This is a genomic window from Acinetobacter sp. YH01003 (assembly GCF_013420525.1).
In the GTDB taxonomy this organism is placed as follows: Bacteria; Pseudomonadota; Gammaproteobacteria; order Pseudomonadales; family Moraxellaceae; genus Acinetobacter; species Acinetobacter towneri.
On sequence record NZ_VOXY01000005.1, the window covers coordinates 57,672 to 115,342 of the forward strand.

The following is a 57,671-nucleotide window of genomic DNA, read 5'->3' on the forward strand; positions in this document are numbered from 1 at the left end:
GGTTTTGATGAATCGCTAAAATCAAATCATAGATAATGGTGCGATCAATCAAGCCCAGCATGTCTTTGACATCTTGATGATGAATTTCACCCTGACCATAAGCAATGGCTTGGTCTGTCAAAGACATCGCATCACGCAAAGAACCTTGCGCAGATTCAGCAATCTGCCAAATTGCATCTTGCTCTGCAACAATCTGTTCTTTGGCTAAAATATCCGTTAAATGACTGGTAATTTCATCGACCTGCAATGGACGCAAAGTAAATTGCAAACAGCGCGAAATCACAGTAATAGGGAGTTTTTGTGGGTCTGTGGTCGCAAACAGAAACTTCACATGCTCAGGCGGTTCTTCCAAAGTTTTTAGCAAAGCATTGAACGAATGCGTAGACAGCATGTGCACTTCGTCAATCAGATAAACCTTAAAACGCCCCTGAGTCGGTGCATAAGGTACGTTATCAAGCAACTCACGTGTGTCTTCAACCTTAGTACGTGACGCCGCATCAATTTCGATTAAATCAATAAAACGACCTTCATTGACCGCAGTACAGGTCGGACACACTTCACATGGGGTAGATGTCACGCCTGTTTCACAGTTCAGGCATTTGGCCAAAATACGCGCAATGGTAGTTTTACCTACACCACGTGTTCCCGTAAAAAGATAAGCATGGTGCAAACGCCCACGTTCCAAAGCACTGGTCAATGCCCGTGATACATGGTTTTGTCCCACCAATTCATTAAAATTACGAGGACGATATTTACGCGCAAGTACCTGATACATGAATGCTCCTTTTTACAGGTCTAAGCATACTGTTTTTTTGGCAAAGAGTGAACGTACAATCACGCCTAAAACCAGCCTTTACGCCCTTGCAATTGCCGATCTGCACAGCGAATGGCTTCCTGACTCAGTCCCCAAAGTCGATAATCACCAATTAAAGAACCTGCAGCAAAATTATGGGTATAGGCAAAACTGAGTTGACGGTCAGGATCACACCACGCGCCTGAACCATTAAAACCCATGTGTCCAAAACCGTGAGAGCGCTTACCCAAACTTAATACGCGGTGATAGCCCAATCGCCAATGCATCGGGATAGGCATAACCCGATCACGCTGCACATATTGCACTTGGCTCAATTTCTGAAAAACTTCAGGCTGAATCAATTGCTGACCTTGCCATGATCCACCCTGCGCCAACATGGCATAAATACGTGCCAAACTTTGTGCAGTAAATACACCATTGGCAGCAGGAATCACGGCTTGTAAGCCTGTATCACTAAAAAAACTAAAATTTTTCATGCCTTTGGGAATCATGCCATCCTGAAAGTCTTGCGGATTTTGCCCACTCCATGCAATGACTTTATCGAATATTGATACAGGACGTTTGCTCGATTTAGTTTGGCTTTGAACTTTAGCTGTCTGTTTATTTGTGGGTGATGTATCTGTTTGCGCTGATGTCACAGCAGTTTTAAATGGTCGCGCCACACGGGAAAGCTCAGACGCAGGCACACCAAAATAAGCCCCATCCAAAGCCAAAGGTTCAACCAAGTATTGCTGCATCAGTTCAGCCAATGTTCGACCTGTAGCTTTTTCTAAAATCCCACCGACCAGCCAACCAAAAGTTAAAGGTTGATATGCCGCCTCACTTGCCACATCAAAACGAGGCTTGGCTTGAGCCAGCACATTCAGCATGTGCGACCAATCTGCCATTTCAGTCGCATCGGCTATGATATTACGTATGTCATATAAACCACTTTGATGGCTTAGTATGTGCTTTAAAGTCATCGTTGCTTTGCCATTTTGGGCGAATTCAGGCCAGTATATATAAATGGGAGTATCGTAATCGACCAGTCCTTGACTGACCAAAATATGTGCCAGTGTCGCTAATACACCTTTGCCTGTGGAATAACATACCGATAACGTATCGGCTTGCCAGTCTTCATCTGGCGACTTTTTGCCTGTGTAAATATCGACGACTTTCTGACCTTGAAAGTACACCGCTAAAGCAGCCCCGCCCTGTTGGCTACGTGCATTTTGCAAACGGCTAAATTGCATCGCTAAATCATGAAATTCAGGCGCAACCCATCCACGATAATTTTCAGTTTCAGCAAAAATATAATCCTTTAAATGTTGCATCGTCCTGTTTATCTCGTTTTTCTTGTTAATAAAAGTTTAGCGCAAATAAAAAGCCCAAATTTAAATAATCTGGGCTTTCGATCACTGAATTAAAGCGCGGTGACAACACCTGTCACATGCGGTTTTTGGTTTTTACTGTTACGAATTAAAAAATCTGTATTTTTAGCGTCCGTTGCAGTTAAAAACTCAACTTTAGATGGCAAATACATAGGTAACTTAAACCACACATCGACTTCATAAGCATCTGGCAAAGTTAAACTAGATAAGGCTTTGGCTTTGCTCCACATGCCGTGCGCAATCGCTTGTTTAAAGCCAAATGCTTTTGCAGTAATCGCGTGGATATGAATTAAGTTAAAATCACCAGACGTTAAAGCATAACGGCGACCTGTATTTTCAGAAATATCCCATTCAGCTTGAACGGCATAGTTTAGCGCTTTGCTTTCTGCAGGCTTTGCAGCAGCTTTAGTGGTGGTTTTTTGACGTGCTAAATACGTGGTCAAACCTTCCATCACCACCTCATTGCCTACTTTAACGGTGGTAATAAAATCAAACTGTACGCCTTTATCATGTGGTTGCAATTCACCAAATTTACACGACAAGGTCAGTTGTTCATTCAATCCAACTTTACGGCTTTGTTTGACTTGGTTGCGAATATGCACCAAGCCCAAAATTGCAAATGGAAATGCTTCTTGGGTCATCATGTGCATTTGCAGACTTTGTGACAATACAGCCAAATAAATTGCAGGAATATAGCCGTTATTTTTAAAACCTGTCACTGCATTATAGGCTTTTAAGTGCTTTTGATCGACCTTGAATGAATCCACCACATATTCAACTTGCGGCAGAACTTTTTCACCTTTTGGCTTTTTAAAAATTAAGCCCTGAATCACTTTTGGATAGGCTAAATAGGGTTTTGGAAGTTGACTAAAATGGCGAGTATTCATACTGAACCTTTGAGAAGTTTTTCTAATTTATTTAATGGAGTTCTTTCTCCCGCTGGGAGAAAGCTAGAGAGAAGGGTTAATAATCTATCCCCTTATCTCCCTCTCCTAAATCCTCTCCCTAAGGGAGAGGACTTTAATGGGTTAAGCCCCTAACAAGCTTTGACCACAAACACGTACCACGTTACCATTAATACCTGTCGATGCCGATGAAGCAAAGTAAGCAATGGTTTCTGCAACGTCTACAGGTAAACCACCCTGACTCATAGAGTTCATACGACGACCTGCTTCACGAATGGCAAAAGGAATTGCAGCAGTCATTTGCGTTTCAATAAAGCCCGGTGCAACCGCATTAATGGTGATGCCGTTGTTTAAAACAGGTGCGGTGAATTTCACGACACCAATCACGCCAGCTTTAGATGCTGCATAGTTGGTTTGACCCAAGTTGCCTGCAATACCTGAAATTGAAGATACGCAAACAATACGACCATTGGCATTTAAACCATCATTTGCCAATAAGTAATCGTTCACACGCTCAATTGCAGACAAGTTGATGTTAATGACTAAATCCCAAAGCTCTGGTTTCATATTTGCCAAAGTTTTGTCACGGGTAATCCCCGCATTATGCACAATAATATCCAAACCACCTTGTGCAGCGGCAGCTGTTTTAATTTGCTCGCCTGCATCTGCAGCAGTAATGTCAATTGCTAGCGTTGAACCACCAATTTCAGCAGCAACACGGTCTAAATCTGCTTGTTGTTGTGGAACGTCTAGGCAAATAACGTGTGCACCATCACGTGCCAACACATGCGCAATCGCTTCACCAATACCACGGCTTGCACCTGTCACCACTGCAGTTTTACCTGCCAATGGTTTTGCCCAATCTACATCTACAGTTGCAGCACTCGACACACGAATCACCTGACCTGACACATAAGCAGAACGTGGTGAAATTGCAAAACGTAACGTAGATTCTAAGTTTGCTGCAGCACCTTGATCGACATAAATTAAGTTAGCCGCAATGCCTTTTTTAAATTCTTTGCCTACCGATTTTACAAAACCTTCCAAAGCGCGTTGTGCAATGGCTTTTTTCACACTGCCTGCAGTTTCTGGTGTAGTACCAATCACCACCACGCGACCAGAAGCCTGAATTTGACGTGCGATTGGGTTAAAGAACTCATAAAGCGCTTTTAATTGTTCAGAGTTTTCAATACCTGAAGCATCAAACACCACCACTTTAAATTTAGATTCTTTATCGCCTGGATTGAATGCACCTAAATTTAAGCCCACTTTTGCCGCAGCTTGTTGCAATTCTGCATTGTTACCTGCATAACTGTTGGCATGTACATTAGCTAAAACTTGTGCAATTGATGCAGACAAATCACTTGCAGGGGCTGCACCTAAAAGTACTGCACCTTTTACCACTGGTGTTGCAGACTCAAAACGATCTAAAAAAGTTGGGGATGGTAAACCCAAATTTTTAATGACAAATTTACCAATAGGAGATTTTGCAAATGTTTGGTATTGATCAGTCATGATTATTATCTCTCATAAATTCATTTTTTGATGGATTACACGATATCTTTTAACATCAATATGATGCCAAATGCCCACATTTCAATAGCGTTACCCGTTTGTGCTAAATCATACTTGAGTTAATTATCAGATGTCTTGACCTGAATGCATTCTGCAATGTCATTGTAGTCAATTCAGCTGTCATACTATTGTGCTAATGTACGCATCAAGTAGACCCTTAACATGCTTGGAAAAGCCTTATGAGCAAAACAACTCAAGAAAATCCAGCAGTGGAAAATTCTGCAACGGATTCTGTGTCAAATACATCAACTGCTAAACGTACAAGCAAAAGTAGCAACACTGCAACCCGTTCCAACACGAGTACGACAAAAACTACACGTACCCGCACGACTAGCCGTGCTAAAACAACTGCTTCAACGCAAACAAAAGCACCATCTAATACCAATACCTCTGTTCAACAGGATAAAATTATGAGCCAAAACACTGTTCGCCGCGTTGCTATTATCGGTGGTAACCGTATTCCATTCGCACGTTCTAATGGCGCTTACTTTACTGCATCTAATACAGATATGTTTACAGCAGCATTAAATGGTCTTGTTGAACGATTCAACTTACAAGGTCAGCGTTTGGGTGAAGTTGTTGCAGGTGCAGTGCTCAAACACAGCCGTGACTTTAACATGACTCGTGAGTGCGTACTCAATACTGCCCTTGCTCCTGAAACACCTGCTTACGATATACAACAAGCATGTGGTACTGGCTTGCAGGCTGCTTTTTTAGTTGCGAATAAAATTGCACTGGGTCAAATCGAGGTTGGTGTTGCAGGCGGTGTAGATACGACTTCTGACGCGCCAATCGCATTTGGCGATGGTTTGCGTAAAGCATTGCTTGAATTGAACATTGCAAAAACAGGTAAAGACCGCTTAAAAGCATTAACCAAAATCAACATTAAAGATTTAATGGATGCGCCACGTAACGGTGAACCACGCACAGGTTTATCAATGGGCGACCACCAAGCCATTACTACGTTGGAATGGGGCATCTCTCGTGAAGCGCAGGATGAGTTAGCAGCTTCATCTCACCAAAAAATGGCAGCTGCCTATGACGAAGGTTTCTTTGATGATCTCATCACGCCATTTTTAGGTTTAGAACGTGACAATAACTTACGTGCAGATTCTACTGTAGAAAAACTAGCGAAGTTAAAACCTGCTTTTGGTAAAGGCGACGCGCGCACTATGACGGCGGGTAACTCGACTCCACTAACCGATGGTGCATCTTGCGTATTACTTGCCTCTGAAGAATGGGCAAAAGCCAATGGTCATGAAGTCTTGGCATATTTGACTTTCCAAGAAACTGCCGCAGTTGATTTTGTAGGTAAAAAAGAAGGTTTGTTGATGGCGCCTGCATACGCTGTCCCACGTATGCTTGAACGTGCTGGTTTAACATTACAAGACTTCGACTATTACGAAATTCACGAAGCATTTGCTTCACAAGTCTTGTCGACCTTAAAAGCATGGGAAGATCCGAACTTCTGTAAAGAGCGTTTAGGTTTAGATGCACCTTTAGGATCAATTGATCGTAGCAAGCTGAACGTCAAAGGTTCATCTTTGGCAGCAGGTCACCCATTTGCAGCAACAGGCGGACGTATTCTTGCCACTGCGGCGAAACTTCTGAATCAAAAAGGTTCAGGTCGCGTATTGGTGTCAATCTGTGCAGCAGGCGGTCAAGGTGTAACAGCCATTATTGAAAAATAATTCTGCCTAGTTCCAATTTAGATAGCAATAAAAGCCACTTGATTCGCTCAGGTGGCTTTTTTATAGCGCTTAATTTATAGCAGCTCACTTTTAATTAGCCACTAGCGTTTTATCTGACTGAATGTTGCGGAGCATAACCCAATTTCGCTTCGATATGGTCATAACAATATTGAAAAATAAAGGTATAGAGCAAAATACTGAGCGTCATCAATAAATCAATCAAAATTGCCTGCAGCATGGATATTTCTAGTGCATACGCCACCATGGGAATAGTGGCGAGCATTAAGCCACCTTCAAAACCAATTGCGTGTAAAACGCGTATTTTAAAAGTTCTGTGTAGCTGGTGTTGCGCTTCAAACTTTTCAAAATAGTGATTGAAAAACATATTCCACAGCACCGATGTCACCGCCATCGCAATGCCTAGACCACCTGTCACTTGCATTGGCATTTCAAACACATAACTTAATGCCAAAGCAATGATGACCAATAAAATCACTTCATAACTCAGGGCATGTACCCATCTTCTTTTGGAAATCAACATCTGCTTACTCAAATATTTATCCTTCCCCGCTTATTTTATTTTCATTTAATTGACCAATCGAGTTAGAATCCATCAATAATATTGAAAAGTAAAACGAATGCTCAGCCATGAATATCAATCAAGATCAGCTGATTATTTTTATCACCGTCATGGAAACGGGTTCTTTTTCTGCAGCTGCACGCCAATTGGGCAAGGTGCCTTCGGCAATTAGTATGTCCATTGCTAATTTAGAAATTGATTTAGACCTAAAACTGTTTGAACGGATTGGGCGTGAACCTTTGCCTACCCCACAAGCGCAGAGTCTTTACGAAAAAAGCAAACAACTGCTCATAGAAATGAAGCAATGGAAACAACATGCTTTTGCGCTCAGTTCTGGGCTGGAAGCACACTTAAATATTGTGGTGGTGTCTGAATTACTACACACTCGCTGGACAGATTATATTGTGTTACTAGAACAGCAATTTCCTGAATTGCAGATCAATATTTTCTCTGCGCCACAAGAAGATGCACTGCATTTACTCATGACTCAAGCAGCGGACTTGGCCTTTATGTTTGAACGCGAACAATTACAAAGCAGTGAACAATTTGTGGAATTAAAACGTGAAATTTTAGTGCCTGTCGCTGCCCGACATTCACCGCTGGCTGAATCTGATCAAGTCAGTTTTGAACAGATTTTACAAAATCGGCAAATTGTAGTGGCGAGCCGTGATCGGCAGATTAAACCCGAGTTGTTATTTTCTAAGCACTATTGGCGTACCGATAATCATCATTCTGCCTGCAGTATGATTAAGCAGGGTTTAGGCTGGGGTGTCTTGCCCTTGGAAATGCTGAATGAACATCCTGAACTACAACACGAATTAAAAATTTTACAGCTGCTAGATTTCACCCCAAAATTTGAATATTTTGTCGATTTGGTCTGGAGCCGAGAACATCAATTGGGCGCTGCTGCTCATTTTTTGATTAATCACGTCCGAAATCTGAGAAAAACTGGTAAATAATCCACAAACCCTCTTACTTGGTACTTGGGTTAAAAGCTGTTTGTGATATAACTGAATGTATAAGCAATAACCTAAGAACTAGATCTCGAATGACACAGACAGCCTTAAATCAACTAAAAAACTTAACCACCATTGTTGCAGATAGTAGTGACTTGGCTGCGATTGAAAAGTTTCGTCCTTTGGATGCGACCACCAACCCATCACTCATTACGGCGGCTGCAAATCAACCTGAAAATAAAGCGTTGATTGAAGCTGCATTTGAGCAAGCCAAAGCTGAAGGTTATACAAATGATCTATTGGTTGAGCGCAGCATTGATATTTTAACGGTCAAATTTGGTGTAGAAATTTTAAAGCTGATTGAAGGTCGTGTTTCGACTGAGGTGGATGCTTCTTTGTCTTATGACACTGATGCGACCATTGCCAAAGCCAAAGAACTTTTAGCACTGTACCAAGCTTATGGTGTTCATTCAGACCGCATTTTGATTAAGATTGCATCGACATGGGAAGGCATTCAAGCGGCGAAAGTGTTGGAAGCCGAAGGCATTCACACCAATTTAACCTTATTGTTTGGTTTACATCAGGCACATGCTTGTGCAGATGCCAAAGTGACGTTGATTTCACCATTTGTGGGTCGTATTTTAGATTGGTATAAAAAAGCTGAAAATGTCATGTACTACCCTATTGAAAAAGATCCGGGTGTACTTTCGGTGAAGAAAATTTATCAATTCTATAAACAGCATCAAGTACAAACTGAAATTATGGGCGCGAGTTTCCGTAGTATTGATCAGGTTTTGGCTTTAGCTGGTTGTGATTTATTGACCGTTGCACCAAATTTATTGGCAGAACTTGAAGCTGATGAACGAGAAGTCGCTGCAGCGTTATCGACCAATGGCATTCAAGTTCAAGCTGAACCACTGGCAGCAATTGAAAAGGAACAATTCAAAGCGCAACTTGAAGCAGATTTGATGGCGTTCCAATTGTTACAAGGCGGCATTGATGGCTTTATTAAAGCGCGTGAGCAACTTGCCACCCTATTACGCCAGTCTTTCGGCTTAGATGCAGAGATTAAAGCTTAAGCTTTAACCTATCCCAGTAAAATTCCAAAATTTTTACTAAGCCACAAAACCGATGTTGTTATACTGCAACATCGGTTTTTATTTAGGTGAGTTTGCGTGTTTGGTATTAGTGACCTCAGCACTTTTATAATTGGCACAACCTTAATTGTGCTCTTGCCTGGCCCAAACTCACTCTATGTCATGTCAGTGGCTTCACGCTTTGGGATACGCACAGGCTATGCAGCTGCTTTCGGTGTATTTACGGGTGATCTGATTTTAATTGTGTGCACCATTTTAGGGGCAGCCTCATTACTGCATGCTTTTCCATGGCTATTCACCTTATTAAAAGTAGTTGGTGCGCTCTACTTAGGCTATTTAGGTATTAAACTACTGATTGCAGCCTATAAAACATGGTTTCCACAAACCAGAACTTCGCACGCCAATCTTTCTACAACAGCAACGAGCAATACAACTGAACGGGTTCATCCCTACCGAACTGCTTTAATGATTAGCGTTATTAACCCAAAAGCAATTTTGTTTTATTTGTCTTTTTTTGTGCAATTCGTCAATCCTGATTACACCTACCCGATGCTGAGCTTTGCTGTTTTAGCCATCGTCCTACAAATCATTAGCATGGGTTATTTATCTATCTTGATTTTTTCAGGAGTCAAATTAGCCAGTTATTTCAATCAACGCTATAAAATTGCAGCCATTTGCGTTGCAAGCATTGGTATTTTGTTCTGCGGTTTTGGCTTTAGACTGGCAAGCTCAACGCTATAAAAAAAGTATAAAAAACACTTTTGACTATTTGTTCAAATGTGTATGATCTGTTCATAAATTATAGAAAATATGTCTAAGAAAGCATGCAAAAACTTTTAAATGACTTCTCTGTGCCTGCAGTATTTGCAGGTTTTATTACCTTCTTGGTCGGTATTAGTGTTTCCGCGGTTTTAGTCATTCAGGCAGCACAAATTTTAGGCGCAAGTGCTGAGCAAATCAGCTCTTGGTTTTGCGCGTTGGGTTTAGGTATTGGTCTAAGCGGGCTGATTTTATCTTGGAAATTTAAATATCCTGTGGCGACCTCATGGTCTACCGCAGGCTTGGCACTGATTATCGCCACGGGCAGCGGTTATAGCTTACACGAAGCAATTGGCGCATTTTTATTTTGTGGCGTACTCACAGCAGTGCTTGGCTTTTTAGGTATTTTTGAAAAGGTACTGACTTATATTCCACAAAGTTTAACCAGCGCCATGTTGGCAGGTGTTCTGCTTAAATTTGGAATTGCCTTATTTACCAGCCTGCAAGAAGCATGGGCATTTATTTTGTCTTTATTGGCAGCCTATGTATTGGCAAAACGATTTAGCCCACGTTATAGCATTGTTTTAACTGTATTGATTGGGGTCGCGTTATGCCCAATCTTCTTACAATTTCAAATGCCGAGTGTGCAATGGAGTATTGCGCAACCTGTTTGGATGCAACCCGAATTAAGTTGGTCTGCCATTTTAGGTTTAGCCCTGCCTTTGTTTGTCATTAATATGGCATCGCAATATTTGCCCGGTCTTGCCATGATCAAAAGCTATGGCTTTAACCCAAATGTACGTCACTTAATTGGTTGGACAGGCACAGCACAAGTTATTTTCGCGCCATTTGGATGTTTTAGTGTCAATATCGCATCCATCAGTGCTGCTATTAGCTTAGATGATCAATCGCATCCCGATGCAAGTAAACGCTATATTGCGGGGATTAGCTGCGGTTTGTTTTATATCTTGATGGGGATATTTGCGGCAACGCTTACCAGTTTACTGATGTTATTCCCTGCTGTTTTTATTACAGCTTTGGCAGGAATTGCACTGCTCGGTACTATTGGACACAACATTGCCCTCGCCTTTCAGCACGTTTCAGAACGTGAAGCCGCTTTATTGACCTTTTTATTTAGTGCTTCTGGGGTGCAGTTTTTTGGTATTGGTTCTGCATTCTGGGGACTGATTTTTGGTTGTGTGGTTTTGGCAGTTTCAAAGTTTAAACAAAGCAAAAGCTAAATAACTAAGCGATTAAAACACTTTTTCAGAAGCATCGTATTGATTTATTGTATGCGCGATACATTAAGGGCCGCTGTGCTTCGGATAAATTCCACTGTTTTAGCAAAAGTTTGTTGGCTTTCTTTTTGGTGCATAAAAAATTGATATTCGTGAATTAACCATGCTTTTGTATCTGGATAAAATGCTGTCGTCACAGGAATCTGCTGTTGCTGTAATGCATGCAGCATCGGCATAGATTGAGTTTCTGTTAAAAAGTCTTTGTTACCACCACTGATAAATACCGCAGGATAGTTTGCCGTTAAATGTTGAATAGGCGAAATATTCTTCAGAAATTCACTGTCCTGTTTCCGATCTCCCGTGTAAGCCTGCACCAAATTATAAACACCCCACTCTACGATATTCATTTCATCTGGCGCAGTTTCAACAAACGCTTTTAGATCATAAATCCCGCAGTGCAAAATCAGCCCTTTAAGTTGTTTGTGCTGAATAGTCGGCTGTAAATTAGACTGCTGTGCAAATGCAGGATTACTCAATAATGCGGCATAATGGCTAGCTAAATTCGCCCCTGCAGAATCGCCTGCTAAATATAATTGTTGTGGATTAAGCTGATATTTTTCTGCATGTTGCGTGATGTAATTTAAAACCTGATCAATTTGTTGCAACTGAGTAGGATAAGTTGCATGCGGGGCAAATTGATATTGTACGGCAATTACATTAAAGCCCTGCGCGGCTAATAATTTAAAATAGCCACGTGCGTGGGCTTTTGAACCTGCAATCCAGCCACCACCATGAATCCAGACAATTGTCGGGCGTGCAGCTAAATCTTGCAATTGACTGTCTTGATACAAGTCAAAACTCAAATTGGGCTGCGTGGCATACACAATATCATGTTGCACTTGTATGTTTTTGGGTGCATAGCGATCCATGATTTTTTGCTGCAAGCCTGTGGTGAGATTAAATGCACCAGCAATGATTCGACTGTTCTGCTGCGTGGTTTGACAAGCACTTAACAACATAAAACACAGCAACATCCAAATTATTTTCAAACCACATTTCCCTCAAGATTCATACACCCAATTCAAACCCAAGTAATTTAAAATTAAATTATGAAGGTCTATTTATTTTTGCAAATTTAGCATCTTATTTTATCGTATAGCTTTGCCGTTGAGTTGAGTAAATTCATCATCTTCAGCTTATCTTTTCTTTCAGCAAATTTGGCGGGTAATTAAATGAATTATCAATCTTTTTTCAGATTTTAAATTGAACCTATATAGACTATATGCTATCAATAAAGTGTAAGGCGAATAATCATAATTTCTGGAGTTACCCGCATGTCGTACCAAAATATTTTAGTCCCTGTAGATGGTTCACAAATTTCTTTTTCAGCGGTCAAACATGCAGCTGAAATTGCCAAAGTATTTAACAGTAAACTCACCTTAATTAGCCTTGTTGCGGAAGACCCATTTACTGATTCTGACTTTTACTATAATTATTCATCTGCCATTATGAAAGAATACTTTGTGCAAGCGACAGCCAATGCACAAAAGGCATTAAAAGAAGCAGATGAAATTGCGAAAGCAGTGGGTGTAAATGCAGAAACTCGCGTGGTTGAGGGTTTGGTATCTGCTGAAGGTGTAATCAAAACTGCGAAAGACTTAAATGCCGATGTGATTGTGATGGGTTCACATGGTCGTAAAGGTTTCCAAAAATTATTATTGGGTAGCTTTGCCACAGACGTATTACGTCATACAGAATTACCTGTGCTTGTAGTTAAAGCTTAATCACTATTTTAAGCCATATTTTCATCATAAATTTTTAATAAGGATTTGCCATGACAACTTATAAACACTTACTTGTTCCAGTAGATGAGTCACCTATGTCTTATGCTGCAGCCGAACAAGCACTTTCATTGGCAAAAGATCTAAATTGCCCTGTTACTATTATGAGTGTAATTGCAGTTGATCCTTTTGTAGGCGTGGACTTCTACAAAGTTGCACCAGCAATTACCGATTATTTCATGCAGGCTGAACAAAATGCACAAAATCGTTTGGCTGAAATTCAGCAATCCTTTAGCCGTGAAGGTATTTCGGTAGATACCAAAATTATCCGCGGTGTTGCAGCCTCTGAAGGGATTGTACAAATTGCCAATGAAATTGGTGCTGACCTGATTATTATGGGTTCGCATGGCCGTACTGGAGTGAAAAAGATGATGCTCGGTAGCGTTGCCCAAAACGTACTGACTCAGTCTCCTGTTCCTGTTTTGATTGTTAAGGTTTAATTCATTACCAACTGTGCTCTGCCACAGTAAAAGATAAAATAAAAAAATCCCGTTCGCCAATGAACGGGATTTTTCTGGATAAAACTTTTAAAAGCTTTTCTAAATTACATATTATGCAATCCAGTTTAGCTAGGTTGAATATTCATTTCAGACCAAAACTTAATTAACCCGATGCGGTAAACGGAACATTTCATGCGTATCGGTATAAAAACTGCGACCATCTAAATTCAGTTCAATTTCCTGACCACATTCCAACAACACATGTTTTCCGACTTCGACCCATTTAAAACCATCACGGGTATTTTGCTTTTTCTTTGATGCCACCAAAGACACCATAATTTCGCGACCATTCACTGCTTTCGCAAGCATTGTTTGCATTTTTTTCAATATTTACACCAATTCATTTATAACTTACAAATCAAGCTCAAATTAAAATTTTGAGCATAGTTTTTAATACAACAACATTCATCACACTTAATTTGCAGTGCATAGAAAATAAATGCAGCACAGCATGATGATGAATAACTACGAGAGAATAGAGATATTTTTATTGTACAAGTTATATTATAACATAGATTTAAAGTCTTTGCAGCATGGACTACAAAGTTGTAAAGATAAACTTAATAAAACAAAAATTTCTTAATCAAACCTTAATCATTTTCGTGAGATAATCTACCCCAGACACAATGGATGGTGTTTGATCGCACAAGCCCACTTCGGTGGGTTTCTTATTAGGCTAACTAAATAACGATAACAAACTTTATCTTTCTGACGTTTATCTTCTGATTTTTTATCTACAAATTTCAAAAATAAAAAAGAGTATGGATTTTTTTAACCCATACTCTTTGTGTGCGACTACGCTACTCCATTAGCGCATAGTCACAAATTCTTCTGCAGCAGTTGGATGAATTGCGACAGTATTGTCAAAATCTTGCTTGGTCGCGCCCATTTTGACCGCGACTGCAAAACCTTGCAAAATTTCATCCATGCCATAGCCAATACCATGCACGCCCACGACTTTCTGTTCATCACCAACGCAGACCAATTTCATTTTAGACACTTGACGATGCTGAGTTACAGCCGTGTACATTGAGGTAAAAGAAGATTGGTAAACTTTAACCTGATCTTGCCCAAACTGTTCAATGGCTTGTGCTTCGCTTAATCCCACCGTACCAATAGGCGGATGACTAAAGACCACTGTGGCAACATTTTGATAATCTAAATATTCATTTGGTTTATTGTTGAATAAGCGCTCAGACAATTTGCGTCCTGCTGCAACAGCAACGGGTGTCAGCTCAATTTTTCCAATAATATCGCCCACCGCATAAATACCCGCTTGGCTAGTATTTTGGAATTGATCTACACTGATATATCCTTTTTCATCAATCTGCACATTTGCAGCAGCCAAGTTCAATGCTTGTGTATTTGGTTTACGTCCAACTGCCCAAATCAAGCAATCAACCTCGTGCTGTGAACCATCTTCAAGGTGTAATAACAAAGACTGATCTGCTTGGCGAGTAACTTTCTTTGGAATGGCTTGCGTATGCACTTGGATATGTTCATCACGCATACATTCAAGTAATGTTTCACCTAAAAATTGATCTAAACTACGCAGCGGTAATTGCTTACGAATAAACAATCCGACTTCTGAACCCAACCCATTTAAAACACCTGCTAACTCTACGGCAATATAACCAGAGCCAATAATTGCCGTGCGTTTTGGTAACTGTTGCAATTCAAAGAAACCGTTTGAATCAATTCCTAGCTCTGCCCCTTCAATATCTGGACGTGTTGGCTCAGTTCCTGTGGCTATTAAAATGTGATCTGCAGTGTATTGCTGCTGATTTACTTCAACTGTTTTTTCATTTACAAAACGAGCAAAGCCCTGAATCACATCAACATTGTTTTTAGCTAAACCTGATTGATACGATGCATGGATACGCTGAATATAAGCTTGACGATTTTGAATTAACGTATTCCAATCATGCGATTTTAATTCAGTATTAAAACCATAATCTGGGCCGTATTTTTGAATAACATCGGCGATTTGCGCAGAATACCACATCACTTTTTTAGGCACACACCCCACATTGACACAAGTCCCGCCCAAATCTGCAACTTCAATTAATGCACATTTTTTACCATATTGCGCCGCGCGATTGGCCGAAGCAATACCACCACTTCCTGCCCCAATTACCAAATAGTCATAATGTTTAGCCATTTCATGCCTCAATTTTTCGTGATTTTTTAGATACTCATCTGCAGAAATTCAGCGCAGAAAAACATTCATTTTCATCAAAACTAACACATAAAACTGCATTTCCCAAGTCAGCCATATTGTCTAAATACACAAAATCGACACACTGTCATTCAATTGATTTCACTGCCAATAAAACTGACTATTCACTTAAATTTTACGCTTTTAAGGCTATAATATAAATTTGATTTTTTATCATTGGGGTCAATGTGAAGCAGTGGGTTTACGTTCTGATATGTAGCTTTATCACTTTCGGCTGTTCCCCATCCCAACCGTCAGATCAAGCCCCAAGCATGTTTGATGAACTCGATCTCATCAATACCAAAATGAATGAAATCTTGCTTCGCGATTTAGATAACTATTCTGCAGATGAGCGCAAACATATTATTTGTGAAGAATATACGCAGATTTACAAACATGAATATATGCCAATTGTACTTAAAAATTCTAAACCTGAAGATCGGCAATATAACGAGAAAAAATTACTTGCTGAATTAAATGAAACTTACACCAACTATAAAAATGAATATCAAATTCGCTGTGACTAAGCTAGATTATTTTTGATGTATTCCAGCCACAAAAAAGCCATTTCAACGAATTGATGAAATGGCTTTTAGTTTTTTAACTTAAACCTCTAACATACTATTTAGGGTTTCAACCACGTTTTTAGATTTCACCACAGACTGCAAATTTAGCAACGCTGCTTGCACTTGGTTACGTTGTGGCTCTGCCAAAGTGTACCAACGCGACAACACCTGCAATAAACGCGAACCTACAATTGGGTTTTTCTCATCTAAATACTTGGCTAAGTCAATAAAATGCTGAACACCAAAACTCCATGTATTCACAGGGTTGCTATTTAAACCACCACTGACTGAACGAATACGGTTAGGTGTACCCAAATCATAATCAGGATGTGCAGTTAAAGCCTGAATGGTTTCAGCTGTCGCTTTTGGATGTGAAGCTTGAACCATAAACCATTGATCAAGTGCTAAAGCTTCATCTTTAAAACGTGTATAAAAATCTTCCAAAGCAGCTTTGGCTTGCGGTGCATCATTCCACACCAAGACACGCAATGCCCCTAAACGCTCAGACATATTTTGAGTTGTTTGGTATTGCTGCTTTGCCAGCTCAAACGCTTCGGCATCGCCCTGACGTGCCATTAACGCCAACATGATATTCTTTAAAGCACGTACACCCATTGCCTGAGAGAAATCTTGCTGCATGTCTGGATCAAGGCTTAAATAGGTTTCTTTGCAGAATGCACCAAGTTCGCGCGCCAATGTATCTAACAGCGCATTGCGTTGTTGCTGAATTTTTTCAGGTTGATAATTTTGATCAATACGGCTGCCCAAATAGCCTTCAGAAGGTACATCAAAAATACGTGATGCCAACAAAGGATCTTTTTCAATTAAAGCAGGTACTGTATTTTTCATGGCTTGCAAATAAGTATCTGCTGCATGTTCTTCCAATAAAATACGTTCCAATAGAGTCTGAGTCGCCTGCCACTGGTTAAAGCCATTGGTTTCGTGCTGCATTAAAAATGCCAATTCATCATTAGAATAGTTAAATTCTAAATTCACAGGTGCAGAAAAATTACGCAATAAAGAAACAACGGGATGCGCAGTTATACCGCTAAATTCAATACTTGCTTGTGCCTGATCAAACAAATACACACCATCTTTTACTGAGTTTTCAACCAAAGCTTCAGACTGCAAAATATATTGCTCGCCTGTTTCTGCATTGAACAATGCCAATGCAACAGGAATAGGCAATGCTTTTAAGTTTGGATATTTGGCATTGCTTTTCAGACTTTGTTTTAAATTTAAACGATAAACCTGCGCAGCCGCATCGTATTCGCCCTGCACTTCAAGCTTTGGTGTGCCTGGTTGATTGTACCAAGTCAGGAAATTAGATAAATCGACACCCGAACCTGCGCTTAAAGCATTGACCCAATCTTCAACCGTGACTGCTTGTCCATCATGACGACGGAAATATTCATCACTACCTTTACGGAATTTTTCTTTACCGAGTAAAGTCGACATCATGCGGTTAATTTCCGCACCTTTTTCATAGACTGTTGCGGTATAGAAGTTATTAATTTCTACAAAATGATCTGGACGTGGCGGGTGCGATAACGGGCCAGAATCTTCGGGGAATTGATGTGCTTTGAGCACCGCCACATCATCAATACGCTGTACTGCGGCAGACTGTAAATCTTCAGAGAAAGATTGGTCACGGAACACCGTTAAACCTTCTTTTAAACACAACTGGAACCAATCGCGGCAAGTAATACGGTTACCTGTCCAGTTATGAAAATATTCATGCGCAATCACGGACTGTACGCGCATAATTGCGGCATCTGTGGTGTATTCTTCATCGGCCAATACACATGACGTATTGAAAATATTCAGACCTTTATTTTCCATTGCGCCCATATTGAAGGCACTGGTCGCCACAATCATATAATTATCTAAATCATACGGCAGACCATAGTGTTCTTCATCCCAACGCATCGAATGTTTTAACGCTTGCATAGCAATTTTGCATTTTGGAATGTCTTTTTCTTCTGCATAAATTTCCAGTGCAACATTACGCCCTTCAGATGTCACATAATGGTCTTTCATGACTGCCAAATCGCCAATCACACAAGCAAATAAATAGCTTGGCTTTTTGGTCGGGTCTTGCCAAATCGCATAATGACGACCTTCGCCTGCTTCACCTGTTTCTAACAAGTTGCCGTTTGCCAATAACACAGGATATTTTTTATCGGCTTCAACACGTGTGGTAAATACCGACAATACGTCTGGGCGGTCAGGATAGAAGGTAATTTTACGGAAACCTTCAGGCTCGTTTTGGGTAACAAATAAATCAGAACTTGCCTGATATAAGCCTTCAAGTTGCGTATTGCTTTCAGGATGAATGATCACGATGGTTTCTAACGTGACTTGATCAGGTGCATTTGCAATGCGAAGCTGCTCACTATCTAATTGATAGTCACTTTCCGATAATTCCGTGCCATTCAAAATAATAGATTTCAATTCTAAATCACGGCCCAATAACACCAAATCGCCTGCAGTCTGACGCTGCATTTTCAATGTTGCACCCACTTGGGTGTAATCTGCATAGACTTGAATATCTAGCTCTACAGCATCTACCAAGAATGAAGGTTTTTGATAGTCTTTTAAATAGATAGTTTGGCTGGCTTCAACCATAGGATTTGCTGCAATATTCATCTTGTCCTCATTCTTTGTGGCGATGCGCTTGTTTTTGTAAAGTTGCAATGATCATACGACAACTTTCAACATCTGTCTGCGCACAATCTATTTCAGTCTTGTTCAACAATGCTGATTTATATGGGCGCTCAACCCAAGCTTTTCAATCCTATCTGGATTAATCCTGTACAAGTAACATAAAAGCAGACTGTTTAAATCAATACCTGTATTGCTATTACGCGTAAATTTAATATTTTGATATGCAACTTCACTTCAAATACGACCAACACAGGCTAATTTTGATGATGATCAAAAGCACAGAAGCTTCCACTTTTCAGTACACAAGCCATGTATAATGACATATCACGATTTACTTGAGCTTCTATTTCACAATGCTACAAATTCTGCAAAAACAATTAGATGAAAGCACATTATGCCCTTTGTGTCAGGCATCTATGTATTGGGTAGAAGCAGAACAATATGAGCAGGAATTAAATTTTCACCAATGTAGTCATTGTGAACATCGCATCTTTCAAAATAGCCAACAACAAAACTGTCATTGCGCAAGCTGTACCCAACAACGCAAAAAAATCATGGCGGAAACCCGCTTGCAAGAACAACAAAAATTCAAAAAACAGGATGCACCTGAACGCGAATTAAATCAGCTGCGTTTTATAGATAAATTATTTTTATTGAGTATTTTAGATCAGCATGCACAAGAACATATACCGCATGAAGAATTTATAGATTGGGAAAAAATCAAGTATTTAAATATTACCCCCAACTATTTTTTCCAGCACGGCATGATCAAACATTTGCTAAAAGAGCAAATATTAATTGCCAAAGATTTTGCGGAAAATGCGCAGCAATATTATATCAATGTCCGTTTAGATGGTTATTCTGAACCAAGCTTATTCAGCATTGCACAACAATTACGTTATTGGTTTTATGAAAATCTGAGTATGGGCACACCGTTCAAAACAGCAGATGAAGTCAAAGATGCGCTGTATTTATTGCTGTATCAAGAGATTGTGCAGTTTATGCAATTTTATTGTCGGACTTGGGGAATACAAATTGCGGGCAACCATAGTTTTCAGAGCTTTTGCTACCGACTTTTAGATGTCTTGGCGGTTGGGCAAATTTATTACTTGGTGCAAACTGCTTTGGAATTTTTATACCAACAAAAAGCACTCAAACCGCGTAATGAAAACTTTATTAATACCAATTTACTGAAAAAGACTGTGCAGCAATACCGAGAACGGTCAGTGGCTGAAAAATGGGAGACCTCTACCCTGCCACGCCCGCCTAATTTGCCTTTCAGCTATATGAGCGAAATTTTATTCTTCCGCTTTTTGGGTTATGACGAAAGGATTTTCTTTCAACCTGTGTGGCGTTCTTGGCGAAAAATTGAAGCACGACTTAAATTTTATTCACTTAAACGCTGTATGCACTGCGGATCGGATGAACTGACTGTCGATTATGACGCAGAAAATTATGTGTCCTTATTTTGTCGCAACTGCAAACATCAAGATCATTATTTCACTCAATAAAACTTTGGTGAAGATGATGGTTACACCCCATCACTGCCCAAATTCATCATCTACTGCAGTATAGAGTCAACAGGATACGTACAGAGGATTACAGTTTTTCGATGTGATAAGCACCTAATCCACTTTTCTGTTTAGTGCTAAATTGAGTGCCGTTTCAGATAAAGTTTTACCGTCTAATTTACAAATACACATAATGCCCCAACCATCAAAATAATCAGGCGCGTGCTGCAAAAAGAAATTGGAATGTACATCTTGCGGAATTCTCAAATGCATCAGTTGCTCAAAACTTCGTGCTGGAGAATGAGTTTCATGCACATATACGCCTTCACCGCGCTTTTGAATTTCAGGATACCGTACCGCCATAAGCTGCAAAACTTCATGATATTCCTTAGGCATAGTTTTCCCGACTCTTGGGAAAAAACTTTTAGAACGCGAAGCAAACAAAGAATAAATCTTCGGTTGATTAATGCTAATCACAAACCACAATGGAATAAATGGATTTTTTAAGCGTCGATTCAACATGGCTTTGACTGCACTTGGAATCGTCAAATTTTGTTTTTGATATTCAGACAAAAAACCCGCTCGTGAATTGACCACATGCATAGGCTGTTCATTATAATGAATCAAAATAAAAGGAATAACATTTTGCCCAACCACTTGATCTCGATCATGATATTGAATAACCGTGACTGCGATTGCATCGGGGTCATAAACAAAGGCTTTAAATTCTTCTAAACTCGAATTTGGAAAGATTTTTTGATCGAATTGATAAATTTTTTCAAAAAAATACGATTGCTGCTGCATTGAAAGCGCTTTAAAGTCAAAAACTGTTTCTATTAAATTCATAAAAACAACCCAGTTTCATATTTAAAGAGAGACGCAAAATTTTTTTAATTGGTCAATGCATTAATAATATGACACATTTTAATTACATAATTTTACAATCATTATAGTAAGTTATTAAAAAATATCCAATTTCATTAAAATTAAAACTAAGTAGTTCATTTCAATAAAGTTTTTACCAAAAATTATAATTAAAATTGAATACCAGCATTAATCCATTATATTTTGTGACGCAGTTTACATTATTTTATGACGAACGGTATTGATAGGCAAATTTATATTGTTTTAATAAGTTAAATCCTAATTTATTTCATAGCTTACGCCCCTATTTTTAAAATCAGCTAGGCAAGCTGAAATATCACAATCTATGCTGTTTTAAATGTCATTCATTATTAGATTGAAATTTTACACATAAAAATAAGGGCTGAATAATCAGCCCTTATTTGATCTTGCTTATCGCTCAACACTCGAACAAATCATAGATTTGCTCTTGCGTTTGCTTTTCCTAACTTAGGTCAACTGAGCAGCAGCAATTTTCTTGGTGTCTACATTCGCAGCAGCGTCTGTGTAGCTTTCCATCTGGTCAAAGTTCAAGTACTTGTAGATGTCAGCAGACATGCTGTCGATTTGAGAAGCGTACTGTTGGTATTCTTCTGGTGTTGGTAACTTACCAAGTACCGCTGCAACAGATGCAAGCTCAGCAGAAGCTAAGTAAACGTTTGCACCTTGACCTAAACGGTTCGGGAAGTTACGTGTAGAAGTAGATACTACAGTTGTGTTCGGTGCTACACGTGCTTGGTTACCCATACATAATGAACAACCTGGCATTTCTGTACGCGCACCCGCTTTACCATAAGTGTTGTAGAAGCCTTCTTCCATAAGTTGACGCTCGTCCATACGAGTTGGAGGCGCTAACCATAGACGAGTAGATAAAGAACCACCAGGAACTTTGTCTAATAACTTACCAGCAGCACGGAAGTGGCCGATGTTTGTCATACAAGAACCGATGAACACTTCATCAATTTTGTCACCTTGAACGTCAGAAAGAAGTTTTGCATCATCTGGATCGTTCGGGCAGCAAAGGATTGGTTCTTTGATGTCTGCAAGGTCAATTTCATACACTTTAGTGTATTCAGCGTCAGCATCAGCTTTAAGAAGTGATGGGTTCGCTAACCATTTTTCCATGTTCTCAACACGACGAGCCATAGTACGCGCATCGCCATAACCTTCAGAAATCATCCACTTAAGCATGGTGATGTTTGAACGAAGGTATTCAGCAACTTTCTCTTCAGAAAGTGTGATAGAACAACCTGCAGCTGAACGCTCAGCAGAAGCATCAGACAATTCAAATGCTTGTTCAACTGTTAAGTCAGTTTCCATTTCTGTTAAGTCGATTTCTAAGATACGACCAGAGAAGATGTTTTTCTTACCTTTCTTCTCTACAGTTAAGTCACCTTCTTTAATTGCGTAGTAAGGAATCGCATGTACAAGGTCACGTAAAGTGATACCAGGCTGCATTTTACCTTTGAACTTCACAAGTACAGACTCAGGCATGTCAAGTGGCATAACACCAGTTGCTGCAGCGAACGCTACAAGACCAGAACCCGCTGGGAAAGAAATACCAATTGGGAAACGAGTATGCGAGTCACCACCAGTACCTACTGTATCTGGAAGAAGCATACGGTTTAACCAAGAGTGGATAATACCGTCACCTGGACGTAAAGAAACACCACCACGGTTCATGATGAAGTCAGGAAGCGTGTGTTGCATTTGAACGTCAACTGGTTTTGGATACGCAGCTGTGTGACAGAAAGATTGCATTACTAAGTCTGCAGAGAAACCTAAACAAGCTAAATCTTTTAATTCGTCACGTGTCATTGGACCTGTTGTATCTTGAGAACCAACAGTAGTCATCTTAGGTTCGCAGTAAGTACCTGGACGAACACCTTGACCTTCTGGAAGACCACAAGCGCGACCTACCATTTTTTGAGCTTGAGTGAAGCCTTTGCCTGTGTTTTCAGGTTGTACTGGAGTACGGAACAAAGTAGATGGTGCAAGACCTAAAGCTTCACGCGCTTTAGCTGTCAAACCACGACCAACGATCAAGTTAATACGACCGCCTGCACGTACTTCGTCTAGAAGCACTGGAGTTTTAAGTTCAGATTCAGCGATTTGTGCGCCGTCTTTGAACGCTGTTACTTTAGCAGCAGCATGGTCGATTTTAAGCGTGATTTCATCACCCATGTTCATGTTAGAAACGTCGATTTCTACTGGTAAAGCACCCGCATCTTCCATTGTGTTAAAGAAGATTGGCGCAATTTTACCGCCTAAGCAGTAGCCGCCATCTTTTTTGTTTGGAATATGCGCGATTTCGTCACCGAAGAACCAAAGTACAGAGTTAGTTGCAGACTTACGAGAAGAACCTGTACCAACAACGTCACCCACGTAAGCAACTTGGTTGCCTTTCGCGATAAGGTCTTTGATTTGGTTTAATGGACCAACTTCACCAGGAACTTCTGGGTTGATGCCATCACGTACGTTTTTCAACATTGCATTTGCGTGCAATGGAATGTCTGGACGGCTCCAAGCGTCTTGTGCAGGTGACAAGTCGTCAGTGTTGGTTTCGCCAGTAACTTTAAACACTGTAAGTTTGATTTCTTCAGGTACATCTTTACGGCTAGTGAACCATTCAGCATCAGCCCAAGATTGTAAAACTGCTTTCGCGTTTTCGTTACCTGCTTTTGCTTTGTCTGCTACGTCATGGAACGCATCAAATACAAGCAAAGTATTTTTCAATGCTTCAGCTGCTAAGCCAGCCAATTCAGCATTGTCTAAAAGCTCTACTAAAGGTGCTACGTTATAACCACCAAGCATTGTGCCTAGTAAGTAAACTGCACGTTCTTTAGAAACGAGTGGAGAGGTTGCTTCACCTTTTGCTACAGCAGCTAAGAAAGCAGCTTTAACGTATGCCGCTTGGTCAACACCTGCAGGTACACGGTTTTCAATCAAATCAACCAAGTAAGCTTCTTCGCCTGCTGGTGGATTTTTTAATAATTCAACTAATGCAGCTGTTTGCACATCATCAAGTGGCTTCGGTGGGACTCCGAGTGCGGCACGTTCTTCAACGTGTTGGCGGTAAGCTTCTAGCACGGTGTTATTCCTCTTTTTTAAAAAATTATTTGTGAATTCCTGCTTTTAAAGCATCACAAACAATATGGACTGCAAAATTTTACTAAACTTCAGGTTAAAAGTTAATGCAACTAGAGTGTTTCTTTGTGATGCCCATTATTTTATAACTAAATGATGCGCATATTGTTCAATTTACAGGCAAAACACGACTTAATTTTAACTTTGTCTGTATGTACACTAACTTTTCGCCTAAAGTTTAACTCGTAAAAAAGGCAACGCTCATGTTGCCTGTTCTAATGAATGAATGATATTCCACCTTAGTGTACTGTCGTAGCTTGAAGATAGTGCTGTAATTGTTCACGACTACCTTCAAACTTGAGTTGAATTTCATCTTCATGCAGCATGCAATGTTCTGCACTGGTAAACGAAATTTGAACTTGATATATCTTTGCAGGTGCATCAATTTGCTGACGTAAATACACCCGATCACCTAAACTTAAAACATAATGACTGCCGCCAATCACTGCGACACCTTGTTCATCTTCTAAGAGCAAATCTGCATTATGCAGGTAAGCAACCACTTCCATTATGCGCTCCTACTGTTTTTGTTATCTTTTTAATTATTCATGAAAAAGATAAGCTTTGCCAGTTTTAAGATTTAGAACTTGTCACAATTTATTTGTTATTTATTTTAGTTTTAGACGTTTTATTTACTTAGGCTATTTTTGATAAAAGATATAGAGGTACAAAACATATTTCAATTTTAATTCATAAAAAAACCGTTCTTTTAGAACGGTTTGTAATCAGGCATTTTATCATGCGGGGTCGCGATACATTTTTCAGTAAATTGCGTACGGACTTTTTCACGTGCCGCATCAACATCACCATTAATTTCTTCAAGTGGCAATGCATATACTTGCTCAATAATCTCTGAGATAAAATTACGGGTAATGTCATCTTCAATTTTATTGGCATGCTCAATGGCACGTTCTTTTTCAATCGCATTTTGACGATCTAGCATGATGGTACGCGCAGCATTGCCAACACTTCGGCAATAGCCTTGCCATTGTTCTTCAGGGGTTAAGGGTTTCTTTTCTGCACAACCCATTAATGCAAACACTGCAGTCACCACCAAAATCTTTTTCATTGAAGCTCTCCTGTTGTGCTTATGATAATCAAAAGTTGACATAAATACGAAACTATCCATGCACAAGCTTAAAAAATGCGCTCTGATAGAACGCATTTTTAAGTGAGGTTGGCGTTAGAAGCGCCAGTTATAGAAAATATCCACTGCGCGTTCTAAAGCTTGGCTGGCTTCTAAGTACAGTCGCTTATTCATTTGATAACGCAAAGTCAATTTATTGACAGGTGTGAAAACCCCCACACCATAACGAATAAACAAGTCTGGGGTGATATAACCCGTCAAACTGACTTGGGTATCATCGCCTGTACCTTGGGCATCAAGTGCCAAACCACTTAAACCGAAGGTACGTCCAATTTGATTGGTCAAGGCACGTGTACCACCCAATCCCATACTAATACCTGCCGCTGCAATAGTATTGTTGACGTCTGACTTAAAGCTTTCGGTCTGACTCAAACCACTGGTACCTTCATTGATACGACCTGTAATCAAAGCATTTAATGCTTCTTGTTCAGATAAGCCTGCATCGTTATACACTTGAATGTTCGGACTGCTGGCTGTGCCTGTAACTCTAAAGCCGACCATGCTGCCCTGTACATTTTTATTGGCATCCATATCTAAAGTTGGGTTAGAAATTGGGCCATTAAAACGCGCAATGGCACGGTTCAAATCCAGACTTTGTCCATAGGCTTCAATTTTCACACGCTGGCTGACCCCAATCGCACCATTGGCACGCATCGCAGTTTCTAAACCACGTTGAGATAAATACAAACGTCCAATCAGTGGAATACGGCTATTAAAACCTTGGAAAATGACCAGATCACCCAAATTCAATTCAAGATCGGCACGAATATCCCATGGACGAGCTGAACGTAATAATGCCAGTTGATCTTGTCCTTCATGTACCACACGCACATCCGAAGACACGTTAACCACAGGTGCAGACACTTCAGGCATAGAAATTAAAGCCCGAGGTACATCTACACGTCCTTTTAAACTCAGTTTTTTCTGGAAAGGTAAAACATCTAAGGATACATCTGGCGTAATCATTGCAGTAATTAGCGGTGCTTGACGAATTAATAAGTCTTTACCGTTTAAATTTAACTGAATACGCGGATCATTTTTCCAATCCACACTGCCCGTTAAACGCCCTACACCACCACCGCTGTTAAATGCGCCATTAATGCTGGCTTGATCTTGGCGGATAGAGGAATAGACCTGCACATTGGTCAGATTTACAGGTAACGAAATCATGCTGATCGCACCATCTTTCAGGCGCATTTCACCTGTGAGCAATGGTGAAGTTAAAGTCCCATTGATCTTGCCAGCAAAGGACAAAATGCCTGCCATTGAGCGCACATCGGCAATAAACGGTTTAAAGACTTTGAGTTGTACCTGATCAAAGGCAATTTCGCCGCGCATTGGCATATTTTTGGTGTAAGGATCAATCAGCACATTGGCATAACCTGTACCAATTTCAGGTGTTTTCACATCTATGCGTAATTTCAAGCCTTCGGCAATGCTTTTTGCGACCACAGCCACTTGTTCATAGCGCAAGGTTGAGCCTATATCTTGTGGATCGTCCGCAGCAAGTCCAATGACGCCATCACGCGTGACCAAATGTGCATCAATTTTTGGCTTCTGTCCTTTTGCCCACGCCGCTTTGGCATACCCATTAACCTTGCCTGTAATCGCCAAACCTTCAGGCATAAATGCAGAAAAGTCATTTAAGTCTAAGTTTTGAGTCACAAATGATGCATTGGCTTTGGTTTTACTCACACGAATAGGTTGATCAAAACACAATTGGCTTTGCTGACTCATCCAACAATGCGCACCAACATACAACTCACTGGTTCTATGTTGATATATCACGGCCGCGTTTTGGCGCTGTGCCAAATGGGTTCTTAAGGAGTCAAAATCCCCTTTCTGAATTTGTCCCATCCAATCATTTTGTGCATTTAAACCACCCGCCAATTGCACATAAAACTTACTCAACTTATTTTCAGCTTCCAGTTTTAAAATATGCGCCTGACGTGTGCCTGCTAAAGAAATCTGCCCTTGCTCAATGCCACGGTTACCACTGCGTAAATTTTCCATGGATGCCGTCATCAGCGTTGGCGTATTTTCAGAGGTTGGCAATTCACCTTGTAAGCGCAACTTACGCACGCTGAAAATATTATTGAGGCTGAACTGATCAACTGCAAAATTGGCAGTGGCTTGTAAGCGTGGCTGCGACTGCACATTGATATAGCCATACGCACGTCCACGTAAACCTGAATAGATTTCGTATAAAGCAGGCGCATTGACTTTAATACGCAGATTTTGTGCATTCCCCGTTGCTTGTAACTGATTTTTGGCATAAGACAAAAATAGATTATTGGCTTCAAACTGTTGTGGTAAAAAGCCTTTTTGATTAGCATCAATCAACATGGCTAAATTCCCCGTACCACGTACAGGTTTATTATTGAGCATGCCTGCCAAATTCAGACGTTCAATGTTGATCCGTTTTTGAGTGTCTGACCAAATACCTTGAGTGCGAATATTGCCCGATAATTCACCACGTACACTGGACACAAAATAGTGCGGCTTAAAGCGAATTAAAGAAGCGTTTAAATTCCAGCTCACCCCCTGATTCAAATGCAGCAAACCATCCGCCACAATTTGCCCTGCAACACCATTATGGCGTAAGTCGCTAATTTTAATTAGTTCCGGCGTACCCGATAATTTTAGTTTTAAATGTCCTTCACTGCCTTGAATGGCACTGGCATTTAACCCACCATCATAATTCACGGCAAAACTTTTAAAGCCACCACCAGCTTTCACATCATGGAACAATAAAGCGATGGTGCTTTGCCCAGTTAAATGTACGTTTTCATTTTGATTGACCAAACGCCCTGTCAAATTAATATCTTTCAAATGAATAATTTGCTGATTCGGCAATGCAAAACCATTGGCTTTAAACTGCCCATTTAACACATTAACAGGTGCTGCGGTGCTGATACTTTGCGGATTAAAGTTTTTCGCAGCCAATACCGCATTCCATTTCAACTGACGTTTATCAGTTGGTAAATCAATGACGGCGCTGCCTGCCAAATGACTATCTGCAGTATCAAATTTAAAATTAGGAATATTTAAACGATTATTCTTTAAATTCAATTTGGCTTGGTACATGCCCGCAGGTAACATGGTTTTTTCATGTGTGCTGACTTTACTCGCCACAAAAATATCTTGCTGACCTTCTACCAAGGCCAATTGCACATCACCCGATTCACTTTTCAACCAACCCACATACGGCACAGCACGGTCTATGTTGTTCCAGCGCACATCAAGCAACATCGGATTTGCCGCTTTGCCCTGCGCAGGTTTTTGATCGAGTTTTAAATTCCAAGTTTCATATTGGTCAAAATCGACTTGTGCAGTTAAGTGTGTGCCTTTTTCCAAATGACCTTTAGATGCTAAATTGGCATCTAAACTTGGCGGTAAAAAGTCTTTGACCACTTGAGGAATTAGTGGATCTTTAGGATTAATTTTATCCAGACGTCCTGTTAAATCCCAATTGACTTTTTTATCCCAACTGACAATGCCCGCTACATTGGCAGCACCTTGCATAAGTTGTGCATTTAAATTACTGATATTCAGTTGATGAACTAAATCGGTATACATCAGACCTGTATATTGACCTTTAGGGATGTGTTTACCGCTCAAATCCGTATTGACATCAATATCTAAACGCTTGATATCGCCTTTAAATTTAGCTGCACCTGCTTGGGTAAAAAGTTCCTGCTCGGTCAAAATAGGCCAACGGTAGTTTTTAAATTGTAACTCACCAAACATTGGCACTTGCTTACGCATTGGATGCAACACTACCCATCCCGTGAGCAAATCAGGCGTATTTGTTGCAACACCCGCCTGAATCGTGTCGAGTGTGCCTTTGCCTACTACTTTAATATCGTGAATATTTAAGCTGTCATGTAAAGAGGGAATATTTAAATCACCCACCACATTAAGCGGATATTTACCTTCAAATTTCATATCGCCTGTGGCATTGCGTACATTCAAATATCCCATATCCATATTGGAATCTTCAAATTTCAGTTCTGTACCCGACCACAAGGCATTATTTAAATGAATATCGTAAAAATCGACCTGCGTACCAGAGGCGGTTTGAATCAATAAATGATCGACATCGGCAGTATCTAAACGCAAAACAAAAGGTAAGCGAATTTCATTGAATTTGAATGGATCATCACTTGGTGGGCCTTTCGGATAAATCCGCAGATTACGCACATCGGCACGATTGAGATGGATTTCTTTATCTAAAATAGCACGCCAACCAAGAATGACATCGGCACGGTCAATTTTGACATCAACAGGTTTTAAACTGACGATGATATTGCGCAGAATAATCCCGCGCCATAAATTACCGCCTTCATATTCATAATGAATAATTTCTTGGCGCTGCAATACGCTGTCTAATAAGAACTTTGAGCCACGGTCTGTTGAGAACATCACCACCAAAGCGGACACCAATAAAACCAGCATCAACAGCAGTGACAGTAAAACACTCCTGAGTATTCGACGCTTTTTAGGTGGCGTTACTGGAGTTTCTGGTTGCTGTTCAACTTCAGCCATAATGTTCTCTAAGTCTTAAATTTATAATTGAGAGCCAATAAAGAAATGTAAACGGATTGGATGGTTATCATCTGAAATACCAGAAGCCACATCAATCCGAATTGGGCCAATTGGTGATGCCCAACGTACCCCCAAACCTACGCTATATTCGGTGTCGTTGCTAAAGTCTTTATCGTAAGCATTACCAAAATCACTAAATACTGCTGCGCGCCACCCCTCTTTAAATTGATAGTTATATTCTAATGAACCAACCGCCAAAGCCTGACCTCCAATTTTAAAGCCTTCAATTTGTGGTGTTAAAGACTTGTAGTCAAAGCCACGTAAAGACTGGTCACCACCAGTAAAATAACGCAAATTATAAGGCACTTTATTAAAATCTTCGGTGTAGATATAACCTAAGTCACTGCGTCCGACAAACTGATGATCGTCATTTTCACCCAATGAATAAATAAAACGCCAACCTGCATTTAGAATGGCTAAATCTGCATCGCTGAGCAGTGATTCACTCCCCAGTTCTATTTTATAAATTTGGCGGAAACCTTTGCTTGGGTTAACACGACGGTTACTGTCGGTACGTGAAACTTCATAGCCAAGCAATAACGATTGTTGCTCGACATCACCATTGGCAATAAACGCATCAGGCACTTTTTCCAAAAATACAGTGCCATCTTCAGTTAAGCGATCCAGTCGATAACGCAAGCCAAAAGTATGTTGCCAACTGCCCATTGGGTTTTTAATCACACGGTCTACACCTGCAACCGCAGATTCAATCATCAAGCCGCCACCTTGTGCAACATCGTCACGTTCTTCACGCTCATAACCGCCAACCAACGCGACATAATCATTCAAGGGATGGTTATAAGGAATATTATAACGTCCATCAATGGCTTGACGAATTTGCGAAAGCTCTAAGTTGGCATCGAAAGAGTGACCACGTTTATTGACAATGGCACGGCGATATTGCCCACGCAAACGTACGCCTGTGTCAGTTCCGTAACCCGCACCGACTTCGGCACTATTTAAGCGGTCTGCATTTAAAGTCACAATCACAGGAATTTTTTTGTCGATACGTGCCTGTTGTTTTAAGCGTTCTTCTTCTGATTGTTTGTCTTCTTGCTGTGCTTGTAGCATGCGCAGCTTATCGTTGCTCGCACCTTCTTCTGTGCCTGCAAACTCAGCTTCATTCACCACAGATTGCGTCACTTCCTGAGATGACACCACCCGTTTTTGATCGACGACTGTGGCATCGTAAACAGAGAGTTTTTGTTGATCGACCAAAGCCTGAATATCAGGCGGTAATTCCAAAGGATACTCGACAGGATCAGGGCGAATTGTATCAACCAAGGTGTAGTTAAAATAACGCGAGTTGGTGAGGTTGTTGGCCAAACCATTCACACGCCAAAAAGTATAGTCGGCATTGTCCTGCCAAGTGACCATACTTTGCAGAATATCCATATCTAGCGGGAATTCTTGGTTTGAATCGCTCATACGAAATTCGACGTTACCGAGTTTATAACGCTCGCCTGTTTCATAACGTAAATTGATATCGGCTGTATTTTGAGGTTGAGCGACTTTAACGTCATGCAAACGCCAGTAACTGTCAAAATAACCGTTATCTGAAGCCGCATCGGTAATCCGTTTTTTAGTTTGCTCATACAAACCATGATTAAACACATCATCTACTTCTTGATCAGGCAAGACGCCAATAACCTGAAATTGTGCCTCGTATTGCCCTTCGCCTGTAAATTCAATATTTTGTTGTTTAATCGCCACAGGTGGATTTGGCACAACATGCACACGCACGCGGCTATCACTGAGTTTTTCAAACTTAAACTCGGCATTATAAAAACCCACTGCCTGCGCTGCCTGATTTGACAACGTGCGTAGTTGTGGCAATGCCGATGGAAAATCAGCAAAAGATTCCTGGGTAAAACTGGAAAGTTTGGCCTTAATATTGGCACTTAAATGATCCACCGCTGTACGATAAGCATCGGGCGACACTTCTCCAATTGAGTTTTGTGTACCATTGGCGCCATTTGCGGTAATGACTACATCTGCACTAATACGCGGCACTTTGGCTGTGTTTAGCTCACGCGGTGGACGGACTTTATACAGTAAACGTCTGAAAAAACCGGGTTTATCGGCATTTTCGACCTGCGTCATCCAGCCCAATTCAGTCATTAAGGTATCGTTAGGATTGGCTTCCACTACAAAATTACTGTCTGCCTGAATATTGGTTATGAGCTGATCGACATTTACAGGCGCTTGATCAATTTGCAGTAGCTCCTGCTGTGTTGCGTCTTGAACCAACGTTTCTGGCACTTGACCATTGCGGTCTAGCATCGCTTCTTGTTTGGCTTGTTCTGCCACCTGAAAAATTTCATTGGCAAGCCCCTGATCTACAGGTGCAATGGGTAAATCTTCTAAGTCTTCAAATTCGATAGGCTGAAATTCAGCAAAAGATGCCCCTGCCTGTTGTTGCTGTTGCAGCATTTCTAGACTATTAAATTCAGGTGTTTGCGCTTGCTCTAAAGCTTCTTCTATTTTTTGCAGATCTTCGGCACTGTCTTTACCTTGTGCTGCTGCCAATTGTTTAATTTCTGCTGCTAAATTTTGTGCTTCTTCTGCAGTTGGGGTCTGTAGCGGTACAGGATTTTCAGCAAGCTGAGCGTTTGAATTGGGTACAGTAAGACTTTCTGCAAAACTTGAAGATGCAACTAAACCTAAAAACAGACTTAGTCCGAGCTTTTTCGGCATATTCCAGCATAAAATTGCATGCATACTGGAACACAGTACTGATTTTTTAAAGTTTGTATTTACAAGCATAAAAAACTCTAAACTGATTTAATTTTTTGGAAAAACCCCAATGAACCCGCGTACAAACACCAATTTATTTGATTTTTTCATCAGTGAAAAGACTTGAAACATCATACATGATTTTCTGTACTATTATATCAAGCGGTCACATTTCTTAATAAAACTAAACGAAGTTAATCACGCATGGAAAAAAATGAACATTTGTTGAGGAGTCGTCGCTTTTTGCCGATGTTTCTCACTCAATTTTTTGGCGCACTCAATGATAACGTGTATAAACAAGCGCTGCTTTTGGTCTTTACCTATGGCTGGATTAGCCAACAATCTGCAAATGTCAGCACCCTGAACAATTTGGCAGCCCTGCTGTTTATTTTGCCCTATTTCATTTTTTCTGCCACCGCAGGACAATTGGCAGACAAGTATGAACGCGCTCAATTGGTACGTGCCATCAAACTGCTTGAAATTATCATCATGCTGATTGGTACCGTTGGTTTTATTTTAGGAAATTTGTGGCTGTTGCTGATGGCCTTGTTTTTAATGGGTGCACAATCGACCTTTTTTGGCCCAATCAAATATGCCATTTTGCCTGAAGTACTCAAACCGCATGAACTGATGTCGGGCAATGCAATTTTCCAGTCAGGTACATCCATTGCAATTTTATTGGGGATGATTTTAGGCGGTGCAGTGATTTCGGTATCTGCAGGCAATTTAGTCTGGATTAGCTTAAGTGTGGTGATTATTGCACTAATTGGTTATGCCTCAAGTCGTTTTGTGCTGACGCAGCGCGTCACGGCACCCGACATTCAAATTGACTGGAATTTTTTCCGCACCAGTTTCCAGACTTTAAAATATGCCAAAAGCCTGCCGATGATTTTTTTGATCTTACTTGGAAACTCTTGGTATTGGTTTTATGGGGCAACGTATTTAACCCAAATTCCACAACTCACTCAACAAAACTTGCATGCTTCTGAAAACGTGGTGAGTTTATTACTGACGCTCTTTTCTGTCGGTATCGGTGTGGGTTCTTTGCTCTGCCGTAAAATAGGCGGTACAGACGTTAATATTAAAATGGTGCCTATTGGCGCAGTCGGTTTAACCGTCTTTGCTTTTTATTTGGCAGGCGCATTGGCTTTTGTACCAGAAAAAACAGGTGCGCTATTGGGCTTAGCCGAAGTCTTTCAGCAAGACTGGAGTTATTATCATGTCATGTGCGCAGTCACTTTACTCGGCATTAGTGGCGGTTTTTACATTGTACCCTTATATGCCATGATGCAAGCCTATTCCCCTCGCTCGCACCGCGCACGTGTGGTCGCAGCCAACAATATTTTAAATGCGGTATTTATGGTGTCATCTGCCATTTTTTCGATTTTAATTTTAAGCATTTTAAAAATTGATTTAAAAATTTTATTTAGTATTACGGCTGTTTTAAGTGCTGTTTTCACCTTTTGGCTCTTGTTAAAGCTCAAGCCAATGTTGGATACTGCACAGGACTCTTTGGAGGATTAATTTCATGCGTCATTACACAGGCATCGACAAGTTTATTCATTCATTTGACCAAGCCTTACGTAGTTTAGTACCTGGCACAACTTCGGCTCAACGTGAAAACCCGGGCAATACGGTTGAAACCAAATTGGCTGTGAGTGAAGCACGTCATGTTGCAGGCTTAATGCGAGTAAACCATAGTGGTGAAGTCTGTGCACAAGCCTTATATCACGGTCAGGCTTTAACTGCGAAATTGCCCAATGTACGTCGTGAAATGGAACAGGCTGCAATTGAAGAACAAGACCATTTGGCGTGGTGCGAAGACCGCTTAAAAGAGTTAGACAGTCACACCAGTTTGCTTAATCCTGTATGGTATGGCTTGTCTTTTGGGATGGGTGCAATTGCAGGTATTGCGGGCGATAAATACAGTTTGGGTTTTGTGGCAGAAACTGAACGTCAAGTCAGCTTGCATTTAGAACATCATATTAGCCAATTGCCTGAACAAGATGATCGTTCACGTAAAATTCTAGTCCAAATGAATGAAGATGAATTGCATCATCGCGATACGGCGCTCAAAGCAGGTGGTGTAGATTTGCCTGTACCTGTACGTTTGACCATGACTGCGATTTCCAAGCTCATGACCAAGACCAGTTATTATATTTAATGAATTGATAACACTTAAACGCTCACAATTGTGGGCGTTTTTTTATGTCATTGGAATAGAAAACATCTCGATTAAAACGATCAAAAAATAACAGAGAAAGAGCCGATCTTGAGTTATCCCAAGATTTATCCGCAGATTTTGTGGATATTTTTTAAGTGCAAAGCCGTATAAATACAGAAAAATATTGTTTTTGATGGTTTTTCATACAAATATATCAGAAAGATATGACACGGTGATGTTAACCGAAACGAGATCACAGATCACAGCCAAAATTTAAAGATGTGTAGTACGAATCTACCCCTTTTATTGGCTGATTTATTCTTCACAACTCACAATGGGATAGTCATGCGCAGAATGCACAAAAGCCTCATCTTGCCAAATATCCCACATTGGAATTTTAACATCTAAAGCAAGTGGCATTTTTTTCGGATTGAATTGCATTTGAGCTAAATTTTCACCCCACGCAATAATATCAATATCCAGCGGAATATCATGCGATGGGCGCACACGCCCTGCTGCAACTTCCAATTCCTTAAGGATGACGTTTAGATGCTCAAAGCTTAAACGGCTTTTTAGCAAACAAGCAGAATTCCAATAGTCTGCACCAATTCCATCACGGCATGGAATCAGATAAATGTGCGAAAAATGCACTTCACCCAATGCAGCAATTTGCTGATAGGCATTTTTAAACTGACGCGGTGCTTCGCAGTTACTCGCCAGAGCGAGGGCAAAAATCGTTTCGGTGGCGTTCAAGACGAATTCCTACAGAATTGGCTTCTGGAATAATGGCAGGTTTGCGAATGGTGATGGTAATGGATTCAATGGCGGCAAAAGTCGTAAAAAGTGCATCCAATACCAATTGTGCGGCATGCTCAATCAATTTGGGCGCAGCCTGCTGAATCACTTGCGCTGAAATGCTGCAAATTTCTGCATAATTGAGCGTGTCTTGCAACTCATCTGAAGCTGCAGCTTGGCTTAAATTGGTGGCAATAATCAAATCCAACATAAGCGGTTGTTGAATCTGACGCTCCCATGCAAAACAGCCGACGACTGTTTCTACCTTTAAGCCTTCAATGATAATTGCATCCATGACCACACTCTATATTTCATTTTAAATCCTTCTATCTCTGTCTATTGAAAGGGATATTTGCCGTATTTTAAAGCCACACTGAACTCATAAAACAAAAGATCGGTGGCTTTAAAATATGCAACCAGAAGGCTTGATTCGCCCAATATGGATAATTAATGCTTTAACAACAAATTCGGATCAATACTTTGTACCATCTGCAGTCGTTGATCGGCATAAATATCGGTATAAGGTGCTAAAACGCGCATGAAACGGTCAAAGTACAACATTTGCTTGAACAGTAAAGCAAAGTCACGTGGGAAACGAATCCCATGACGCTCACCCACAGCAACCATATCAAGCATGATGTCATTTAAATCTGCAGGGTTAGAAGTCAGCAATTCTTGAGGATCAGCCAGCAATACGCCACTAAATAAACGCTCTAAATCTGCTGCCAAAACCTGAGTATCAATTTGCGTGTCAGTCATGCCCATTTTGAGCATATTTTCCGCCATAAGCGTGTAGTTGGTATTTTGCAAGGCATCCATAAAGGCCATACAAGCAGTCCACACTTCAGGATTTAGCTGTCCGACAATACCAAAATCAATAAAGCCGACACGCCCATCTTCAAGCAACATCAGGTTGCCTGCGTGTAAATCGGCATGGAAACTGTTACAAATCATCAAACTACCGAACCATGTATTCATGGCAGTAATCAATACTTGCGATGGGTCGTTAGATACTTGTTTCACCACATCAAAATCGGTCAAAGGTACGCCATACAAACGCTGCATGGTCAATACGCGACGGGTGGAATATTGATGATAGACCTTAGGTGCAGTGGCTTTTTTGTTTTGGGTCAAATTCAGATAATTAATAAAATCATCTAGGTTACGCGCTTCTTCAATAAAGTCGACTTCACGCACCATACGAGTTTTGATTTCTTCGACAATATCGGCCAATGACGCAAATTTGACTTTAGGTACTGCTTTTTCGAGCAGTTTAGTCGCCCAGTGCAAGACGTTTAAATCGGTATAGAGAATAGTTTCTACCCCTGGTTTTTGCACTTTAATCACCACATCTTCTCCACTTACCAATTTTGCAGCATGCACTTGTGCGATAGATGCTGAAGCTAAAGGCTTTTCATCTATTGAGGCAAATATTTCATCTAAATTGCGCCCTGCAAATTCAGATGCCAATACTTGCTGCACATAGCTAAACGGTAAAGTTGGAGTTTGGTCTAAACAACCTTGAAACTCTTCGACATATTCACGCGGGAACAATGACGGTGTACTGGCAATAAACTGCCCAAGTTTAATGTAGGTTGAACCTAAAGATTCAAATGTTTCGCGCATGAGTTTGGCATTACTTGGCTTTTCAGTGGCATATTTAATGCCTGCTTTGGCTGCCACTACGGCAGTTTCACCCATGCGAGCAACTGAACGTAAACCATCTAACCAGATATTATTTTTCATCATGTCTGAGTCATATTAAAGTAGTGAGAGTTTAACAAAAAATTGCCAAGTAAAAAGGCTATCTTGCCTGACAAACTGGACAGTTGTGGTCTTGATCAAACGACAATAAGCGTTGTTTCATGCTTAAACCATCCCAAAGTAATAGCTTTTGTTTCAGCGCGGTGTTGCCTAAACCCAAGTACAATAAGGCATGATGCGCTTGTAAACTGGCCATGACGTTGGGAGTGGTTGCCAATACGCCACTGTCAGCGCAGCGCAAACTTTCATTGGCATGTTGTTCTTTCGGGAACAGACATTCATAGCAAGCAGAATCACCTTCGACCATGAACATTTGCCCTTGAAAACCAATGGCAGAGGCACTGAGTAAAGGTACATTCAATTGTCGGCAATATTGATTGACCAAATATCGGGTACTGAAATTATCACAACCATCTAAAACTAGGTCTTGTTGGGCAACTAAAGTGCCTGCATTTTGCGCATCTAACAGCGTGGTTAAACAAACAATCTCGATATAAGGATTAATTTGCATTAATCTTTTTGCGAGAATTTCGGCCTTATAAAAGCCTAAATCTGCGGGGGTATAGGCGATTTGTCGTTGCAAATTACTGGTTTCAATCACATCAGCATCAATCAGAGTGATTTTTCCCACGCCTGCACGTGCAAGTAATTCTGCGCTTAAACAGCCAATCCCGCCACCCCCCACAACAAGTACGTTGGCCAGTTTTAATTTTTCTTGGGCTTCAATATCCCAGCCATCCAATAAAATTTGTCGGCTATATAGATGCATTTCTGCATCGCTCAATTCCAACTGAGTATCGAATATGCTTTCCAAGAAAATGCCCTATTCTGCAAAACCAAAACGCCAAGTATAACGGGTATTCAAAGCAAACCGCCATGACGGCGGTTGAATTGTTGCGTATTTGAACAGATGGAGATGTGCAACGACTTGCTTAAAAGTGCATCCGCATGCCTACGTTATAAGTAACGCCATCGGCATCGCCTATATATTCATTATAATAGGCAATTCCACCATTCCAGTAACATGCCGTATTCCCGACTTTGTCTGAGGTTGTCCCATCTTTACAGGTGGTATTCGAGGTGCTGTCATATAACCATTTATAACCGGCAGTGGCGTAAATCGAGAAATCAGGAACAAAGTTCAAACCGACTTCTACGCCCACAGGTAAAGTGACAAAATTGACATCATTGGCAAGCAGCTTTGAACTTGCGCCGCTATAACCTAGACCTGCGTATGTATTGAAATAAAAACCATGATAGCTGATCAGGTTTAAATTCCCGCCCATATTGAATTCGTAATAATCCAAATCGTATTCATTGTTTTTTAAGAATTCTAATCTGCCATAAAAACCTGAGCGATGTGGCGTAGTGGAAACACCCAAGGCAAAACCATCAAGTTCTACTGTATCGCCACTGTCAAAATCTGCTTCAAAGTTGGCATATTCAGCAAAGACTGCATAATTTTTTTGTGGCAATTTTGCAACTGGATATCTGGAATAGGCTGTACTTTCAACAGTTGGGGCTGGGTTCCAGTTTTGTGCATAACTGCCAGAGGCACATAATAGTAAAGCTGAGCCAATCCATATCGACTTTGTAAATATCCACTTTGACGGCTGCGTGAAATTTAAATGAGCTGTTACCATGATGTTTCCCCAATATGTGTTGCCTTGCCTGCATGCTTTTATTTTAATCGAAGCACATGCAGCCTTGTTCATTGTGTCAGCATAAAGTTGAAAATATCACATCACAAATATGATGAACACATTTTCTGTCGATTGAGTTCGTGCTTGCATAATCGGGTGGTTTAAATAAAGAATACAGATTTAAAAAAACGCCAATCTGTATGAATGGCGTTTTTCTTATGGCGCAATAATTAACAGGGCCTATTGGCTGAATTTAGCTCACTTTTTTAAAAGCATTTTGTTTTGCAATTTCTTGTTGCTTCAATAAATTACGCTGAATTTTTCCACTGGATGTTTTAGGCAAACTGCTGACAAATTCAATTTCTTTAGGATAGGCATGTTTCGATAAGCGTGAACGCACATACTGTTGCAGCTTTTCCTGCAATGCAGTGCTTGGTTGATATTGATTTTTTAACACCACAAAGGCTTTTACCACTTCTGTACGCTCTGGGTCTGGCTTACCAATTACTGCGGATTCAAGCACTTCCTCACATTCAAGCAAAGTACTTTCTACATCAAAAGGCCCGACACGATAACCCGAAGTTGTAATGACATCGTCTGCACGACCAATAAAATCAATCCCACCAAATTCATTTAAACGTACCGTATCACCCGTTAAATAATACTGTCCCACAAATGATTTACGGTCATCCCCATCGTAACCTTTGAACCACATTAAAGGCGATTGTGATTCATCCAGTGCAAGTGTGCCAATTTCGCCGTGAGCGACTTCCTGATGCTGTGCATTTAAAACCGCGAAACGATGTCCGGGAATAGCATAACCCGCAGAACCTACTTTTTTCTGATGTTCCAGTGCATGATGATTGGCAATCACCATCCCCAATTCGGTTTGTCCATATTGATCATAAATATTGACTTGTAAATCATGCTTAAACCAATGAATCACTTCTGGTGTGAGCGGCTCGCCTGCACTGCTAACCACACGCAGATGTCGTTGAATATCACCATCAAACTTTTCTTTAAAACCAAAGAACATTCTAAATGCGGTTGGTGAACCTGTTAAATTACTCACCTGATATTTACGGATAATTTCCAGTGCATGATCAACACTAAATGGACGTTCATCCATAATAATGCTATGCCCCAAACTCAGTGGCCCTGTAATACCGTAATACAAGCCATAAGCCCAACCAGGGTCGGCTAAATTCCAAAATGAATCTTCTGCTCTTAAATCGACTGCATGCTGCATATAACCTTTAAATGCCACAATGGCTTTTAAAGGCACAGGTACAGATTTAGCTAAACCCGTAGTGCCTGATGTAAACATCATCAGAAAATCATCTTGAAAACTGCGATACACGGTTTCAAAGTAAGTGTCTTGAGTGCTTAGAACTTGCCAAAAATCTGTATCATGGTTTTGAGCTTGATTTGCTGCGTCCACAGTTAAAATTTTCACATTAGACAAGGCATTTAGTTTTGGACGCTGCTCAGTATTGGTCACAATGAGCTGCGTCTTTGCAGTTTGAATACGGTGCTCAATCGCTTTAGATTCAAAGGCTGTAAATAAAGGCTGATACACTGCCCCAATGCGCCATGTGGCAAAAACCGTAATTAACAATTCAGGCGTACGCGGCAATAATCCTGCAATACAATCACCTGCTTTTAAGCCCAGTTGAGTAAAATAATTTGCCAATTTTCCAGATGCTTCTGCCAGTTGATCAAATGTCCACGATGCAGTTTGACCGTGTTTGCCTTCCCAAATTAAGGCAGTTTGTTGAGTACCCGTATAGCGTCCGCAACATTCTTCATAGGCATTAAGTGCCGTTGGCGTTCCTGCCAATTGGGTTTGAATCAGTTGCTCAATATCAAACTGTTGATATGCCTCTTGCAAAGTTTTCATTCTTTTAAGCTCCGTCTTAAACTGATGACACTGCAATTCATTTGCAGCAATATGCGTTATTGTTTTAACCGTTTTTACAAGTTAGGATTGAATCGCTCTTTAAAATTTAAATTAGGTTTGCTGTGTTGAAGTCGATCATGCAACGCAATCACGACATGATCTTCGCGTATTTTTCAATCAAGTTAGCTAAACATGATTTGAACATTTTCTCAATTTCCACATCCTGCAATAACCTTGCAAGCTTTGGACACCGACTAAAGTTTTAGATACTCAGCTTTAACGCTTAGTCACTTCACGTGCAATCACCAAACGCTGAATATCGGATGCACCTTCATAAATTTGGCTAACGCGCACATCGCGGTAAATACGTTCAACTGGGAAATCAGATACATAGCCATAGCCCCCATGTATTTGAATCGCATCTGAACACACACGCTCTGCCATGGTTGAAGCAAAAAGCTTGGCCATAGATGCTTCTTTTAAACACGGTAAGCCTGCATCTTTGAGGCTTGCGGCATGTAGAATAAGCTGTCGTGCAGCTTCAATCTGTGTTGCCATATCTGCCAAGCGAAACGCGACTGCCTGATGTTGCACAATTTCAACTCCAAAAGCTTTACGCTCATTGGCATAGTCCACGGCTGCATCTAAAGCTGCTCGCGCCATACCCACCGATTGCGCGGCAATACCAATACGCCCCGACTCTAAATTAGAGAGTGCAATTTTGTAGCCTTCACCTTCTTGCCCCAATAGGTTTTCTGCAGGAATACGGCAGTTTTCCAACACGATGGTGGCGGTATCGGAACAGTGCTGTCCCATTTTGTCTTCTAAACGTGCCACGATATAACCTGGTGTGTTCGTCGGGACTAAAAAGCAGGAAATGCCTTTTTTACCCGCAGTTTTGTCCGTTACAGCAAAAACTAAAGCAACATCTGCATATTTGCCTGTGGTGATAAACTGCTTGGTGCCATTTAAAACCCAATCCTCGCCATCTTTTTCAGCTTTACATTCAATCGCGCTGGCATCAGAGCCGACTTGTGGTACAGTTAAACAAAAGCAGCCTAACCATTCGCCTGTTGCCAGTTTAGTTAAATATTTTTGTTTTTGCGCCTCTGTGCCGTAGCGTTGTGTAATTCCGCATGGCAATGAGTTTTGCACACTCACAATCGTTGAAATTGCACCATCACCCGCAGCAATTTCTTCTAAGGCTAAAACGAGAGATACATAATCTAAACCTGCACCGCCCCATTCTTCTGCAACGGTCATGCCCAAAGCACCTAGCTCACCCAGTTCTTTTAACTCCTTTGCAGGGAATTCAGCAGTTTTATCACGTGCCGCTGCAGTTGGTTTAAGCTTTTCCTGTGCATAACTGCGCAGCATATCCTGAATCATTTTTTGTTCATGGCTTAAAATCATGGTGACCCTCTGTTTATATGGTAGATGTTGTTTTTGTCAGGAATGCGCGCAACATCCTTGTTCTGTATTGCAACGGTTTTTTAGTATCCAGTTTTTCAATACTTGAATTTTTGCTTAGGCTATTTTATGGAGATAGCATCGTCATAACTTATTTCGGTTGCATACGAATTGCGCCATCCAAACGAATCACTTCACCGTTTAAATAACCATTTTCAAAAATATGACCCACCAATTGCGCAAATTCTTCAGGCTTTGCCAAACGTGGTGGAAATGGCACCATTTGCCCTAAAGCATCTTGCACATGCTGTGGAAATGCTTTCAGCATCGGGGTTTCCATAATACCGGGGGCAATCGTCATCACCCGAATGGCTTCACGTGCCAATTCACGTGCCAAAGGCAGCGTCATCCCCACAATTGCACCTTTCGATGCAGAATACGCACTTTGTCCAATCTGCCCATCAAATGCTGCAACCGAAGCAGTATTCACAATCACACCACGCTCTTCTTCATCGGCGGCTAAGTCATATTTCGCCATCAGTTGTGCCGCAAAACGGATCATATTAAAACTGCCCGTGACATTAATATTCAGCACTTTTTGGAACATTGCCAAATCATGCAAACCATCACGTCCCAAGACTTTGGCAGACGGTGCAATGCCTGCACAATTCACCAAGCCATTTAACTGTCCGTATTTTTGCTCAATATGGTTAAAAAGCTGCTGTACTTGGTTTTCATCGGTCACGTCTACAGCTACGAAGTCTGCATTTTCGCCCAATTGCTGTTGAAGCTGCTGCCCAAGTTCTTGATTCATATCAACCAAAATAACTTTTGCACCTTGCGCAACTAAATGTTGTGCAGTCGCAGCGCCTAAACCCGATGCACCACCCGTGACCACACAGACTTTTCCTTGAATTTTCATTTTATTTTCCTTATAAATTTTCAGGTTGATACAACTTAAGAAACAGATTAATCACACTCAAGCTAGAGTACAATTACCAAACCCTGCATCGACTATGATGTATTTGAACACTCAACTTGTAAATGGAATACCACGCCATCCCATGAATGCAACTCAGCTCACTTACAGCAAAGGTACAATTTCAATTGCTTTAGTCCATGAAGCTTTGCATACTGCACAGCAACGCGGTATGGATACGCATGCGATTTTGCAGACGGCGGGTATTCCTGCAGAGCTGTTACATTCCAACAAAGCGAGGGTGTCAATTCTGCAATATGGTCAATTGTGGATTGCACTGGCAGATGCCATGAACGATGAATTTTTTGGCATGGACAGCCATGCTATGCGTCGTGGCAGTTATCAACTCTTGTCTAAATGGGTGTACCAAGCAGAGCATTTAAAGGCCGCATTACAGGACATTTTAAATTTCTTTAATTTAATACTGGATGATTTTTCAGGTGAATTAAACGTAGATGGTGAATATGCAATCTTAACCATTCACGATAAAGATCAAGTGAAACCGATGTTTAGTTATGCCACTTATTTAATGCTGATTCATGGCTTGATGTGCTGGCTGACAGGACAACGTATCGCTATTTTAAACATGCAACTCAAATGTGCTGCCCCGCAGGATGATGCTGATTATCGTGTCCGTTTCTGTGATGAAATTGAATATGCGTGTACAGCGCATAAGATTTATTTTGAGGCAAAACATCTTGATTTAAAAATCAAGCAGGATAAAAAAAGTTGGAAACGCTTTTTAAAACAAACACCTTTTAACCTTTTGGTGCGTTATAAAAACCCACATGCGCTGAGTCATAAAATTCGTAAACAATTAATGCGATTGCCGCCGAGTGAATGGTTAGAGCTGAACGAATTAACCCAGCATTTCAATATGTCTGAAGCGACGTTCCAACGGCGTTTAAAGCAGGAAGGCACTAGCTATCAGCAATTAAAAAATGAAATCCGTCGAGATACGGCAATCGAATTGTTGAGCAAAACCCAACAATCACTTCAAGAGATTAGCGACCAATTAAATTTCCATGATCCTAGTGCTTTTCATCGTGCCTTTAAAAAATGGACAGGGGTCAATCCTGGGGCATATCGACAATATACTGAAAGCACATAACTGAACGCTCATAATTGCGTGACTTATCACCTACTACTCAGCCACTATCTTGTATATTTTACAAACAACTTAATTATAAAAGAAAACTCAAAGCTGTGATTTCAAGGTTTAGCAGTGAACTGGTCGTTCATCGGCACAGCATTGTCAAAGTATTAAATTTAGTTTACTTTTCAATCAATTTAAAGCATAAATTTTATGCAATTCGGCTGTCATACTCCCCCTGTAATATTAAATGTACGAGCATCTTTGGAGGTTTCCCCATGCTTAAGATGATGGATGTACTTGAACACAATCTAGTTCAAAATTTCTCTCACTCCCTCAACCAAGCTTCTGAACAATTAGATGAATTACTCAATCAAAGTATTCTAAATACCTCAGAAGAGCAGTTACGTAATGTCATGTCTGCGTTTTTCAAACGTGAAGATGCACTTGAAGCAGCGCAAGCCCTAGATATTTGCCAAGAAGATTTACAATCTTTGCAAGCGGGTTTGGCTCTCAAAGATGAACACCTGTGCGATACCGCTAAAATTGTTGCGCTATGTTTGGCTTTAGAAACAGACAGTTTGGCACAAGTTGAAATTCCTGACTGTTTGCAAGATTACCCGATGTAAACTAAAACTTCGGGTATTCATTTGCTGAAAGTATTTAAAAAGTGATGTCTTCATGGCATCACTTTTTTATTGGCTGTTGCAATAATAAATAAGAAAAATTGACTTTAAGCCGCTTGCTGCTTTTTGAATCAAAAGCTAGCTATCATCTTGCCAAGCGTTGTTTGTCTATGAAACACTAAGGACAGCTTCAAGGATGCATCAAGATGATTATTCGCAATAAAAACAACAGTTTTACCCTACTGTTTGCATGGTATGGGACAATTTTACCCACGGTCTTACCTGCACTTGCAATTGTGGTCTTCCTTTCTACGGTCTTAGTGTATTTGTCTTCTCACCACTTTTTTCAAGTGCCGAGCGTACCAGCCATTGGCTTTACCATTTTCGGTATTATTTTGTCTATTTTCCTCAGTTTTAGAAATAACGCCAGTTATGAACGTTGGTGGGAAGGTCGAAAATTGTGGGGGACGTTAATTGCAACATCACGGCATATTTCACGTGACTCATACGTACTGCCAGATCAACAGCGTCGGGTCTTGATGTATCGGGTCATGTTGTTTAGTAATTTATTGCGTAACCGTTTACGCAATCAAAACCAACCTATCGATTTTTATCAAAACAAAGTCAACCTCACATCTGCAGATTATGAAGCATTATTTCCGCATATTAATGCCGCACAGTTTATTTTAGAAAGCATTCAAAAAGAGTTAGTCAGCGCACTGAAAACAGGTGAAATTTCCGATATTATTTATCAAGGCTTGAATCAACATATTGTTGAATTGGGTAATGTGCAAGCAGGTTGCGATCGAATTCTCAGCACACCCTTGCCTTTTTCTTATTCAGTCTTGTTGCACCGCACTGTGTATTGCTTCTGCTTTATTCTGCCTTTTAGTTTAGAAGCAAGTTTAGGAATCTGGACACCAATTTTGGTGGGTTTAATTGCCTATTTATTCTTAGGTTTAGATGCTCTCAGCGAACAACTTGAAGAACCTTTTGGCCTGCAAGACAATGATTTACCGCTCAACTCCATTGTGCGATTAATTGAACGGGAAATGCTGAGTTCACTTGGCGAAGAACTGCCACCTGCAATTTTGGCAGTGAAAGGCAACCTAAGCTGACATCAGTTGAGTTGAGGCTCATAAATTGGTCTTGCACTTAAACTTTGCTAATCATTCGTCTATGTTTGCAAGCTGATAAATAGATCTCACAAGATTTTTAACTGATATAACACATCAGCCAGCAAGCCATTGTGCTAAAGTCACCCGATCATTGCCTGCATAATCTTTGACTGTACGAATGTCAGAAAAACCGTGTTCTGCAAAAATCGCTTGCACTGCTAAAGCTTGGTCATAGCCATGCTCTAGTGCAATCCATCCATTTGCTTTCAGCCAGTGCTTACCCTGCGAAATAATCTGCAGAATATCTGCCAAACCCTGATCTGCTGCCACCAATGCACGTTCAGGCTCTGCTGCCAAAGCAGACATGTGTGCATCATTAGCATCTATATACGGCGGATTAGATACAATTAAATCAAAACGTGGCTCGGCTGCTGAACCCAATGCCTCAAACCATGCACCACGGGCAAATTGCACCTGATTTAAAGCATGCTTGCTTGCATTTTCTTGAGCAACTGCAAGCGTTGGCAGGTAAATATCGGTTGCGGTTACCTGCCAATCTGGACGTTCAGATGCTAAAGCCAAAGCAATCGCCCCTGTACCTGTGCCTAAATCGACAATTACAGCATCACGTTGTAATGACAAAGCCAACACAGTTTCGACCAAAACCTCGGTATCAGGACGTGGCACCAAAGTATCGTGCGTGACTTTTAAATCCAGTGTCCAAAATGGCTGTGAACCTGTGATATACGCCAAAGGCTCGCCTGCTGCTATACGTGCCAAAGCCTGCACATACATCTGCTCTTGCGCGGCACTCAATTCCTGATCTGCACGATATTTTAATTCAAGCGCACTGAGTCCTAAAAAATGCTCTAACAACCAAATATTTTCTTGACGCTCATAGCTATCGACTTCACCACGTAGCGCCAAGGCTTGCGCAATATTCATTAACCACCGTTTTGCTGAGCAAGCATCGCCAACTGATCTGCCTGATATTCACGATGCAGACTATCTAGTAGTTCAGTTAAATCACCTTCCATCACCGCATCCAACTTATATAAAGTCAGGTTAATACGATGATCTGTCATACGTCCTTGCGGATAGTTATAGGTACGAATACGCTCAGAACGGTCACCCGAACCCACCAAATCACGACGCATTTCTGAAGTTGCTGCATCTGCTGCAGCACGTTTGGCATTTTCCAAACGTGATGCCAACAACGCCATCGCTTTCGCTTTGTTTTTATGCTGTGAACGCTCTTCCTGACATTCCACCACAGTACCCGTCGGAATGTGGGTTATACGCACTGCAGAGTCGGTTTTGTTAACGTGCTGACCACCCGCACCCGAAGCACGATAGGTATCGATACGCAAATCGGCAGGGTTAATATCTACCGTGGTATCTACATCTACTTCAGGTAAAATTGCAACGGTACATGCTGATGTATGCACACGACCTTGTGACTCAGTCGCTGGAACACGTTGCACACGATGTGCGCCACTTTCAAACTTCAAACGACCATACACGCCTTCGCCATTCACCAAGCAAATGACTTCTTTATATCCGCCGTGTTCACCTTCATTTTCAGATAAAATTTCGATTCTCCAGCCCTGACTCTCTGCATATTTGCTATACATGCGGAATAAGTCACCCGAAAAAATCGCAGCTTCATCGCCCCCAGTCCCTGCACGAATCTCCAAATAAGCCGAGTTAGCATCATTCGGGTCTTTTGGAATCATTAAAATATTTAAATCAGCTTCAAGTTGCTGAATTAGGGCTTTATTGTTTTTAATTTCTTCTTGCGCCATTTCCTTAAAATCAGGATCAGACAACATTGCTTCGGCTGTTTCAATATCGGCTTCGGCTTGTGTGTATTGTGACCACACTGCCGTAATTTCGTCTAAATCACTGTGTTCACGTGATAATTGACGAAAACGCTTGTTATCTGAAATCACTTCAACATCTGCCAACAAAGCAGTCAATTCTTCATGGCGGTCAGAAAGCTGATCTAATCGTAAACGTAACGATTCTTTCATTGTTTAAAAAATCTCAATGCAAAGGCTGTTACATGCAACACGCAGCACAGCGAAATAAAAAATTGCGCATAGTTTACCGATTCTACCACCCAAATAACATCATTATTAAGTCTGTACGATGTTTGAAATGCCTATCTGCAGATGTTCTAGCAGTATTTCTGCTTGATGATGCTGTGCATTGCGGTGAATGTACAACTCACCAAGTACCGCAATTAGCATCCGCATTTGGACATTTTTTTAGCAATTTTAATCAAACTCATACAAAGCCCACACCAAAGAACACCAATCTCGTCTGCACTCTCCACATTTTAAAAGCGGCGCTTTGTTAAATTGAGCCCATCAAAATTGATCATAAATAAGTCCTATAAATGGACATGGAGTTCAACATGAAACTTAATGCAATGTTAATGACAGCAGCTTTAGCCACAGCTTCAATGCTCAGTGCCAACGTTTATGCAGACAATACTACGCGCGTTGCCGCAGCCAGTGCTTTAGGCAGTGTTGCAGGTACAGCTATTGGTAAAAATATGGGTGGTACTACGGGTGCAACACTAGGCGCTGCCTTAGGCGGTGCTGGTGGTGCAGCCGTGGCGAGTGATAAGCGTCATCGTACTGAATCTGCAATTGGTGGTGCTTTGGGTGGTGGTGCGGGTTATACCGTAGGTAAAAATATGGGCGGTACCAATGGTGGTTATATTGGTTCAGCTTTAGGTGCAGCAGGTGGTGCAGCACTCGGCAATAAAATCTCGAAAGATAAAGAATATGACCGCTATCAAGAACGTAAATGGAAGAAAAAACGCAACCGTCGTTAATCTTGAACGATAGGCATAGAGCAGCAAAAAAGCATCAACACAGGTTTGATGCTTTTTTATAGGATTAATTTTTCTTCATATATCAGTTCAAAAAAACGACCATAATCAATATGAAGAAATTTAGCAGTGCAATTACAAAGTCTTTACCAAACTTTGCAGATTTACCTCATTGCCCTTCACGATCTTTGCCATCTGTTTCTATATCTTCATTACAAAACATATTAATCAATATTTGGAGCATCCGCATGAAACTTAATCGTATTTTATTGGGTAGCGTTATCGCAAGTTCTGCCTTGCTTATGAGTACTGCGCATGCAAACGATACACGTGTTGCCGTAAGTTCTGCCTTGGGTGGTGCTGTCGGAGCAGCAATTGGTCAACAAATGGGTGGACAAACAGGCGCGATGATTGGTTCAGCCATTGGTGGTGCGGGCGGTGCTGCAGCTTCTGCCAATAAACGTGACCGTAACGGTGCCATGATTGGTGCTGCCTTGGGCGGTGCAGGTGGATATAGCGTTGGTCGCAATATGGCAGGCAACAATGGTGGCTATGTCGGTGCAGGACTCGGCTCTGCAGGTGGTGCAGTATTAGGTCAAAAAGTTAGTGAAGACCGTCGTGATGATCGTTATGACCGCCGCTATGATAGCCGTGGCTATCGCTACAATGACTACCGTTATAATGACCGTTACCGCAAAGACAATGGCTTACATTTAGGTCACTATAAAAATGGTAAACGTCGTTAATTTCTCACGATACTTCTAACAATCAGCACCTTCGGGTGCTTTTTGTTTGCTGACTACTTGCTTGGATAAATGTTTTTTTATAAAGCGTGCTTTTTGGATGAATGTCGCGCGTTGTTAAATGGCAATATCTCATGACTCGCCCATATATCGAAAATTTTCGATATACAAAATCAGTGCAGCATCGTATGATAAAACTCTCTTTAATCAAGCTGGAATAAATGATGCGTTCCCTGCAAGACACAAAATTTGCCATTCTTGAACTCGCACCTGTACGTGATGATCAATCAGTACAGTTTTCACTGCATCATGCACTTGAATTAGCACGACACGCAGAACAACTCGGCTATGACCGTTTGTGGTTGGCGGAACATCATAATATGGATGGCATTGCCAGCTCAGCAACCGCAGTTCTTTTGGGTTATTTATTAGCAAATACGCAAAAAATTAAACTCGGTTCTGGCGGTATTATGCTCCCCAACCACGCACCGTTAGTGGTCGCTGAACAGTTTGGAACTTTAGCGACTTTATATCCTAACCGTATTGAACTCGGTTTAGGTCGCGCACCAGGCACAGATCAAGTGACCATGCGTGCGCTGCGTCGTGGGCGACAGGAAACTGAAGATCAATTTCCGCAAGATGTTTTAGAAATTTTGCATTACTTTAAAGATGCTGAACCACAACAACGTATTGTTGCTACGCCAGGACAAGGGACACACGTTCCTGTATGGTTGCTTGGTTCAAGTTTATTTAGCGCACAACTCGCTGCAAAATTAGGACTACCCTACTCATTTGCCTCACACTTCGCCCCGCGTATGCTTGCTCAAGCCATTCAGTTATATCGTGACAATTTTGAGCCTTCAGAATATTTAGAGCGGCCTTATGTGTCTATGGGTGTGCCAACAGTGGTTGCAGATACCGACCAAGAAGCAGAATTTTTGGCGACTAGTGCCTATCAGCGTGTTTTAGGTTTAATGCGTGGACAAAGCCTAAAACTCAAAGCTCCAGTCGAAAGTATGGATGGCTTATGGTCACCTGCAGAAAAAATGTCAGTTGATAGTTTTTATGCCATGGCGCAAATTGGCTCAAAGGCGACTGTCAAAGCAGGATTGGAAAACTTATTGGCGAAGTATGATGTCGATGAGTTTATTTTTACCTGTGACATCTATGACACAGAAAAACGCTTACATAACTTTGATTTGCTCATGCAAATGAAGTTAGATACTTAATTAGCTCCGACCTTGTAGTTCTATTGAGCTACAAGGTTTCATCAATTAAAAACATTTAAAATAAATAACTTAAATCCGTTTTCTTGTTCTCTTTCGCTTAAATCTCAGTAATCTCAGTTGAATTAATTTTCAATCTTTAGGAATGACTGGCTCGCCTGCACAAAAGACTTTACCAAACAGTACTGTCCCAACAAAATAGAGTAAATGTTCTAATTCATAAAATGAATATATCAAGAGATTCAGCATGGTCAGTCCTAAACACGACGTACATAGACACGCTTTTCAAAACTGCTTGGCAGATTTTCAAGAATTCCAAGGCGAATGCATTCCTGCAACTGAAATCAAACAGCATGACTTCACAGGTTTACGCGTTGCAGTTATTGGTGCAAATCAGGACAGCGTGGCACAACTCGATAGAATTTGTCAGCAAGCAACATCTGTTCAAGTCTTTCAAATTGCACCGCATTTTGTCCTGCCAAGTACAGAACGTGGCATCCATCGCCTAATTAGCCATCCTTTGGTGTTTAAAAATCGACGTTTGTTTAATAACCGCGTCAAAAATATTTTGGCTTTACGCTTTTTAGATGCTCAAGTCAAAGACACGTGGCTTAAACGTCAACTCACACCAAACATTGCAGATACACATCAACGCTATTTTAAATCTGATCATTATTATTCAGCTTTACAACGCGAAAATTGCCATTTGATTACTTGGCCAATTGTCAAAGTCTGTGCACATAGCGTGCATAGTATTGATGGACAAGAACATCCAATTGATACCATTATCACTACATTTTAAGTCACACTAAAAGCATTATCATTTAAATAAATAGTAGCTTGATTTTTATTCTATTTAAATCCAATAAAAAAGAGCCAAAATAAAATTTTGGCTCTTTTAATACATATAGTTTCATTAACCAATACGACGTTTTAAACCTGTCATTTGTAAAACACGTGTTGAAATTTCTTCAATCGACATTTCTGAAACATTTAAATATTTAATCCCTTCTGAAATATAAATACCTTCAATCGCACGCAATTCCATTTGGCATTGATTAAAACTTGCATAACGGCTATTGGCTTTACGTTCAGTACGAATTGCCACAAGGCGTTCAGCATCAATCATCAAGCCAAATAACTTATGTTTATGCGGCTTTAATACGGCTGGCAAACGGTTGTCATCGAGGTCTTCTTCAGTCAATGGATAGTTCGCCACACGAATCCCGAACTGTAAAGAAAGGTAGATGGAAGTTGGCGTTTTACCCGAACGCGACACCCCAATCAGAATCAGATCGGCCTTGTCGTAATGGCGTGTACGTGCGCCATCATCGTTATCTAAGGCAAAATGCACCGCATCAATACGTGCCTTGTAAGATTCAGAATCTGTTACGGCATGCGTCTGCCCGACCAAAGTGGTTGGTGGTGTTCCTAACTCTTCAGAAAGCTTACTAATTAAGCCTTCAAATACATCTAAATTAATTGCTTTGGCAGTGTTGATAATGTCACGCACATATTGGTCAACCAAGGTATCAAACACCAAAGGTAATTGACCATCAATTTGTGCTCGGGCATTAATCTCTGCCACCACATTCATAGCCGCTTCTTCAGACGTAATATAAGGATGAATATGAATATCAAAGTCCACATTTGGAAATTGCGCTAAGAGTGAATGTCCAAGGGTTTCAGCCGTAATTGCAGTTCCATCGGAAATAAAAAAAACACTCCGCTTAATTTGTTTACCATCTGACATTAAAATTCTCCTTAAACATTTGTCTTAGTGCTATATAATCTTTATAGTAAACCGATCTTACATGACTGTCGCTTAGTAAAACCAAATTGCTAAGTAGATTTATTATAATTTCATGACAAGATAGTGATTAATACTGCAAAAGTGGAGTAACAACTTTGGAAGCGCGCGTAATTGGTCTGGAAAAATTAGGGAAACACGATGTTGAGCTCGTGGGTGGGAAAAACTCATCTTTGGGCGAAATGATCAGCCACTTATCTAATGCTGGTGTATCGGTACCAGGTGGCTTTGCAACAACAGCTGCTGCTTATCGTGAATTTCTCGAGCAAAGTGGCCTAAACGCTAAAATTCAAGCAGAGCTAAAAACACTCAATGTAGATGACGTGAATGCGCTTGCTGAAACTGGTGCAAAAATTCGTCAATGGATTGTCGACACTCCGCTTACTGCATCACTAGAACAAGAAATCCGAGTTGCTTTTGAAGCACTCTCTAACGGCAACCCAAACATCGCGGTTGCCGTTCGTTCATCTGCAACTGCAGAAGATCTACCAGACGCATCTTTCGCAGGTCAGCAAGAAACATTCCTAAACATCCGTGGCATTGACAACGTATTAATTGCCATTAAAGAAGTTTTTGCATCTTTGTACAACGACCGCGCGATTTCTTACCGTGTACACCAAAACTTTGACCACGATGTCGTTGCTTTGTCTGCAGGCGTACAACGTATGGTACGTTCAGAAACTGGCGCTGCTGGTGTAATGTTTACCCTAGATACAGAATCTGGTTTCCGTGATGCTGTATTCATTACTGCTTCTTATGGTTTGGGTGAAATGGTGGTTCAGGGTGCAGTTAACCCAGATGAATTCTATATTTCTAAGCCTTTATTAAAAGCAGGCAAACACTCAGTTTTACGTCGTAACCTTGGCTCTAAACACCAAAAAATGATTTATGGTGAAGAAGGCGCGGCTGGTAAATCTGTAGTTGTGGTCGATGTTGAAAAACAAGATCGCCAACAGTTCTCTTTAAATGATCACGAACTACAAGAATTAGCGAAACAAGCGTTAATTATTGAAGAACATTATCAAGCGCCTATGGATATTGAATGGGCAAAAGATGGTGATGACGGTCAAATCTACATCGTTCAAGCACGTCCTGAAACTGTAAAAAGCCGTGAAAACGTCGGTACTATGGAACGCTACCTATTGAAACAAAAAGGTACGGTCATTTGTGAAGGTCGTTCAATTGGTCAGCGTATCGGTTCTGGTAGAGTCCGCGTTGTAACGTCTATTAAAGAAATGGACAAAGTTCAGGAAGGTGACGTTCTTGTTTCAGACATGACTGATCCAGACTGGGAACCAGTGATGAAACGTGCTGCTGCAATTGTCACTAACCGCGGTGGTCGTACTTGTCACGCTGCAATTATTGCCCGTGAATTAGGCGTACCTGCAATTGTAGGTTGTGGTAATGCAACTGAAGTTTTGACTGATGGTCAGGAAGTTACAGTTTCTTGCGCCGAAGGCGACACAGGTTTCATTTATGAAGGTGCTTTAGATTTTGAAGTTCAAAAGAACTCAATCGAATCTATGCCTAAACTTCCGTTCAAAATTATGATGAACGTTGGTAACCCAGACCGCGCATTTGACTTTGCTCAAATTCCAAACGAAGGGATTGGTCTTGCACGTTTAGAATTCATCATCAACCGTATGATTGGTGTGCATCCTAAAGCATTGCTTAATATTGACAGCTTACCACGTGAAACACGTGCAGCAGTTATGGCGCGTACTGCGGGCTATTCATCGCCAATCGAATTCTATGTAGAAAAATTGGTTGAAGGTATTTCTACCCTTGCTGCTGCATTCGCTGACAAACCAGTGATTGTGCGTATGTCTGACTTCAAATCAAACGAATACGCAAACTTAATTGGTGGTAAGTTATATGAGCCAGAAGAAGAAAACCCAATGTTGGGCTTCCGTGGTGCAAGTCGTTATGTGTCTGACAATTTCCGTGACTGCTTCGAGCTTGAATGTCGTGCCTTGAAAAAAGTACGTGACGAAATGGGCTTAACCAACGTACAAATTATGATTCCATTTGTACGTACCGTTGCTGAAGCAAAACGTGTGATCGAATTGCTTGCGCTGAATGGTTTAAAACGTGGTGAAAATGGTCTGAAAGTGATCATGATGTGTGAATTACCAACCAACGCATTGTTGGCTGAACAATTCCTTGAGCACTTCGATGGTTTCTCTATCGGCTCAAATGACTTAACTCAGTTAACACTTGGTTTAGACCGTGACTCAGGCATTGTTTCTCACCTGTTCGATGAACGTGACCCTGCAGTGAAAGCATTACTTTCTATGGCAATTCACGCATGCCGTAAAGCAGGTAAATATGTCGGTATCTGTGGTCAAGGCCCTTCAGATCACCCTGACCTTGCACGTTGGTTAATGGAACAAGGTATTGAATCTGTATCTTTAAACCCAGACTCAGTTTTAGACACTTGGTTCTTCCTTTCTGAAGAAAAAGCTCAACAAGCGTAGTAAAACGTGTTAAAAGAAAACCCATGCACCTGCGTGGGTTTTTTTTCAAATTCATTTTTTGAGATTTTATATTTATGCAAATTTACTTGGCACGAAATAATCAACAAGCTGGGCCATACACCTTAGAGCAGCTCAACCAAATGCTCGCCAGCCAACAAGTGTTGCTGACAGATTTGGCTTGGCACCAAGGCATGAGCGAATGGAAAGCTTTAGGTGAACTCACCCAAGGTAAACTTGTATATGAACCACAAGGCTACGTCAGCACACCACCTGCCCCTGAACATTCACCTTTTCAAAATACAGATTACACGGCTACAAACACATCACGACCAAGCCCAGCATCATCAAATTCAAGAACACAGGCAACAAAAAATGAATTGGCGAGCATTAACCAACGTGCTTTAGCCAAAATTATAGACATGTTGTTATGGTTGCCTGCAGCAGCACTTCCCTCTTTTTTCTTAAATGCGGACCAGTTTGAACAATTGTCTGGTTTACAACAAAAAATGCAGGTAGCGACAACGTCTGATCAAGCCATGCAATTGCAAACTGAACTCTTTCAGCTCATTCCAATGCAAGCTTGGCAAGCGGTGGCAATTTATTTATTGATTATGCTGGGCATACAAGCCTTCCTGCTGGCTAAAACTGGACAAAGTATTGGCAAACGTCTGACTAAAATTAAGATTGTCGATGCTGAAACCGATGAAAAAGTCAGCCTAATGCGTGTGTTTACTATTCGCTCTATCATTTTCATTATTTTGAATATGATGTTTATGCCCTTCATCACAATTTTAGATTATGGCTTTGCATTTGGTGCAAAACGACAGGCTTTGCACGATAAACTCGCCAAAACCAAAGTCGTAAAGCAATAATTTGATTTTATTTATTCAGGGATGATTGATCATCCCTTTTCTCTTATAATATTGATAAATATAAATAAATTAAAATTAACACAAATAATTCCGAGTATAAAAATTGGTTTTCATTCCCTCCACTTAAAGCCGCTTTATGTGTAGCTTAGTTTGTCGATATCAGGCATAATGCCCTACAACGTAGCGGTGTCCGATGATTAAGAAGACTTTTTCATCTTTTTTGATGTCTTTTTAATCATGCGACACTTTAATCGCTATCCCATATTAAATTAGGGAATGGGACTCTTCACCGAGGTTGTAAAATGAGACAAACGATTTTAGCTGTATTGTCTTTATCTACGATGGCTGCACTCTTAACTGGGTGTGGCGGTGATTTAGTACTTCTGAACTCAAAAGGTCCAGTTGCAGCAGGTCAAAGTAACCTGATGATGACTGCGATTTACCTAATGCTATTGGTGGTTATTCCATCTGCAATTATGGCATTGTGGTTCGGTTGGAAATATCGCGCATCGAATAAAGACGCAGACTATCAACCAACATGGTCACACTCTACTGCAATTGAAATTGTAGTATGGGGTATACCTGTTATTATTATTTGTATTTTAGCTTGGTTAACTTGGTGGGGTTCCCACAAGTACGACCCTTACCGTCCGCTAGAATCCGAAAAAGCTCCTTTAACTGTTCAAGTTATTGCTGAACAATTTAAATGGATCTTCATCTACCCAGAACAGAACATTGCTACTGTTAACGAATTACGCTTCCCAGAGCAAACGCCTGTAAGCTTACGTTTAACATCTAACTTCACAATGAACTCGTTCTTTATCCCTGCATTATCTGGTCAGATTTATGCAATGGCGGGTATGCAAACTCACTTGAACGTTTTAGCAGACAACACGGGCGAATTCCGTGGTTTCTCATCTAACTACTCAGGTTATGGTTTCTCGCAAATGCGCTTTAAAGCTCACTCTGTAACTCAAGCTGATTTTGAGCAATGGGTAACAGCTGTTAAAGCAGGTCAAGGTACGACTATCAATCCTCAAGCTGTTCAAAAAACAGTTTTAGATCAAGCTGAATTTGCTTCTTTACGTGACGGTAACCGTTCACAGAAACAAATTGATGCAATGGTTCGTAACGCCAAAACTGAATTAGAGAAAAAACTTGCTGCAACGGCTTTAAAAGAAGGTCCATATAAGACTCAGCCACATCCTGTGACTTATTACTCTTCTGTTGAGCAAGGCTTGTTTGAATCAGTGATCAATAACTATATGAGTAACTACCATGGTGCTGACCATTCAGCTCCTGTAGTGGCTGGTGAAGCGCCTGCTTCTGAAACTCATGTAGCAGTTGAACATGCGACTGCTTCTCAAGGGGAATAAGACA

General features: G+C 40.8%; 48 protein-coding genes (2 of these 48 cut by a window edge). 22 read left to right on the forward strand and 26 right to left on the reverse strand.

Features of this window, described 5'->3' with window-relative positions; all coding sequences use genetic code 11:
* From dnaX to FTT70_RS06620, 4 genes are all read right to left on the reverse strand, one after another.
* A protein-coding gene (gene dnaX / locus FTT70_RS06605; protein WP_179994171.1) for a DNA polymerase III subunit gamma/tau crosses the window boundary here: on the reverse strand, positions 1-775 show its 5' end (the start). 1,481 nt of this gene lie to the left of the window's left edge; 775 of the gene's 2,256 nt are visible here — the first part of the coding sequence; the start codon lies at positions 773-775; the stop codon falls past the left edge of the window.
* 65 nt (positions 776-840) lie between these two features.
* On the reverse strand, positions 841-2,127 hold the full coding sequence (locus FTT70_RS06610; protein WP_154320700.1) for a serine hydrolase: 1,287 nt from the start codon (positions 2,125-2,127) through the stop codon (positions 841-843).
* Between the two features lie 89 nt (positions 2,128-2,216).
* Entirely contained in the window at positions 2,217-3,071 is an 855-nt protein-coding gene (locus FTT70_RS06615; protein WP_131260931.1) for a MaoC/PaaZ C-terminal domain-containing protein, read from the reverse strand.
* 141 nt (positions 3,072-3,212) lie between these two features.
* Positions 3,213-4,604: a 3-oxoacyl-ACP reductase gene (locus tag FTT70_RS06620; RefSeq protein ID WP_180062308.1), complete on the reverse strand. Its 1,392-nt coding sequence runs from the start codon at positions 4,602-4,604 to the stop codon at positions 3,213-3,215.
* Positions 4,605-4,843: 239 nt separating this feature from the next.
* Here FTT70_RS06620 and FTT70_RS06625 point away from each other — a divergent pair, with 239 nt between their 5' ends.
* Positions 4,844-6,355: an acetyl-CoA C-acetyltransferase gene (locus FTT70_RS06625; RefSeq protein WP_096900885.1), complete on the forward strand. Its 1,512-nt coding sequence runs from the start codon at positions 4,844-4,846 to the stop codon at positions 6,353-6,355.
* A 109-nt stretch (positions 6,356-6,464) separates the two neighbouring features.
* On the opposite strand, the gene aceI is transcribed toward FTT70_RS06625, so the two are convergent.
* A complete protein-coding gene (gene aceI / locus FTT70_RS06630; protein WP_136144604.1) occupies positions 6,465-6,896 on the reverse strand; it encodes a chlorhexidine efflux PACE transporter AceI in 432 nt (143 codons plus the stop codon).
* 107 nt (positions 6,897-7,003) lie between these two features.
* On the opposite strand from aceI, the gene FTT70_RS06635 reads away from it, so the two are divergent.
* The 4 genes from FTT70_RS06635 to FTT70_RS06650 all read left to right on the forward strand — a co-directional run bounded on the left by FTT70_RS06635 (position 7,004) and on the right by FTT70_RS06650 (position 10,988).
* Positions 7,004-7,894 carry a LysR family transcriptional regulator gene (locus tag FTT70_RS06635; RefSeq protein WP_004973259.1) on the forward strand — a complete coding sequence of 297 codons (891 nt, stop codon included), beginning with the start codon at positions 7,004-7,006 and terminating at the stop codon, positions 7,892-7,894.
* A gap of 89 nt (positions 7,895-7,983) precedes the next feature.
* Entirely contained in the window at positions 7,984-8,970 is a 987-nt protein-coding gene (gene tal, locus FTT70_RS06640; RefSeq protein WP_136144603.1) for a transaldolase, read from the forward strand.
* Positions 8,971-9,066: 96 nt separating this feature from the next.
* Positions 9,067-9,729: a leucine efflux protein LeuE gene (gene leuE, locus FTT70_RS06645; protein ID WP_004973255.1), complete on the forward strand. Its 663-nt coding sequence runs from the start codon at positions 9,067-9,069 to the stop codon at positions 9,727-9,729.
* Positions 9,730-9,812: 83 nt separating this feature from the next.
* The gene (locus FTT70_RS06650) at positions 9,813-10,988 is read left to right on the forward strand and encodes a benzoate/H(+) symporter BenE family transporter (RefSeq protein ID WP_179988638.1); all 1,176 of its coding nucleotides are present in this window, start codon (positions 9,813-9,815) and stop codon (positions 10,986-10,988) included.
* A gap of 44 nt (positions 10,989-11,032) precedes the next feature.
* Here FTT70_RS06650 and FTT70_RS06655 read toward each other — a convergent pair whose 3' ends face one another.
* Positions 11,033-12,004, reverse strand: a complete 972-nt coding sequence (locus FTT70_RS06655) for an alpha/beta hydrolase (protein ID WP_179988659.1) — start codon at positions 12,002-12,004, stop codon at positions 11,033-11,035.
* Between the two features lie 315 nt (positions 12,005-12,319).
* On the opposite strand from FTT70_RS06655, the gene FTT70_RS06660 reads away from it, so the two are divergent.
* Together FTT70_RS06660 and FTT70_RS06665 are read left to right on the forward strand one after the other, a co-directional pair.
* Positions 12,320-12,769: a universal stress protein gene (locus tag FTT70_RS06660; RefSeq protein ID WP_004973248.1), complete on the forward strand. Its 450-nt coding sequence runs from the start codon at positions 12,320-12,322 to the stop codon at positions 12,767-12,769.
* Positions 12,770-12,819: 50 nt separating this feature from the next.
* A complete protein-coding gene (locus FTT70_RS06665) occupies positions 12,820-13,266 on the forward strand; it encodes a universal stress protein (RefSeq protein ID WP_004973247.1) in 447 nt (148 codons plus the stop codon).
* Between the two features lie 159 nt (positions 13,267-13,425).
* Here FTT70_RS06665 and FTT70_RS06670 read toward each other — a convergent pair whose 3' ends face one another.
* Complete coding sequence (locus FTT70_RS06670) at positions 13,426-13,644, reverse strand: hypothetical protein (RefSeq protein ID WP_004973244.1); 219 nt, start codon at positions 13,642-13,644, stop codon at positions 13,426-13,428.
* Between the two features lie 490 nt (positions 13,645-14,134).
* A complete protein-coding gene (gene gorA, locus FTT70_RS06675; RefSeq protein ID WP_180168425.1) occupies positions 14,135-15,487 on the reverse strand; it encodes a glutathione-disulfide reductase in 1,353 nt (450 codons plus the stop codon).
* Positions 15,488-15,732: 245 nt separating this feature from the next.
* On the opposite strand from gorA, the gene FTT70_RS06680 reads away from it, so the two are divergent.
* Positions 15,733-16,071, forward strand: a complete 339-nt coding sequence (locus tag FTT70_RS06680; protein ID WP_143228668.1) for a hypothetical protein — start codon at positions 15,733-15,735, stop codon at positions 16,069-16,071.
* A 78-nt stretch (positions 16,072-16,149) separates the two neighbouring features.
* Here FTT70_RS06680 and pepN read toward each other — a convergent pair whose 3' ends face one another.
* Positions 16,150-18,759 carry an aminopeptidase N gene (pepN, locus tag FTT70_RS06685; protein ID WP_180168426.1) on the reverse strand — a complete coding sequence of 870 codons (2,610 nt, stop codon included), beginning with the start codon at positions 18,757-18,759 and terminating at the stop codon, positions 16,150-16,152.
* A gap of 371 nt (positions 18,760-19,130) precedes the next feature.
* Between pepN and FTT70_RS06690 the strand changes: the two genes are divergently transcribed.
* Complete coding sequence (locus tag FTT70_RS06690; protein WP_004973232.1) at positions 19,131-20,288, forward strand: hypothetical protein; 1,158 nt, start codon at positions 19,131-19,133, stop codon at positions 20,286-20,288.
* A gap of 114 nt (positions 20,289-20,402) precedes the next feature.
* On the opposite strand, the gene FTT70_RS06695 is transcribed toward FTT70_RS06690, so the two are convergent.
* The 6 genes from FTT70_RS06695 to FTT70_RS06720 form a co-directional block, all read right to left on the reverse strand.
* A complete protein-coding gene (locus tag FTT70_RS06695) occupies positions 20,403-21,134 on the reverse strand; it encodes a hypothetical protein (protein WP_180168427.1) in 732 nt (243 codons plus the stop codon).
* 507 nt (positions 21,135-21,641) lie between these two features.
* The gene (locus FTT70_RS06700) at positions 21,642-24,281 is read right to left on the reverse strand and encodes a bifunctional aconitate hydratase 2/2-methylisocitrate dehydratase (protein WP_096900892.1); all 2,640 of its coding nucleotides are present in this window, start codon (positions 24,279-24,281) and stop codon (positions 21,642-21,644) included.
* 296 nt (positions 24,282-24,577) lie between these two features.
* Positions 24,578-24,847, reverse strand: a complete 270-nt coding sequence (locus FTT70_RS06705) for a hypothetical protein (RefSeq protein WP_004973220.1) — start codon at positions 24,845-24,847, stop codon at positions 24,578-24,580.
* A gap of 200 nt (positions 24,848-25,047) precedes the next feature.
* Positions 25,048-25,407: a hypothetical protein gene (locus FTT70_RS06710; RefSeq protein ID WP_180060909.1), complete on the reverse strand. Its 360-nt coding sequence runs from the start codon at positions 25,405-25,407 to the stop codon at positions 25,048-25,050.
* Positions 25,408-25,521: 114 nt separating this feature from the next.
* Positions 25,522-30,033, reverse strand: coding sequence for a translocation/assembly module TamB domain-containing protein (locus FTT70_RS06715; RefSeq protein WP_180168428.1), 4,512 nt, complete (start codon positions 30,031-30,033; stop codon positions 25,522-25,524).
* 21 nt (positions 30,034-30,054) lie between these two features.
* Positions 30,055-32,859, reverse strand: a complete 2,805-nt coding sequence (locus FTT70_RS06720; RefSeq protein ID WP_180168429.1) for an autotransporter assembly complex family protein — start codon at positions 32,857-32,859, stop codon at positions 30,055-30,057.
* A gap of 174 nt (positions 32,860-33,033) precedes the next feature.
* Here FTT70_RS06720 and FTT70_RS06725 point away from each other — a divergent pair, with 174 nt between their 5' ends.
* Together FTT70_RS06725 and coq7 are read left to right on the forward strand one after the other, a co-directional pair.
* Positions 33,034-34,353, forward strand: coding sequence for an MFS transporter (locus FTT70_RS06725; protein WP_180168430.1), 1,320 nt, complete (start codon positions 33,034-33,036; stop codon positions 34,351-34,353).
* A 4-nt stretch (positions 34,354-34,357) separates the two neighbouring features.
* Entirely contained in the window at positions 34,358-34,993 is a 636-nt protein-coding gene (gene coq7 / locus FTT70_RS06730) for a 2-polyprenyl-3-methyl-6-methoxy-1,4-benzoquinone monooxygenase (RefSeq protein ID WP_004973212.1), read from the forward strand.
* A gap of 315 nt (positions 34,994-35,308) precedes the next feature.
* Here the strand turns inward: coq7 and FTT70_RS06735 are convergent, their stop codons facing one another.
* From FTT70_RS06735 to FTT70_RS06770, 8 genes are all read right to left on the reverse strand, one after another.
* Positions 35,309-35,746: a 2-amino-4-hydroxy-6-hydroxymethyldihydropteridine diphosphokinase gene (locus FTT70_RS06735; RefSeq protein WP_004973211.1), complete on the reverse strand. Its 438-nt coding sequence runs from the start codon at positions 35,744-35,746 to the stop codon at positions 35,309-35,311.
* Positions 35,703-36,083, reverse strand: a complete 381-nt coding sequence (folB, locus tag FTT70_RS06740) for a dihydroneopterin aldolase (protein WP_004973210.1) — start codon at positions 36,081-36,083, stop codon at positions 35,703-35,705. Before folB ends, FTT70_RS06735 begins: the two co-directional genes overlap by 44 nt.
* Before the next feature lie 152 nt (positions 36,084-36,235).
* Positions 36,236-37,534, reverse strand: a complete 1,299-nt coding sequence (locus FTT70_RS06745; protein WP_180168445.1) for an AarF/ABC1/UbiB kinase family protein — start codon at positions 37,532-37,534, stop codon at positions 36,236-36,238.
* Positions 37,535-37,592: 58 nt separating this feature from the next.
* Entirely contained in the window at positions 37,593-38,321 is a 729-nt protein-coding gene (locus tag FTT70_RS06750; protein ID WP_167846466.1) for a HesA/MoeB/ThiF family protein, read from the reverse strand.
* Between the two features lie 163 nt (positions 38,322-38,484).
* On the reverse strand, positions 38,485-39,195 hold the full coding sequence (locus FTT70_RS06755; protein ID WP_180168431.1) for a hypothetical protein: 711 nt from the start codon (positions 39,193-39,195) through the stop codon (positions 38,485-38,487).
* A 253-nt stretch (positions 39,196-39,448) separates the two neighbouring features.
* Positions 39,449-41,095 carry an AMP-binding protein gene (locus FTT70_RS06760; protein WP_004973204.1) on the reverse strand — a complete coding sequence of 549 codons (1,647 nt, stop codon included), beginning with the start codon at positions 41,093-41,095 and terminating at the stop codon, positions 39,449-39,451.
* Between the two features lie 276 nt (positions 41,096-41,371).
* On the reverse strand, positions 41,372-42,508 hold the full coding sequence (locus FTT70_RS06765) for an acyl-CoA dehydrogenase family protein (protein WP_180168432.1): 1,137 nt from the start codon (positions 42,506-42,508) through the stop codon (positions 41,372-41,374).
* Positions 42,509-42,656: 148 nt separating this feature from the next.
* Positions 42,657-43,427 carry a 3-hydroxyacyl-CoA dehydrogenase gene (locus FTT70_RS06770; protein ID WP_004973201.1) on the reverse strand — a complete coding sequence of 257 codons (771 nt, stop codon included), beginning with the start codon at positions 43,425-43,427 and terminating at the stop codon, positions 42,657-42,659.
* Between the two features lie 142 nt (positions 43,428-43,569).
* On the opposite strand from FTT70_RS06770, the gene FTT70_RS06775 reads away from it, so the two are divergent.
* From FTT70_RS06775 to FTT70_RS06785, 3 genes are all read left to right on the forward strand, one after another.
* Positions 43,570-44,595 carry an AraC family transcriptional regulator gene (locus FTT70_RS06775; protein ID WP_180168446.1) on the forward strand — a complete coding sequence of 342 codons (1,026 nt, stop codon included), beginning with the start codon at positions 43,570-43,572 and terminating at the stop codon, positions 44,593-44,595.
* A gap of 260 nt (positions 44,596-44,855) precedes the next feature.
* Positions 44,856-45,206: a hypothetical protein gene (locus FTT70_RS06780; RefSeq protein WP_004973198.1), complete on the forward strand. Its 351-nt coding sequence runs from the start codon at positions 44,856-44,858 to the stop codon at positions 45,204-45,206.
* A gap of 203 nt (positions 45,207-45,409) precedes the next feature.
* Positions 45,410-46,321 carry a bestrophin family protein gene (locus FTT70_RS06785; RefSeq protein WP_180168433.1) on the forward strand — a complete coding sequence of 304 codons (912 nt, stop codon included), beginning with the start codon at positions 45,410-45,412 and terminating at the stop codon, positions 46,319-46,321.
* 114 nt (positions 46,322-46,435) lie between these two features.
* On the opposite strand, the gene prmC is transcribed toward FTT70_RS06785, so the two are convergent.
* A complete protein-coding gene (gene prmC, locus FTT70_RS06790; RefSeq protein WP_167846066.1) occupies positions 46,436-47,266 on the reverse strand; it encodes a peptide chain release factor N(5)-glutamine methyltransferase in 831 nt (276 codons plus the stop codon).
* Positions 47,266-48,354, reverse strand: a complete 1,089-nt coding sequence (gene prfA / locus FTT70_RS06795) for a peptide chain release factor 1 (RefSeq protein WP_180168434.1) — start codon at positions 48,352-48,354, stop codon at positions 47,266-47,268. Before prfA ends, prmC begins: the two co-directional genes overlap by 1 nt.
* Positions 48,355-48,740: 386 nt before the next feature.
* Between prfA and FTT70_RS06800 the strand changes: the two genes are divergently transcribed.
* The 4 genes from FTT70_RS06800 to FTT70_RS06815 all read left to right on the forward strand — a co-directional run bounded on the left by FTT70_RS06800 (position 48,741) and on the right by FTT70_RS06815 (position 51,934).
* Positions 48,741-49,166, forward strand: a complete 426-nt coding sequence (locus FTT70_RS06800; RefSeq protein WP_004973189.1) for a glycine zipper 2TM domain-containing protein — start codon at positions 48,741-48,743, stop codon at positions 49,164-49,166.
* 245 nt (positions 49,167-49,411) lie between these two features.
* On the forward strand, positions 49,412-49,909 hold the full coding sequence (locus tag FTT70_RS06805; RefSeq protein WP_004973185.1) for a hypothetical protein: 498 nt from the start codon (positions 49,412-49,414) through the stop codon (positions 49,907-49,909).
* Between the two features lie 221 nt (positions 49,910-50,130).
* Positions 50,131-51,135, forward strand: a complete 1,005-nt coding sequence (locus tag FTT70_RS06810) for an LLM class flavin-dependent oxidoreductase (RefSeq protein ID WP_004973182.1) — start codon at positions 50,131-50,133, stop codon at positions 51,133-51,135.
* 244 nt (positions 51,136-51,379) lie between these two features.
* A complete protein-coding gene (locus FTT70_RS06815; RefSeq protein ID WP_004973179.1) occupies positions 51,380-51,934 on the forward strand; it encodes a hypothetical protein in 555 nt (184 codons plus the stop codon).
* Between the two features lie 114 nt (positions 51,935-52,048).
* Here FTT70_RS06815 and FTT70_RS06820 read toward each other — a convergent pair whose 3' ends face one another.
* Positions 52,049-52,885, reverse strand: a complete 837-nt coding sequence (locus FTT70_RS06820) for a pyruvate, water dikinase regulatory protein (protein ID WP_004973178.1) — start codon at positions 52,883-52,885, stop codon at positions 52,049-52,051.
* 155 nt (positions 52,886-53,040) lie between these two features.
* Between FTT70_RS06820 and ppsA the strand changes: the two genes are divergently transcribed.
* The 4 genes from ppsA to cyoB form a co-directional block, all read left to right on the forward strand.
* Entirely contained in the window at positions 53,041-55,419 is a 2,379-nt protein-coding gene (gene ppsA / locus FTT70_RS06825) for a phosphoenolpyruvate synthase (RefSeq protein ID WP_004973175.1), read from the forward strand.
* 74 nt (positions 55,420-55,493) lie between these two features.
* Complete coding sequence (locus tag FTT70_RS06830; RefSeq protein ID WP_180168435.1) at positions 55,494-56,291, forward strand: RDD family protein; 798 nt, start codon at positions 55,494-55,496, stop codon at positions 56,289-56,291.
* A 302-nt stretch (positions 56,292-56,593) separates the two neighbouring features.
* Positions 56,594-57,667: a ubiquinol oxidase subunit II gene (gene cyoA / locus FTT70_RS06835; RefSeq protein ID WP_004973169.1), complete on the forward strand. Its 1,074-nt coding sequence runs from the start codon at positions 56,594-56,596 to the stop codon at positions 57,665-57,667.
* A gap of 3 nt (positions 57,668-57,670) precedes the next feature.
* Position 57,671, forward strand: partial view of a cytochrome o ubiquinol oxidase subunit I gene (cyoB, locus tag FTT70_RS06840; protein WP_096900904.1) — a 1-nt sliver only. The gene runs 1,988 nt beyond the window's last position; only 1 of the gene's 1,989 nt is visible here; its start codon straddles the right edge of the window (only 1 of its three bases is visible, at position 57,671); its stop codon lies off the right edge, out of view.

Coding starts and splice junctions, on each gene's coding strand:
- FTT70_RS06610 (WP_154320700.1), bottom strand. CDS start 2,127: ATGCAACATTTAAAGGATTATATTTTTGCTGAAACTGAAAATTATCGT.
- FTT70_RS06615 (WP_131260931.1), bottom strand. CDS start 3,071: ATGAATACTCGCCATTTTAGTCAACTTCCAAAACCCTATTTAGCCTAT.
- FTT70_RS06620 (WP_180062308.1), bottom strand. CDS start 4,604: ATGACTGATCAATACCAAACATTTGCAAAATCTCCTATTGGTAAATTT.
- FTT70_RS06625 (WP_096900885.1), top strand. CDS start 4,844: ATGAGCAAAACAACTCAAGAAAATCCAGCAGTGGAAAATTCTGCAACG.
- aceI (WP_136144604.1), bottom strand. CDS start 6,896: ATGTTGATTTCCAAAAGAAGATGGGTACATGCCCTGAGTTATGAAGTG.
- FTT70_RS06635 (WP_004973259.1), top strand. CDS start 7,004: ATGAATATCAATCAAGATCAGCTGATTATTTTTATCACCGTCATGGAA.
- tal (WP_136144603.1), top strand. CDS start 7,984: ATGACACAGACAGCCTTAAATCAACTAAAAAACTTAACCACCATTGTT.
- FTT70_RS06650 (WP_179988638.1), top strand. CDS start 9,813: ATGCAAAAACTTTTAAATGACTTCTCTGTGCCTGCAGTATTTGCAGGT.
- FTT70_RS06655 (WP_179988659.1), bottom strand. CDS start 12,004: ATGTTGTTAAGTGCTTGTCAAACCACGCAGCAGAACAGTCGAATCATT.
- FTT70_RS06660 (WP_004973248.1), top strand. CDS start 12,320: ATGTCGTACCAAAATATTTTAGTCCCTGTAGATGGTTCACAAATTTCT.
- FTT70_RS06665 (WP_004973247.1), top strand. CDS start 12,820: ATGACAACTTATAAACACTTACTTGTTCCAGTAGATGAGTCACCTATG.
- FTT70_RS06670 (WP_004973244.1), bottom strand. CDS start 13,644: ATGCAAACAATGCTTGCGAAAGCAGTGAATGGTCGCGAAATTATGGTG.
- gorA (WP_180168425.1), bottom strand. CDS start 15,487: ATGGCTAAACATTATGACTATTTGGTAATTGGGGCAGGAAGTGGTGGT.
- pepN (WP_180168426.1), bottom strand. CDS start 18,759: ATGAATATTGCAGCAAATCCTATGGTTGAAGCCAGCCAAACTATCTAT.
- FTT70_RS06690 (WP_004973232.1), top strand. CDS start 19,131: ATGCTACAAATTCTGCAAAAACAATTAGATGAAAGCACATTATGCCCT.
- FTT70_RS06695 (WP_180168427.1), bottom strand. CDS start 21,134: ATGAATTTAATAGAAACAGTTTTTGACTTTAAAGCGCTTTCAATGCAG.
- FTT70_RS06705 (WP_004973220.1), bottom strand. CDS start 24,847: ATGGAAGTGGTTGCTTACCTGCATAATGCAGATTTGCTCTTAGAAGAT.
- FTT70_RS06710 (WP_180060909.1), bottom strand. CDS start 25,407: ATGAAAAAGATTTTGGTGGTGACTGCAGTGTTTGCATTAATGGGTTGT.
- FTT70_RS06715 (WP_180168428.1), bottom strand. CDS start 30,033: ATGGCTGAAGTTGAACAGCAACCAGAAACTCCAGTAACGCCACCTAAA.
- FTT70_RS06720 (WP_180168429.1), bottom strand. CDS start 32,859: ATGCTTGTAAATACAAACTTTAAAAAATCAGTACTGTGTTCCAGTATG.
- FTT70_RS06725 (WP_180168430.1), top strand. CDS start 33,034: ATGGAAAAAAATGAACATTTGTTGAGGAGTCGTCGCTTTTTGCCGATG.
- coq7 (WP_004973212.1), top strand. CDS start 34,358: ATGCGTCATTACACAGGCATCGACAAGTTTATTCATTCATTTGACCAA.
- folB (WP_004973210.1), bottom strand. CDS start 36,083: ATGGATGCAATTATCATTGAAGGCTTAAAGGTAGAAACAGTCGTCGGC.
- FTT70_RS06745 (WP_180168445.1), bottom strand. CDS start 37,534: ATGAAAAATAATATCTGGTTAGATGGTTTACGTTCAGTTGCTCGCATG.
- FTT70_RS06750 (WP_167846466.1), bottom strand. CDS start 38,321: ATGCATCTATATAGCCGACAAATTTTATTGGATGGCTGGGATATTGAA.
- FTT70_RS06755 (WP_180168431.1), bottom strand. CDS start 39,195: ATGGTAACAGCTCATTTAAATTTCACGCAGCCGTCAAAGTGGATATTT.
- FTT70_RS06760 (WP_004973204.1), bottom strand. CDS start 41,095: ATGAAAACTTTGCAAGAGGCATATCAACAGTTTGATATTGAGCAACTG.
- FTT70_RS06765 (WP_180168432.1), bottom strand. CDS start 42,508: ATGATTTTAAGCCATGAACAAAAAATGATTCAGGATATGCTGCGCAGT.
- FTT70_RS06770 (WP_004973201.1), bottom strand. CDS start 43,427: ATGAAAATTCAAGGAAAAGTCTGTGTGGTCACGGGTGGTGCATCGGGT.
- FTT70_RS06775 (WP_180168446.1), top strand. CDS start 43,570: ATGAATGCAACTCAGCTCACTTACAGCAAAGGTACAATTTCAATTGCT.
- FTT70_RS06780 (WP_004973198.1), top strand. CDS start 44,856: ATGCTTAAGATGATGGATGTACTTGAACACAATCTAGTTCAAAATTTC.
- FTT70_RS06785 (WP_180168433.1), top strand. CDS start 45,410: ATGATTATTCGCAATAAAAACAACAGTTTTACCCTACTGTTTGCATGG.
- prmC (WP_167846066.1), bottom strand. CDS start 47,266: ATGAATATTGCGCAAGCCTTGGCGCTACGTGGTGAAGTCGATAGCTAT.
- prfA (WP_180168434.1), bottom strand. CDS start 48,354: ATGAAAGAATCGTTACGTTTACGATTAGATCAGCTTTCTGACCGCCAT.
- FTT70_RS06800 (WP_004973189.1), top strand. CDS start 48,741: ATGAAACTTAATGCAATGTTAATGACAGCAGCTTTAGCCACAGCTTCA.
- FTT70_RS06805 (WP_004973185.1), top strand. CDS start 49,412: ATGAAACTTAATCGTATTTTATTGGGTAGCGTTATCGCAAGTTCTGCC.
- FTT70_RS06810 (WP_004973182.1), top strand. CDS start 50,131: ATGCGTTCCCTGCAAGACACAAAATTTGCCATTCTTGAACTCGCACCT.
- FTT70_RS06815 (WP_004973179.1), top strand. CDS start 51,380: ATGGTCAGTCCTAAACACGACGTACATAGACACGCTTTTCAAAACTGC.
- FTT70_RS06820 (WP_004973178.1), bottom strand. CDS start 52,885: ATGTCAGATGGTAAACAAATTAAGCGGAGTGTTTTTTTTATTTCCGAT.
- FTT70_RS06830 (WP_180168435.1), top strand. CDS start 55,494: ATGCAAATTTACTTGGCACGAAATAATCAACAAGCTGGGCCATACACC.
- cyoA (WP_004973169.1), top strand. CDS start 56,594: ATGAGACAAACGATTTTAGCTGTATTGTCTTTATCTACGATGGCTGCA.